Raw genomic sequence first — 57,671 nt, 5'->3', positions numbered from 1 at the left:
ATGCCTCCCATGCCCATACCGCCCATGCCCATGCCGCCAGTGCCGTTGCTGGAGCCACCTCCCATGTCCATGCCTCCGGAGCTGCCGTTGGAGCCGTCCCCCATGTTCATCATCCCCATCCCTCCCATCATGCCCATTTTCTTACCCATTCCCCCCATGCCTTCCATTCCTGCGGCCGGTGTCTGCGAAGGCATCTCCATGCCGGTGCTGCCACCGCCTTCGGAAAGCTGGCTCTCTAGGGTGGCGACCTTTTCCCGCAAGGCGGAGAGCTGGTGAGCGAGGCCCGCATCGCCGGAAGGAGCTTCGGGTGACTCGCCGTGGGCGGCAGGATCCGCCGCCACATGGGCCGCATGATCCGCAGGATCAACATCAGGGGCGGCTATCGAAACAATGGTCCCAGCGAGAATGATCGCTGCGGAAATGGTACGGGTCGGTTTCATGGTTCGGGTATCGTGGAGTCAGTTGGTTTCTTTGATCGGATGACTGATCGGACAGGAAAATCCCTTTTCGCTGCAGATCGAGCAGCGGTGCTCGAGCTTTCCATCCTTGAATAGGGTGACCAGCGCCCCCTGGCATCCGGGGCAATGGTGGTTCGTGCGGTAGATGGGCTGGTTCGTCCCATCGTTGATATCGATGCCCTCGATCAGAACCGTTTCACAGTCGGGACAGACGGCTGCTTGATTCGAGGTGGAATTTAGGGCACAGCTGGCAAGGAGAAATGCAGCGGCAGAGATAGTAGCGTAGAGAATTTTCATGGTTGTGTTTCGTATGGTTCGAGCGTCAGGCTAGGCAGCGTAATCCATCAATCTGGAGCTGTTGGATTGAAGCCCTGTTCGGCCGCGAATTGGGAAGTCTTCATGAAAACTCATGAAGCGATCAGATATGATTATGGCATTGTAGGCTGGAATTTTTACACTTGGTTTCCACGTTTGCTAGGACGCCGATTTCTTTGAATCTCTTGGAAACTCGGCAAGCATGTTGATCCAGCGCTCGCCGTTGGCGGTGTATTCGTGGAGGAATCGAATCCGGTAACCCGCAGCTTGGAATAAGTATCTGTAATTGTGCGAGAATGAAAACTCACGGCCGTACACACGCGATTCCCTGTCGATAGTGATGTCGTGGTTTGAGGCAATGTTCTCGACAAGGGCGAACGCGACTGGCGCGAGTCGGTCGCGGGCCAATTCGATGATTTGCCGAACCTGGCCAGGGATTAGGCACTCGAAGACGCCGCCATTGGTCAGGAACACCACACCTTGTGCCCTGCAGTCAGAAATCCATGAGGCGGCGTCCATGGCAACGAATTCCATCTTGTCACCATAGTGGTCGCGGTTCTTCGTGATCTGAGAGGTGCTCAGATCAAGCCCCATGTAGTGCTCGAACCCCCCGGATATGCTGCTGGTAGTAGTCGAGCACCAAGCCATTGCCACAACCTATCTCACAGAGGAGCTGATAGCAGGGGGTCGAACGAGCGATCTTTTCAACTTCTCCGGCAAGCCTCGCATCTCGAAGCAGGAAGTGGTTGTCGAAGCGCTCAGCAAACAGCTCGTGAAAGTCACAGTTTGCATCCGCTGACCAGTATTCCGCCAGATAACGGCCGAGGGTGTCGAAATCACGGCTTCTCAGCGCGCGGTAGTAGAGGCCGTTGCGTATGAGCTTGCCTGCCGCGCCCCAGTCCTCTGAATGGGGGGCGGCATCCACTTGGCGAACCTTCTCCGGATGAACCCGCATCAGTAAAGTTCCGATCAGAATACGCAGCTGCCGGGACAGTGGAAAGTCAGTGAGTCTGCGCTTTATGTTGAAGTCCATGGACATTCTTTAGATGGAGCGTTCTCCGTCGGTTTGCTCGTTCTCGGGCAGTTGGGTGATTCCTATCCCCAAATGTCCTCCCATCATCTGGACTTGCTCGCGGAGCAGCAACTCAGGCACCAGGTCTAAGCATCGGGAACGGGAATCCGCCCCAGGCATGCTGCGGTCGGAATGACGAGGAAATGGATGAACCTTGGTCATATGCAATTCATCAAAGTTTCGTGACTTAAGAGAGGGAGGCTCGTCATGGTGCTGGTACAAGATAATCCGGCCCGTAAACCAGACTTCCTCCGTAGTGCGCGGCAGCGACAACGAGAGCGGCACACAGCGTCAACGTAATCGCCATTCCCATCGGGTTCAGTTTCGGTCTCCCGATGAGGGTTGACGCAGCTAGCACTGCGACGGAAGTTCCCAGCCAGCGATGCTTGGATAGAAGTGCTGCGTCATCGCCGAAATAGACGGAGTCGTAGGCATACATCCACCCGAGGGCCGCCGCGAACACGGCTCCAATGGTTCCGGTCCACAAGAGCACACCGACAAGCGGCTGGCCAAGATTCCTCAAAACCACATGCCACTGGGCGGCCGCCGCCGCGAGAAGGAAGGCAATCGGAAAGTGAATGACGAGCACGTGAAACTTGCCGGCGTATTTGATGGTTCGGTAGATTGGTGAGTCTGGAGCAAGCATGGGCGAGGCGTTGTCGGCAGGCTCGCTGACGCTAGGCTCACCAAGAATGGCCATGTTGTCCGAGATCATGGAAGTAGCCCCGGGGGAGGCCTGCGCGCCGTGGCCCTCGTGGGCCAGGATGGGGAGAGCAAAGATCGACATCAACACGATGATCCATCGCTGGAGCCGGGCAGCCGGGTGGCGCTTCGTTGTCATGGAATGCTCGGGGATTGGATCGCAGCGGGAGCGAGTTGGCGGTCCGGCGTGGCAAGCCCGCCGGACCGCTCGTCCCCCTCGGACAGGAGCTCTCACTCCTTGAATTTCCCGCAATGAGGCATCTTTTTCCCCATGTAGGGGTTGTGGATCTCATCCTTGGACTTTTGGAGCCAGTCGGCCCCGTTGCCGCCCATCGCCATCGGACAGTGGGCGACGTGCATCGTCTTCTCCTTCGTGGCGACGGGGATCGCCACGTCACTTAGTTCCTTAAAATGCTTGCGGGCCTCCGCGAGGTCCTTGCTCTTCGAGATCGCTTTGGCCGGCGCAGCCATCGCGCTGTCCTTGTCGTGCTTGACCATGCCGGCAGCGGCCTTCTTGGCGGCCGCCAAGTCATCCTTGTAGAGCGCCTCGGCGACGACCGCATAGCCCTCGAGCATGTGGTCGGCATGGGCTTCGTGGCCCGCCGCGTGATGGTCATGGCCTTCCTCGGCTAGTGAGGGAGCCGCCGAAAAGACGAGGGCAGCGATGCTGAGTGAAATGATGGGATACATCTTCATGGTATTGATACAGTGGTGAAATGGGACGACCGAAACGGACGTCGCCGAATAGGAAAAACCCCGAACCCGATCCAAACCCTCAAAAAAAGATCGATCCGGCTAATCCACGATGGAGGCAGGCGCTTTGGAGCCCGTTTGGCGGCATCGAGACGGGGCGTCTTGATCGCAAAGTCCGGCCCACAAGTCTCCTCCCTCTCCTCGTATTGTGAACTTCCCCACATAGCTTGAAAGTTTCTCAAGGGTTTTCCAAGCCGGCGGTGTGGAACTCAACGTAGCCGGCCATCGACGCCCTGAAGGCATAAACTACATGGGGACGAAAGCCGGAAAACACAAACCAACATGAACCCATGAAAACGAACAGAACCACCGCCGTAATCGCCGCCACCTTGTCGCTTCTCCTCTCCGGTCCGATCTGGGCCGCTCCCCGGGGCAAACACATCATCGAGAAGTATCCCCACAAGCACGGAGTGGAGGGGGGCAAGACCTACGATGGAAGCCACACGGTCCTCAAGCGGACGGGGCCTCCCGGAAAGGGAGTCTTCCAGGGCCGTTGAGCAGCTACCGAGTCCGACACCGCCCGGTGGACTTTGCCACCGGGCATGAGTCGCCCAAAGACCCCCGAAGCCTTTCCTCATCCACCTGCCCCCGCACCGCGGGTTCGCCCCATTGCTCCCGATGTACCGCCTGATCCCTTGTATCGCTTCCTTGGTGCTGCTCGGCTGTGCCAGCCCGCCCGACCGCACGCTAGCGGAGCCGGTCCGGCTCAGCACTTCAGCCACCCTCTCCATAACCGCCACCATCCCCGGAAACGCAGGTCCCGAAGACCTCGTCCGCCTCGCCTTGGCCCGCAATCCGTCGCTCCGGGCACTCCAAGCCCGCGCCGACCGTCTCGCTCAGAAGCCGCCCCAGGATGCGACCCTTCCCGACCCGATGGTGGAAGTTGCCGCGCTGGGGTCGATGGCCGAAACCGCCGCCGGTCGCATGGAGGCCATGGGGGGCATCAAGCAGAAGGTTCCATTTCCCGGCAAGCGGCGCGAGGCCGCCGCGGCTTCAACCCGCGAGGCCGAGGCCGCTCTGCGCGATCTGGAGGCAATGAGGCTGAAGGTTGTTGAACAGGTCCGTTCCGCGTGGTGGGACTACTACCTCTCCTCCGAATCCGATCGCATCACCCGGGAGAGTCGGGAACTCCTTGATGCGATGATCCAATCAGCCGATGCACGGGTGGCCGCCGGTACGGGGAATCAGTCCGACCAGCTGCGTCTGGCAAACGAAGCGACGCAACTTGATCGGGACCTGGCCGATGCCCGCCGCATGACCGGCACGGCTCGGGCGAGACTGAACTCCCTGCTGGACCGGGACGCCGGCGCATCCCTGCCCGCCGCGCGAACCGCGGCATTGCCAGGAACCGGCACCTTGGATTCCCTCCTTGCCCGCGCCACCGAACGGCATCCTGAGATCCAGGCGGCGAGCCTCCGCAACCAAGCCTACCAGCACCGCCTGGCCCGCGCCGAGCTGGAGAAGTTCCCGGACCTGACGCTCGGCATCGCCGGCGCGTCGATCAGTTCCTCCGGCCTGTCCCGGATGTCGAACGGCCGTGACCAGATCTACGGCACCTTGGGCTTCAATATTCCGCTGTGGCAGGAGCCCCGGAAGGCCATGATCCGGGAAGCCGAGGCCGGTCTCCGCGAAACCGAGGCCCTAGTTGGCGCCACCCGGGCTGACCTGAGGTACCGCATCGAGGACGCATGGAATCGTGCCACCGCGGCCCGCGAAATCATCGGCTTGTTCGAGTCGAGGCTGGTCCCCGATGCGGATCAGGCCCATCAGGTCGCGCTTGCCACCTACACCGCCGACCAGGCTCCGTTCAACGACCTCATCGACACCTGGCGGAGCCTCCTTACCTACAAACTCCAGCTTGCCGCGGCCCGTTCGCAGCTCGGGAAGGCCGACGCCGCCCTGAGGGCCGCCGCAGCGCTGGACAGCTTCAACCAACCAAAGTGAGACCATGAAACCATCCGATATTCCCAAAGCGATCCCGTGGCGGAAGTTGCTCCTTTTCGGGACCATTGCAGTCGTGGCCATCCTGATCGGGGCCGGCCTCGCCAAACCGGTGCGGGCCACTGTGGCGACCGTCGGTCACTGGATCGGATTCGGCCACCGTCACGACGAGAATGCGACGGCGGTCAGCGACGACTCCGGAACCGTCCAGTACTACACCTGCGGCATGCACCCGTGGGTGATTCTCCCGGCGCCCGGCGACTGCCCGATCTGCCACATGGAGCTGACGCCGATCGATCCCTCGAAGTTCTCCGGCGAGGTGACGATCGATCCCGTGGTGGTCCAGAACATGGGCGTCCGCGTCGAACCGGTGGTCAGCGGCCCGCTGACGAAGACCATCCGCACGGTCGGCACGGTCGACTACAACGAGCGGACCGTCCGGGACGTCAACGTGAAGGTCTCGGGTTGGATCGAGAAGCTGGATGTCGACTTCCTCGGCGCCCAGGTGAACCAAGGCGATCCCCTGTTCGAGCTTTACTCGCCCCAGCTCTACTCGGCGCAGAACGAATACCTCCTGGCATGGAGAAAAAAGGACCGCAACGAGTCGTCGGCGAAGATGTTCGATTCCGCTCGCACCCGGCTGGAATACTACGACATCACCGACCGGCAGCTCGCCACGCTGCAGGATGCCGGTGAGCCGGCCAAGACCATGACCATCCGTAGCCCCCACTCGGGGGTGGTGATCGCCAAGCACGCCAACGAGGGGATGAAGGTCGATCCCGGGATGCAGGTCTTCCGCATCGCCGACCTGTCGAAGGTCTGGGTGCTGGTCACCCTCTACGAATACCAACTCCCCTACGTTGAGAAGGGGATGAAGGCCACCATGAGCCTGCCTTACATCCCCGGGCAAACCTTCGAGGGCGAAGTCATCTACGTGTATCCCTACCTCGAAAAGAAGACCCGCGAGGTGCAGGTGCGGCTCGAGTTCGAAAACTCCGACAATCTGCTCAAGCCGGGGATGTTCGCCAACGTCCAACTGACCAATACCCTCGCGGCCGAGAAGACGCTCGTTTCACGCACGGCGGTGATCGACACCGGTGAGCGCCAGGTCGCCTTCGTCAGCCACGGTGAGGGCAAGTTCGAGCCCCGCCAGCTGCGGCTCGGCGTGGCCACCGGTGACGGCATGGTCGAAGTGATCTCCGGTCTCAAGCCGGGTGAAATGGTCGTCACCTCCGGGCAGTTCCTGATCGATTCGGAAGCCAAGATCCGCGAGGCGCTGGCAAAGATGATCCGTGGCGACATGGCGGCCGACCAGCAGGTCAGCGCCGAAGAGGCCGGTGCGAGCGAGCTCGACGAGCTGCCGGAGCCGGTTGCCGACACCCTCGACGCCGCGCTCGATGAGTATCTCACGATCACCGACACGCTCGCCTCGGACGGGATCGATGGAGTTGCCGACGCCGCCGGCCGGTTGGCGCAGCAACTCGACCAGCTCTCGAAGCTTGAGATCCCAAGCGAACCGCATTTCTGGCACAAGCACCAGGAATCCCTCGCCGGTGCGCGATCCGGATCCTTCAAGCTGGCGCAGGCCGCGGACCTTGCCGCCGCGCGGCTCGATTTCGCGGAGGTCAGCACCCACTTCGAATCGCTGCTGATGGCCACCGGCGTGCCGCCTTCGTTCGATCGCGAAGTCCAGGTGCTCCACTGCCCGATGTACCGCAACGACCAGGGCGGAACGATCTGGCTGCAGCCCGCGGGCGACGTGCGCAATCCGTATTTCGGATCGACTATGCTCGAGTGCTTCGACGAACGGAACGCGCTTCCGGTGACCGGAGTCGCGGCGGACGCGCCCGCAAGCGACGCCATGGCCGAGCCCGCAACCCCGGCACCCGCCCAACTGGCACCCGCGGAGCAGGACGCGCTCGACGAGATCGTCGGCCGCTACCTGGCCATCCAGCAGGCTCTCACGGAAGACCGGTGGAAGGAATCGGCCGACGATCTCGCAGGCATCCGCGAGCAGGCCCGGATCCTCGAAGCCTCCGGGGACAGTGCCTTGTCTGGAAAAGGTTCCTCGTTGCAACGAAGCGCCACGATCGAAGGCGACGACATCGCGGGTTTCCGCGAGGGATTCGCCACCCTGTCCGATGCGTTGCTAGAGCTGGTTCGCGAGCATCCGCCCGGCGCCGACAAGGTTCCGTCCCTCTATCAGGCCTACTGCCCGATGGTGAAAAAGAACTGGCTGCAGGCCTCGGAGGGAATCCGCAACCCGTACGATCCCTCGATGCTCGAATGCGGAAGCATCAAGGCCGATCTCGGATCGGAATCCGGCGACCAAGGAGAAACCGACCAGTAACGACCCATGATCTCCAAGCTCATCAAATGGTGCGTTCACAACCGCCCCATGGTGCTGTTGCTGACGGCGTTCTTGATCGCCGGCGGCATCTGGTCGGCGAAAAACATCACCATCGATGCGATCCCCGACCTGTCAGACGTGCAGGTGGTCATCCGCACCGAATACCCGGGGCAGGCGCCCCAGATCGTCGAGGACCAGGTCACCTACCCCCTGACGACGGCCATGTTGGCCGTGCCCTATGCCAAGGTCGTGCGCGGCTACAGCATGTTCGGAAGCTCGTTCGTTTACATCATTTTCGAGGACGGCACCGATCTCTACTGGGCGCGTTCCCGGGTTCTTGAACAACTCAACACCGTCTCGTCGCGACTGCCGCAAGGCGCGAGTCCGCAGCTAGGACCGGACGCGACCGGTGTCGGCTGGATCTTCCAGTACGTGCTGACGACCGGGCCCTACTGCGAAGACCATCCCGATGGCCTCTGGCACGATCCCAAGACCAACCAATGGTATGCCAGTCCGGACGATGCGCCTGATGATCCGAAAATCCGCGAGCGCCTCGAGCACCAGCGGATCTTCCCCGAGCCCGAGGTCGTCTATGTGGACCGCCAGGAAAACCGGCGCTACGACGCCCTGGAGATGGTGCCGGCCGACGCCCGCGACCGGGTGACGCCGCTGGAAATCACGCCCGGCTTCGAGGCCTGCCCGCTGGACGGCAAACCCCTCACCCACCCGCAGCAGGACCTGTCCGACCTGCGCGGCTTGCAGGATTGGTACCTGCGCTATGAGATGACCGCGGTCGATGGCGTGAGCGAGGTCGCCCCTGTCGGCGGCTTCGTGAAGCAGTACCAGGTGGTGGTCGATCCAGTGAAGCTTCAGGCCTACGACATCCCCCTGCAGAAGGTCAAAATGGCCATCCAACGGTCGAACGTGGACGTCGGCGGTCGGTTGATCGAGCAGAGCGAGACCGAATACATGGTCCGCGGGCTCGGCTATCTGGGTGGACTCGATGACCGGGAAATCGCGGAGGCCCGGGAGGCCGGCCACTCGATCGAGAACGTCCGCTCCGAACGGGCTCTCGAGGAGTTGCGCAAGATCGCGCTCGGTATCAACGAAGAGGGCGCGCCGATCTACCTTGCCGACATCGCGGAGGTGCGGATCGGCCCCGAGATCCGTCGCGGCATCGCCGAGTGGAACGGCGACGGAGAGGTGGTCGGCGGCACCGTGGTCATGCGCTTCGGGGACAACGCGCAGGCGACGATCGAGCGCGCCCGGGAGAAGCTCGCCGAACTTGAGAAGGGACTCCCTCCCGGTGTGGCGGTGCGCGTCGCCTACGACCGTAGCGACCTCATCGAGCGGGCTGTCGAAACCGTCTATCACACGCTGACCGAGGAAATCCTGGTCGTCTCGCTGGTCATCATTCTGTTCCTACTCCACGCCCGCAGCGCCCTGGTGGCGGCCTTCGTGCTGCCAACCGGGGTCCTTGCCACTCTCACGGTGATGCACGCCTTCGGCGTCAATGCCAACATCATGTCCCTCGGCGGCATCGCGATCTCGATCGGCGTGATGGTCGATTCCTCGATCGTGATGGTCGAGAACGCACACAAGCACCTGGAGCGTTTCAAGGAGAAGCACGGCCGGAGCCCTGATACCGTCGAACGGGTCGGCGTGATCGGCCACGCCGCCGCCGAAGTGGGTCCGACCTTGTTCTTCAGCCTTCTGATCATCACGGTCAGCTTCCTGCCGATCTTCGTGCTCGGCGAGCAGTCCGGCCGGCTCTTCAAGCCTCTGGCCATCACCAAGACCCTGGCGATGTCCGCCGGCGCGGTGCTGGCAATCACCATCATTCCGGTGCTGATGGTCTATTTCATCCGCGAACGGATGCTTCCCGCCACCTGGTCACGCGGCAAGCGTATCGCCATCTATCTCGGCCTGGTCGGGCTGCCGGCCCTGGTGCTCGCCGTCGCGCCCATGGCGCAGCTCGAGGACTACCGCGGGTGGATGGTCGCCGGCTGGATCGTCGCGATGGGCCTGGTCGTCCTGCCGCAGAAGATCCACCCCGAGGAGCGCAATCCGGTCAGTGTGCTGCTGCAGAAAATCTACCAACCGTTCTTCGTCTTCTGCATGCAATACCGCTGGCTGGTGGTGCTGCTCGCCGCCGGGGCGATCGCGAGCACGCTCTATCCGTTCAGCAAGCTCGGCAACGAGTTCATGCCGCCCCTGGAGGAGGGTGACCTGCTTTACATGCCGACCACCGATCCCGGAATCAGCATGACCAAGGCCCGCGAGCTGCTGCAGCAGACCGACAAACTCATCGGCCAGTTTCCGGAGGTCGATACGGTCTTCGGCAAGGCGGGACGGTCGGAAACCGCCACCGACCCGGCCCCGCCGAGCATGTTGGAGACCACCATCGTGCTGCACCGCGACAAGGAGCGTTGGCGAACCCGTCCCATCGAGCGCTTCTATTCGGACTGGCCCGGCTGGGCCGCATGGCTGCCGAGCAAGGTTTTCTCAGGCACGCGGACCATCACCCTCGACGAGCTGGTTTACGGCTACGAGGTGCCGAATCCGAAGGGAGGCGAGGACATCCACGTGCCGGGCCTCAATGACGCGGTGCAGATTCCCGGGCTGACCAATGCCTGGACGATGCCGATCAAGACCCGCATCGACATGCTTTCCACCGGCATCAAGACCCCCATCGGCATCAAGGTCATGGGACCCGACCTGAAGACGCTCGCTGGGCTCTCGAACGAGATCGCCAACGTGGTCAAGACCGCCGAGGGCACCGGTGCCTACACAGTCAGCGCGTTCCCGGAGAAATCGGTCGGCGGCAACTACTTCGACATCAGGATCAACCGCGACGAGATCGCCCGCTACAACCTGCTCGTGGGCGACGTGCAGGACGTGATTATGTCCGCGCTCGGCGGGATGAACATCAGCTCCACCGTCGAGGGTCTTGAACGGTATCCGGTCAACGTCCGCTACCCCCACGAACTACGCGACAACATCGACGCCCTGCGGCAAACGCTGGTGGCGACGCCGGCCGGAGCCCAGGTGCCGCTCGGACAGCTCGCCGACATCGCGATCCACAAGGGGCCGCCGATGGTGAAGAGCGAGAACGCGCGACTGACCAGCTGGGTCTTCGTCGACATCGCCGGCATCGACGTCGGCACCTACGTCAAGAACGCCCAGAAGGCCGTCGCCCGCTCGGTCGAACTGCCGCCCGGCTACTCGCTCGTCTGGTCAGGCCAGTACGAATACATGCAGGCCGCCCGAGCCCGGCTCATGATCGCCGTGCCGCTGGCCGCGGTCGCGATCATCCTGCTGCTCTACATGGCCACCCGGAGCTGGCTGCGGGTGGGCATCGTCCTGCTGGCGGTGCCGTTCAGCCTCGTCGGTGCCGCATGGCTGCTGTATTTCCTCGACTACAACCTGTCGCTGGCGGTGTGGGTCGGCGTCATCGCCCTGGCTGGCCTGGACGCGGAGACCGGCCTAGTGATGTTGCTCTATCTCGACAACAGCTTCGCCGACTTCGAGGCGCGGGGGAAAATGAAGAACCGGAGCGACCTGTGGCACGCCATCCACGACGGCGCCGTGCAGCGGATCCGGCCGAAGACGATGACCGTGATGACCACCTTCATCGGCCTGTTCCCGCTGCTGTGGGCCAGCGGTGCGGGCGCCGACACCATGCGGCGGCTGGCCGCGCCGATGATCGGCGGGCTGGCTTCCAGCTTCGTCGCCGAGCTGTTGCTCTACCCGGTGCTGTTTTATGTGGCCAAGTCCCTTGCGCTCCGTCGCCATTTCCTCCACGCTCACTGAGTCCATTTCCACTTTGGTTCTCCATACCCCCGCGTGCCTGTTACCGTCTTCCCCGACAGATTTGTGAAAGCCTATCGAAGCACGTCTGACCTGCCATTATCCCGGTTGTTCCGCGGTTTCGCCGGGAAAGTCTTGATGAACGTGCGCCCGGACCTCGCAAGGCGGGTCAGGCATCAGCCGTTTAGTTTGGATTGGGGAACGCTGGGACGTTTGGTTCGAAATGGCTATTTTCTCCGTGCTGTTGCCGAGCGGGATCACGGCCTGCTTCATGACTTCCTCCGCGATTACTGGTCGTCTCCAAGATCCCGTGAATTCTTCGATCATTTTGGCCACCGATTTGAGACCGTCTTCCTGGAGCACCATCGGGCAATCGTTGATGAAATCGGGCAGGCCGTTGCGTCTTTTGAGGGTGGCCCGGCAAGGTTGATCGAGGTAGGCGTCGGGGATGCCCGTGTTATCAACTACCTGATGAAGCACCTGGAAGGCATCCAAACGTTTCACGGGATCGACCTGAACGCGACGCAGATCGAGGAAAACCGTCATCGCTTTCGTAATCGGGCCGAACTGCATTTCCACTGCGGTGAAGCCCACCATTGGCTCATCCGGCATCCGGCCCCAGGCACAGTAATCTTCACCAACGGCGGGGTGCTTGAGTATTTCCGGCGCCGCGACCTATTCGGGTTGTTCCGCGAGCTGGCCGCAACATCTTCTCCATGCGTCGTCGCCCTGACCGAAACCATCGCGGTGGATCACGACCTTGACGGCGACCCGGACTCGCACGCTTACGGGCACGAGTTTTCGTTCAGCCACAACTATCCGGATGTTCTTCGGAATGCCGGATTCAAGATCACGTTTCTTCGCGATCGATTCACGCTCGAAGGTGAAGAACATCATCCTGCACGATGGCTTCAGGTCGTGGCAAAAGCACCCTCATGCTCGTGATTGCCGAGGCCCTAGCAGCCCTGAAAGCGCGTGTGATCCCGAACGCACTACAAGCCCTTGCCCCTCGCTAGTCACCCGCCTGAACCCGTTCCGGAACCACCATGCTCACGACCCTTGAGAAGGCCAGGATCCTCGAGATGCTGCAACGCATTCCGGTGTTTGGCGGTGTCTCCGAGAGTTCCTTGATGCAGATCCTGGAAAGCGCTCGGCCCGTCGAGGTTCGACAGGGTGATTACTTCTTTCGCGAGAACGACCGGGCGATGTCGATGTTTGTGCTGGTCGATGGAAGCGTGGAGGTTCGCAAGTCAATCGACGGGATCGAATACGAGCTGGCTCGACTGGAGCCGGGAGACTGCTTCGGCGAGCTCGAGTTGATCGACTTCTGTTCACGTGCAGCGTCGGTGCAGGCCGTCGGGGATTGTCGTGCCATCGAACTGACCGTCGCGTCCCTACATGCCGTCTACAAGGTCGACCCAACGAGCTTCACCATGCTTCAAATGAACATGGGACGCGAGGTCAGCCGGCGCCTGCGCCGACTTGAGACAGAGCTGCCCCGCTTGCGATTCGGGCCAGAGCACGGACCACCCGATGGGACGATCGCGAGCCCGGCTGCCTGCGATGCGTCAACGTCGTCGTCCTGCCGGTGCGTGGTGTGTGCCAAGCATGTGGGGCAACACGAAGAGCATCTGGAACTCTGGCATGCGGACGTGAAACACCTCGCATGCTGCCCAGTCTGTGCGGCGCTGTTCCGTGAGCACCCGGAGCGTTATGGGGCGGGGTGAAGGCGTGCGATGTGGGCGCGTTCACTTCCAACCCGGCAACTACCCCGTGGAGGCTGGAACGTGGAACCACGGCTCCGCAATCCTTACGACTTCGGCCGACGGGGATGGAGCGCTTCGTCCGCAAACCTCATGGCCGCATAGTAGCCAGGCTTCTTTTGAAACGTCTCCAGGCACAACGGACAGCAAAGCGCAAAGCTCCTGTCCTCATGCTTGAGATGGCAATACCCACGACCGCAGGCGACTGATTTGCCGCAAACCGCGCAGGTCTCATCGTTGGAATCGGTTGGAGATTGGATCATATTCAGGTCATTTGTTTCGGATTGCGTGCGTGGTCACGAATCGGTGACAGGATGAATGGCCGGACAGGAGGTGCCCTGGCTCTGGCAGTTCGAGCAGTAGTGCTCGAGCCGGCCTTCCTTGAAGAGCGTGGTCAGGGCTCCCTGGCAACCGGGACAGGTGTGGCGCTTGTAGTATCGGCTGGGATAGGTTCCCTGCGGATTGGAGTAGGACGGGTCGGGTGCACCCGCCACCTCCTCAAGCACGGTCTTGCAGCCGGGGCAAGCGGAGGCCTGCTGTTGCTCTCCCGGTGCGAGCGCACACGACGATAGTGAGCCCACAATCGTCCCAACGATCGCGGTGGAGAGAATCAGTGTCGGCTTCATGGTGGCAATGTGGTTTGAGTTTCGAGCAAACCGGGCGGACCCAGACATGGACACCGCCCGGTTCACCCAAGTAGAACCCCAATGCCGGTCACCACCCTTGTTCTCCGCGCGTTTTTTCGCCCGGTTTGCTTTGAGCCCAAGCACGTTGGAGTCGTTCGATGATCTCCCCCCACTGGTAGCATTGCCCAGTGCACCGACTCACCCTCTGACTCCAGCATGCCTCCGGGTCTGTCCGATGAAGGGCGGCATCTTGCCGTCGAAGGGAGTGCGCGCCGCCGCGATCCACACCGCTTTTCGGCATGGAGCTGGATTTGCGGTTGTGTTTCTGCGCGTCCATTCTAGCGGGGAAGAGACCACTCCCTCCCGATCCGCCGCATGAAGATGCTTGCCATTCTTCGTGGCGGCCTCGGAACTCGGCATTGAATAGACCCATGAACCTGACACGACTCGCACTCCTCCCCATCGCCTGTATCCTGATCCTGGGTGTCATCCAATCATCCCTTGCCGCCGAGCGCCGTTACGAACTGACGATCGCGCAGCAGGAAATGAACCCGGGCGGGAAGCCGGTCGAATCGATCACCGTCAACGGCGGCATTCCGGCGCCGACCTTGCGGTTCCGAGAGGGCGACGACGCGGTGCTTGTCGTTCACAACAAGCTGTCCGCACCCTCCTCGATCCACTGGCATGGGTTGCTGGTTCCGCCGGAAATGGACGGCGTTCCCGGCATCTCGTTTCCGCCGATCCCTCCCGGCGGCACCTACACCTACCGCTTCCCGATCCGCCAGACGGGCACCTACTGGTATCACTCGCACAGCGCCTTGCAGGAGCAGCGCGGCCTGTACGGCTCCATCGTGGTCACCCCGAAGGCCGTCGATCACGGCGAGGACCGGGATCATGTCGTCGTGCTTTCCGATTGGACCGAACGCTCGCCGGATTCGGTGATGCGACTGCTCCGCCGGGGCTCGGAGTTCATGGGGGTCCAGAAGCGCACCTCACAGAGCCTGCTCGGCGCGGTGAAGACGAACAAGTTCGCCGAGTTCTGGAAGCGGGAGGCGATGCGGATGCCGCCGATGGACCTGGCCGACGTCGCCTACGACGCCTTCCTCACCAACGGCAGGCAGGAGGAAACCCTGGCGGCGAAACCGGGCGAGACGATCCGCCTGCGGATCATCGACGGCTCGGCGACGACCTTCTTCCACATGCGCTGGGCGGGCGGTCCCGTGACGATCGTCGCCGCCGACGGGCAACCGGTCGAACCGGTGAAGTACGACAAGCCCCTGCTCATCGGGGTCGCGGAGACCTACGACGTGCTGGTCCGGGTGCCGGGCCCGGGGCTGTGGGAGTTCCGGTCGACCGCTCACGACGGCTCCGGCCACACCTCGCTGTGGATCGGATCGGGGGAGCGCAGGCCGGCGCCCGACATGGCGATGCCTTTCCTCTACGACACCATGGACATGTTCGGCTTCCCCGAGATCTTCGCACTCACCCCGGGCGGCAGCATGGGCATGCCGGACCGCGACGTGGAAGCCGGGAAGTTCGACCAACCGGGCATGAACATGGACATGGGAGCCATGAAGAGGGACCGGATGGACGATGGTGGCAGCACCGCAGGCCGGGTCTGGCACGGCGAGCGAATGGAAGGCATGGCCATGGACCATGCGATGCCGATGGATCACGGCTCCCACGGCAGCATGTCCGGAGGGGGCGCCACCGACAACCCGCCCGCCTGGTATGACTTCCTGCTGCGCGAAGATCTCGCCCAGTATCCGCGTCTCGCCGACGACGGGATGATGTCTATGGAGCGCCCGTGGAATCCCTACCCGATGCTGCGCGCGGTGAAGGACACCCGTCTCGCGGCGAATGCCCCACGGCGGATCTTCCGATTGACGCTCGACGGCGACATGGGCGAGTACGTCTGGTCGATCAACAACCAGCCGCTTTCGCCGAACGACAACCTGCACATCCGCAAGGGCGAGGTGGTGCGCTTCGTCATGATCAACCGCACGATGATGCACCACCCGATGCACCTTCACGGGCACTTCTTCCGCGTGCTCAACGGCCAGGGAGCACGCTCGCCGCTCAAGCACACCGTCAACGTCCCGCCGATGACGACCACCGTGATCGAGTTCGAGGCGAACGAGTTCGGCGACTGGTTCTTCCACTGCCACCTCCTCTACCACCTCGATAGCGGCATGGCCCGGGTGGTGAAGTACGATGGCTACGAGCCCGACGCCGCCACGGTCGCCGCCAAGGACGAGGTTCTCTATCACAAGCCGCTCAAGCTCTATGGGATGGTCGATCTGCTGAGCAACGAGACCCAGGGCACGATCTACCTGCGCGACCTGCTCAACAGCTACGCCTTCAGCTGGGAGGCCGGATGGGACGGCGTCGAGCACGTCGAATGGGAAGCCGACCTCGTCTACCGCCGCTACATCAACCGCTTCACTTCCGTCTTCGCCGGCGTTTATGGCGAAGGTGCCTATCAGGGAAACCGCGAGTGGCAGGTGGAATCGGAGCGCCTGATCGCGGGCGTGAACTACCTGCTTCCCGGGAACTTCTGGTCGACCGCGTGGGTCGATTCGGATGGTGAGGCCCGCGTTTCCCTCGAACGGGAACTGATGCTCACGCCGCGGCTGGGAATCTTCGGCGAGGTCGAATACGACACCCGCGAGAACTGGTCCTATCAGGCCGGCACATCCTACCTCCTCACCCCGAACCTTTCCCTGACCGGACTGTGGGATTCCAAGTATGGAGTCGGTGCCGGCGTCACCCTGAGCTTCTGATGAACTATGGGATGGCGGCGGCGGGTTCGTTAATGCTGGCCGTCGCCAGCCGCGATATTCTCAAGGCGACCCTGACATTTTCGGGTGGAGGTCGATGACGGCTGGCCATGGTAAGAAAACCTCGACCTCTTTAGTTTTAAGATCAATGGCCATGACCCGGTGTCCTCTGTGTTTTTCGGTTTGCCCGTCATGGAAAACAAGTGGCCGAAGAACGCCGCAAAAGGACGATCGGCCCGGCGGAACCTTTTTTCTTCGCGCTCCTCACCGCGGACCCGCGGTGGCTGTTTCACGGCCTCCGCGCGAATCAGACTCAGACAAAACATCCGGTGGGCACTCCTACCACCAGCATTGACGGCGTTCGTGGTTACTCCGGGTCGGAGTTGAATTCTGGCACCGGCCGATCGGCAACATCCTCCGTGCTTAGTGCAACACCATTCTTCCGAATGTCCTCGATCAACCACTCCATCTCCTTGATCTCCCGGCGCTGGGCAGCGATGATTTCGTCCGCCAGCTTTCGCACCCTCAGGTCCTCGATTTGCGCCCGCTCGCTGGTCAGGACGGCGATCGAGTGATGCGGGATCATTCCCTGCATGTAATCCACGCCGGTGACCGTCCACTGGCTGCGCACCAGCCACAACGCCGCTCCGAACAATGCCACGCCGCCGAGCAGAATCGCCACGTTCGCCTTCCTGTTCAGATACATCCCCCACATGAACCCGAGCATCACCCAGATCATCCCCGCGCCCATGATCAGTGTCATAAACAGCCGCGTCTCACTGAACCACGCATGATCGAGGAGCTGGTAGGAGTGCAGATACATGAGGAAAAACATCACCACCATGGACGTGCCGATCATGGCGAAGAACTTCAAATACGATCCGTGGTCCCCTTTGTTTTCCATGTCACAGCTTCTTATCGATCCATGAGCCGTCAAATCTTCAATCCGATGATGAACCCGAATGTCTACCAGTCGCGATCTTGACAATCTCCAATCCGAGCCACACTAGGATCGGCTGCAAAGGTGTCCGGGAAGAATCATAATGCAGGCCAGTTGGAAAAGCCAATGTAGAGATCGATCCGCCGTTCTTGGCGGACCAACAGCCGACGCCACGCGCCGAACCAGGCAAAGAGTCGCTCGACTTTCCACCGGGGCTGCCGTCGCCGCACCTGCTTGCCAGGTGCGGCGACGGCGGGATATTCAACCCGACCGCCGGAGGTCCGCCGTGGTGTCCATTGCTCCCGCGGTCATTCATGGGCGACACGCCCGGCCACGCAGCCGATGGAATCCCGGCAAACCGGCACCGGCGAGCACGAGAGACCGGGATCCGGGTTGCCGTCCTGGTCGGTGATCCAGCAATCGCCGATCACGGTTTCCGGCTGGAAGTCGTCCGCTGGCACCGCGAAGCAGTAGCGGCGGGAGTTCCGGGTATAGGGCGAGGAGCAACCGCGTTTCAGTCGATAGACCAGCCCGGCGAGAATCGCTTGTTTCGCTTTCATATCGCGAGGGAAGCGAGGGGGCGGATGCCCGCCCCCTCTTCCGTCTCAAGCGGCCTTCCGGGTGGTGGGTTCGAGGGTGAGCGGATCGAATCCCGCGCCCCATGACTTCGGCACCGGCACCTCCTTGGTACAGATGTCCAGCCATCGGCCCGCATAGTCGAAGCCGATCAGGTTGGCGATGCGTTCCATGTCGACGCGTCGGGACTCGTCCAGCAAATCGCCGTTCCGGTGGAATTGAAGGCGCACCCCGATCACGGCTTTGACACCGTTCCAAATCACTTCCTCCGGGGTCTGCGGTTCTTCGCTCCAAAGATCGAGCGGGGGAACGGTTCCGGTGGAGTCGAGGGATTCCCATGTCGCTTGAATCGTCCTTGCTCCCGGGTCGCTGCGCGTGCCGCTCATCCCGAACGCGGCCACGATCTTGAGGATCGGGGCCGTTGCCGGCATCGGCGCGACCTTCACCGCCTCCGCGATCGACTTGTTCATGAGCGCGAGGCGTTTCCCGGTCACGCGGTCCTCCCGCGATTCCTTCTTGGCGGTCGAATCCCCGGTAGTGGGAATCGTTCCGCCTCCGGCCTTTTCCTCCTTGGGCAGAACCCAGCGAATGACGGGTTGCATGGGGTCGGTAAGATCGAGGGCGGGCGTCGCGTTCTTTCGCTCCTTCTTGAACGTGCGGAAGCGGTCCTTCTGCTGCCAGTGGGGAACGGCGGTGTAATCCTCGCCCTTGTAGGCGATTTGTCGCTGATGGCTCCCGGAAAGGATCACGAAGTCCGAAATCGGGCGTTCGCCGATGACAGCGGCAATCCTGCTGTCGAGGAAAAGCCCCTGCCGCTTGCGGAAGCATTCGGCATTCAGGCACGCCCCGCACGGATGTTTCTCATCCGGGAAAAGCGATTCCGCCGTGCTGGTGCTGCATCCCGGCCCGCACCCGTCCACAAAGGTGCAGGGGTCGTCCAGCCATTCCGCATGCTCAAGCGAACGGGCTTGGCGGCGGTGGCTGTCCACCAAATCCTTCAACGTGCGGAAGTCGTTCATCCCCCATGGATCGTCCGCGCAAGCGTCCTGCTCGTCGGCCGGAAGCGTGCCGATGAATTCCATCATGTCCGTGGTGAAATGCTCGAAAGCCCCTTCCGGCCGCCACGCCTCGCGGGCGGCGGGGGTGAGGGAAACCAGCTTCATCCGGCGGCGCAGCCAGATTTCATCCTTCCCGTAGAAGGCCACGATGGCGGGCAGGCTCGCGCCTGCCGCAACCCTGCGTTCGATCAAGATCGCCTCCTGCATCGGGTCCGGGTTCTCCCGCTGCAAGTTCTCCGTCAGGATGAAATCCTCGAAATCCTCATCGGGGATTTCCCGGATGATGGCATCGAGCGTGATTCCCAGCGCCCCGCATGCGACCTTGCGGCGGGCACCGGCTGCCAGTTCGAAATGCCCCGGCTTGGTCGGATGAGGCCGCACGATCGCGGGCGTGATCTGCCCGGCGGCGCGGATGGATGCCATCAACTCGGCCACATCGGCCTTTTTCGGCTGGCGGGTGTTGAGCTTGGAAATGTGAACCAGCTTCGGGTCCAGCTTCACCACCTTTTCAGTTTTCGTGCTCATGGTGGTTCAGGCTGGGAGTTCAACGGGTTGGAACGCTGTCAGCCAATGCTGGCCGATGACGTAGCCGACTTGCACGGTGCCGCGTTCCGTATCGTGGTACATCTTGGAAACGCGGCCCGGAACCTGTTCGCGGAGTTCCCGGAGAGTGCGGGAGTAAAAGCGGTTTCCATACTGGTCGAGGAAGAGCGTGAGCTGTCCTTTCATGGCTTCGGTCTTTCTACTGTGGTATTAGTAGGAATGAGGAATGGGAGGGGGGAGCGGTTGCCCGCTTCCCCCCTCCCGGGAAACCTCAGCCTTGTTTCAGCTCCGCCATCCTTCCGGCCAGGTGCCAGAGGGCCTTGTTGAGCGCCACATTGCCATCGATGCCGGTCACGGCCCGGCTCTTGGGCATCCCCTTTCCATCCGCCTTGCGCTTCGCGTAATCCTTCTGGCCGCCACGCACGCAGTTTTCCTGCACCGTGTTGAAGGTGCGCCACGCATCCTTGCCGCTGTCCTCGTAGCGCTTCGGCTCAAGCAGCTTGAACGGACGCACGGGAGCGGACTCGAGGCTGCCATACCGGAGGATGGCGGCGGACTCGGCGAAGGCCTCGCGCTCCCCATCGGTGAGGGTGAGGGCCTTCATTTCCTGCAACCCGTCCATGATCGCCGGAATGCCGTCGGCGATTTCCACGGATGCCTCGATCACCTTCGAGGGATCGAAATTCAGGTGAGTGATGCTGATGCGCTTGAAAGTCTCATCGCACACGACAAGCCCGTTCAGGCACATGAAGCGGAAGATGCCCGCGTGAAGCTGGTAGGCGCTGGAACGGTCGTGGCTGTTCACGATCACGATTTCGGGGCGCTCGGCACCGGGACTCTGGAGGTCGTCGCGGTGGGCGAAACGGAGCATGTGCTTCTGGAATCCGGCGCGGGACTCGTCGCGCACAAGCTGCTCCTGCGCGGCCACTGGCACCCATCCCTGATCCGCCATGCCGGTAAGAATGGAGGAAGTCGGGAGGAATGAATACCGGGAGGAAGTCCGGTCGTGTGGATTCTCGGCGAAGATCGAGGGTGCGAAGCCCCGGAGTTCGTCGATTTCGAGCGGGCGGTGAAGGCTATCGCCATAGCCACCGAGGGTCTTGTACTGGTGTCTCATTTGCTAAGTGGGAGTTTGGTTTCAGTCTGTGAATCGGCGGGGTTTGGCGCCCCCGACCGATGGAGAGAAGATACGTTTAACCTGCACCAACGGCAAGAGAGAAAACACGCAATACATTGATTACGAACGAACTACAAAACGCAAAAAGCGTTTTTCGTTCGAGCGAAATCAATCGCGTGAAGAACGGGCCGCCGCCCATCGGAGCGGATGGCAAGGACGGAGGCCGGAGCTGCCCGGACCTGCACAAGCGAGGGAGAATAGGGGGCGTTTCGTCCAGGTGGAGGCGACATCGGGAGCACAACCTTGACGAACTCCGCCAGGAGAGCCGCCTACAGGACCGAGCGCGGAAGGGAGGACAGCGAGGACCGGAGCGACCGACCAACGGGAGGGAACTTGTCCTTGCCTGCCGCGGGGCGGTGGCAATCCCCACGCGCCAGCGTGCAAGCTGATGGCAGGGGAGGGGAGGAGGGCGGCGGATCGGGACGGGGAACGGAATAAAGTCCCCCGGCGGCTCGGCCGCCCTGGGGACGCCGCGGCCCGTTCGCGGGACCGGCGGTTTATGCCGGATTCCCGATCCGATGGGGAGGCCGGTGGATGCGGGGTGCCGGGTGCGGAGCCTGACTTTCCGAAGACGAAATCCGCCCGGCCGACGGCCGCTCACTCGGGGTTTTAGGGGCAAGCAGCCCCTAGGAGAGAGGGGAGCGCCGCACGAAGTAGGCGCGGGGCGGAGAGACCTCTCCCCCGCCAAAAATCATGCCCTTGTATCTCGAATAAGCGATTCGATTTCTAAATTCAACGCCCGACACCAACGCATCAAAATCACCAAGCCAGGCTGGGACAAACCTCTTTCCGATCGCGACACATGGGTGAAATCCACCCCCATCTCCGCACTCAATTTTCTCAGAGTCAGCCCATTTCTGAGCCGTTCCTTCTTGAGAGCAGACACTATCCTCCTCAGGTGCTCCTCATCCGGATCACCCGAAGAAAAATCCTTGGGCAGTGATTTTCCGGAACGCAGGGACATTCCGGCATTCTGAAATTCGCTACCGTCACAAAAGAGATTTTTTTGGCTTGTTGGCTATAATCCTCACCCTAACTTAGCAGCGAATCAGCCAGATGCCGTGATCTTACCCCACATTATTCCCTATCGCTGCATTGCCGGCCAACCGCGACTCAGCGAGGGGTGTTCACGATCGAAGTCGGCTTCCGCTAAGCATGTCCCCCGAAGAGGGCGCGCCCTCATCCCCCGGTTCTTCGGGGGCGCGTCCTCGATTTTTTCTAATGCCTATTCGCCGAAATACCGACGGGCATCCTTGCGGAAACGAGGGATCGGGTCGATTCGCTTTTCTGCTCGCTTGAGGATTTCGCCTGGTGAAAGACCAAGAGCGAAGGCCAATCGCCCGAAGCTCTCGATGGAAGGCGTTGCTCGACCTTGTTCCAGGTACGTGATGAAAGACCGTGCGAGTCCGGTTCGTGCCGAAAGCTCATTTTTGGACAGGCCACGGGCCTCCCTCAGCTTGGTCAATTCGACCGGCAGCGCTTTTTTCAATTCTTCGGCCCATTCTTCCGCATCCATGGCCCGCCATCGTGGCGGGCTCGCAGGACATAGTGCGGGTTCGATATTTAGGTCGTTCGATCAAACGCAAAAATTGCAGGATTCCTTGACCGACTGCTCATTTATCCACAAAAAGCATGCGCTTCTCACTGGTTCTCCGTGCCATTTCTAACATAGAACCCCCATGAAATTTCCTTCGACTCTATCCGCGCTCTACTTCATCCCGCCAGTATTGATCGCGACTTTGTCGGCTCAGGATGCCGACATCATAACAAAATGGGACGTCCAGCTCCCTCCTCCAATCGTACAGGAGGAAGAGAACCGTGAAGTCCCGGCTGTAGATCCGGTGCCGATCCAGTTCGATGTGCTGACCTCACGCACAAAGGAGGTGTATGTCCAGGAAACGCCCGAAATGCCGGACCTGCCACCCGTGGAAGGAAAGATCAAGGTGACCATCCAGAAGGTGGCGGATCCGGGCCTCCCGGATCCGCCTCCGCCTCTTCCGGCGTTGCCGCCGGACGATCCCGCGGTGATCGCCCGCATGGAGGAATTGCGGGAAACCTACCGTGGAACCGAGCTAATTTTCGTTTCCTCGTCCGTGTACATGGAGACGAAGGATTCCCCGGAATGCCGCACGTTGTTGAGAATCTATCCAAACGGGCAAACGGGGAATGAAGTCGTTGCGTGGACCAACCTGAACCTTCTCCACCTCTGCGGCCAGGGCGGCTACCGACTCAATCTCGACGACGGAACCTATCAGGATTTCGGCCTGCTCATGGGTATCAGCCCGATCTACATCGAGAACATGCGACGCCTGGCCGCAACCCACGCGGGCCGCGAATATCAGGAACCGGAGATTCCAGAGCTTCCCGATCTGGCAACGGCCGGTCCATCTTTCGTACTGGTCGAGGGCGACGCCGCCAGCCCGGCCTACGCCACGCTGGAGCAAATCCACGACCTGTTCCGCCTGTCAGGCGACACGATCAAGGCTCAGCACCTCGCCCGCGAGCAAGCACGGGTGGAGCGCAAGGCCTTCCTCCTCGCCAATCCTCCCAAGCCCAAGGACGTGACGATCCGCGTCTGGCGCCGCACCCCCACCCAAATCTCACAGGAGCAAGCCCGATGAAATCCCCAACGCCACTCCTACTCCTCGTCGCCCTGTTTGCCGTATCGCTTCTCGGCACCGCACTGGCCGATCCGCCCGAACAACCGCAGGTTTCCTTCACCGAAGGAACCGCCGGAACCTGGAATGCCGATTGGGCGGGTGTTGCGGGCCGATCCTACTTCCCGCAGGGCAGCACCGACCTCGTGGGCTGGGAATGGTTCCCACTGATCGAGTTCTCGGACGGCCCGAAGGGCGTCGGTGTCGATGTCGAGGGATCAGCAAAGTATTTCTTCCGCCTTCAATACACCGACGAACCAACCACCGATCCCGAACTTGAGGATTTCGCCCATGATGGCATCGGCAGCCTGATCAAGGTGCTCATGGGTCTCGATCCATTCGAGCCGCTGGCCTGGGAAGACACCGACTCCGACGGCATCCATGACGCCATCGAGCGGTTCTGGTTCAGCAATAGCCTGGCCGGGACCGAGGGCGGCGACGATGACGCCAACGGAAACGGTATCCGGGACGTGTTCGAAATTCAGGCCGGCAACGATCCCACTTGGGACCTAACCGGCGATTCGGACAGTCGCTCGAACTATACTTATGACGTGATGGGCCGCCTTACCGGAGCCGATGGCGTCGCCTACGTCTTCGATATCGAGGGCAACCTTGAATCCTCCAACTGATAGATCCCATGCTTCTCCGACTTTTCTCCTCTCTGATCATGGCGGCGCTTTGCCTGGGCTCCGTCAGTGCCGATGAACCTGAAAATCCCTTGTGGAGCCTGGTGGAAATGGAGGACTCCGCGCCTCCTGCAATCGGCCCGGAGGATGAGGTGCCGCTAGAGAATCCTGAAGATCCTCCGATGCAGGCAATGTCCTTGAGCGTACCGGCGGCAGTGGAAGCTGAGATCGTCGAACTTGCCGAAACGCTCGGCAACGATCCTGTCAGGATCTTCAACTACGTCCGGAACGAGATCGATTATGACCATTATTTCGGTCTGCGGAAAGGCTCCGTTCTGACCCTCCTCGAAGGAAGCGGCAATGACTTCGATCAATGCGAACTGCTTGCGGATTTGCTCAGGGCAGCGGGATATACCGATATCCGATATTTGATCCGCGGGCAAAGGATCAGCTTCTCCGATTTTAAGGATTGGATTGGATTTGCGGCAGAGCCGTTCCCAGGAAAAACCTATTTTCAAGCGTACGGTAGAAATATCACCGACGACTATCATTCAGGACAGGACAATGGAGTGGGGGATCTCGTCGCAAAACAAGCGACCTTCTGCGGATCAGCAATCGCAAGTGGGGGATCTAGATCCTCCGTGGGAGGGGCTGCTGTCTGGTATCCGGATTTTCCAACCAAGGCCACGGTGGTTTGGGACCGGATGAGCTTGAGCGTGAACGTCGGAGGAACCCGTTACGAACTCGATCCTTCATACAAGACCTATGAGAAGATTCCGAGCCTCGATCTGCTCGCTGCGGCCGGGTACGTTCGCGACGATATCATCGCGGCCGCCGGAGGCGGAACCAATGTCGACTATGCCCAAGGTCTCGATGATGCCGCGATCCGCAGTTTCATGGCGAACCTCACCCATGACCTGTTGGATGAGATCGCGGAGAATTACCCGGGTCTGAGCGTACGGGAGCTAGTGGGAGGGCGCCGGATCATCAAACACGACATCACCAGCCTGAACGATGCGTTTCCCCTTCCCCGCGTCTGGTTCGGAACGAACATCGACGAGACTTTCATCCCGGACAACTACAAGAGCAAGATCCGCTTCCAGGCGGGCTCGATGGATCACACCGAGAACATGGCCGACCTGAAAGGTCGGAAAGTCTCCCTGACCTTCAGCGGGAACACTGTCGAACTCCGTCTCGACGACGCGGATCCTGTAGCCACCGCTTCAATTTCCGCTGCGCAATTCAACATGACTCTCACCGCCAGTCATCCCGGCGGACAGGGAAACATGTCGGAATCCAAGGTGTATCAGAAGAACAATAACTTCGCTTACGCAATCCTCTATGGATTTTCCCCGTCAGGAAAGCTCCTCCAAAAGCGCTACGAACAGCTCGCGTCCTACAAGGCAGACGGCAAGGCGGACGACTCACGCGAAGTCAGGACCGAGCTCCTGAACATCATGGGGGCCACCTGGCTGTATCAAACCCATCTTGCCGAAAGTATTCTTGCGGCCAAAAACGACATGGTGGGGTGCTCTATCCACCGCTTCGGCAGGATGGGCCAGGAGCAGGGATTCTATGTTGATGTGGGTCTGCAACGAACCTACATGAGACCTGACGACGGTGATCTCAGCACCGGTAGAATGGACAATGTTTTCCATTTGGGCTCGTTGTACGCGAGCGCAATGGAGCATGGGATCATCGAGCAGATGCAGCCCGGCACTTCGGCCGTTTCGACGGTGAACATCATTCGTACGGCAAATGCTATAACAAATAACACGAACAAACGCATCTATCTTGCCCATGCCGGGAATTGGACCGCGGTTCGTGCCCAGCTCAATTCGGGAGGATATCCAGCCGCCAAGCTGGACGATTTCGCGAACTACTTCAATCCATCCCATGCGAACTACGCTCCCGAGACGAAATTGCTCCTTCCCCGGAGCTATTCGGTAAGACCGAAACTCCCAAACGGCAATAACGGCAACTGGATTGGTTCCGGTTGGGTGATCCGCAAGGACGACGAAGCCGGGATGATCATCAGCGGCGGCTACAGTGGCGGTTATTCCTATTGGGGTGGTGGTGGAAACAACTACGTCAGTTCCCCGCCGATCTACACGGGTAGCTATTACAACCCCACCTATTCCTACACTCCGTCCTACAGCTATTCGTCGTCCTACGTTCCTCCGAGTTTCAGTACGCCGAGCTTCTTCGGATCCGATCCGGTGAACATGGCTACGGGCTCGTTCGAGTATTCGCACACGGACATGGAAACGGGTATCGAGGCTGCACCCCGTGGCCTCGGATTCACCCGGAACTACTCCAGCGCCAGGGCGACGGAGGAACGCCAGAACATTGGCTACGGCTGGAGCCACTCGCTCCACATCCGTGCGGCCAAGCGCACGGCATCGGAAGAATCCCTTGGTTTGGGCACGGTCCAGCAAGCAGCCTCCTTCCTGACCTCGATGATGGTTGCGTCGGATCTGTACCGCTCTGACGCATCGGTCCAGGAGTGGGGAACCACGGCATTGATCGTCGGTTGGTATCTCGACCAGTTGAACAACAATGCCGTTTCGGTGACGATCGGGGGTAACACCGTCCAATTCATCAAACAACCGGACGGGACCTATCAGCCTCCCGCCGGCTCCACGATGTCCTTGGAGATCGTCTCCAACAACATCCGGGTTTCACAGCGCCACGGGAACACGATGTTTTTCCAGGACACCCAATCCTCGGACGACGAATCGCAGCGCATCCAGAAGATCGCCGATCCGGACGGTAAGGAAATGACCTTCGTTTACCACAACGATGACCGGATCAATTACGTCCAGGACTGCTACGGTCGCCGATACACCTTCGGTTACACCGGCACCCGGATCACGAGCATCACGGATTCGACGAACACCGGAGCGACCCGCTCGGTGGGCTTCCGGTTCGACGGGGAAGGAAACCTCGATCGGGTGACCGATCCGGAAGGAAAGTTCTACTATTTCGACTATGAGGTCCCGGGTGATCCCGGCGGCACCGTCGCCGCCGACCACCGGATTGTCCGGATGCGGAATCATGATGGGAATGCCATCACCCAAAACGTCTATGATCCATTGGGTCGCGTCACCGAACAGTTCCTGCATGGTGACACCAACAAGACCTGGAAGCTCCGCTACACCGGCACGGAAAACACCGAGGAAAACCCCGAAGGAGGCGTCACGACGTATTTCTACGATGAGCGGGGGCGCTCGATCGGCAAACGTGATCCCAGCGGCGTCACCGAGTCCTGGGCGTACGATGGGCAGGATCAGATCGTGGAAAAGACCACCGGCTCCGGTGAGACCACGATCTATCACTACGACGCCCGCCACAACCTCACCCAAATTGACCACCCGCGGGGCGGTGGTTCGACCCAGATGTTTTATGACTCCCTCGATCGCCTCGATCTGGTGATCGATCCCGACCTGAAAGAAACCGATTACGTCTACAATTCGGGCAACACGAAAGCCCGTCCCGATCAGATCATCGACCCCGAAGGGACCACCAGCTACCAATACAAAACCTCCGGTGCGGCCATCGGACGGGTCTGGAAAGTCACCGACAACGACAACCTTCTCACCGAGTACGAATACGATTCTTACGGTCATCCGGACTGGATCAAGGCTCCCGGGGGATTCCAGACCCAGTACACGTACACTGCCCGGGGCGATCTCCTGGACACCACCGACCCCAATCTCGTCGTCACTTCTTACGAGTACAATGCGCGTCGCCAGGTTACGAAGATCACCTCCGACGACGGCGGCGCGAACGAATCGGTCGAGGATTTCGCCTACAACAACCAGGGGCTTCTCGAACGCAAGACCGAGGCGGCCGACAACGGAGGTCAGCGGTTCGCGACACGGTACGAATACTCGCCCACGGAGAAACAGCGTTTCGTCCGCACCAGCGACAACGACGGCGAAGGCCCGAACGATCCGTACACGGAAATCGCCTATGACGGTCGCGACTGGCAGAGCCAGAGCCTCGACCCGGCGTCCCGTCTGACGATCTTCACCCCACAGGCCAACGGCCAGCCGTGGAAGACCACGATTCCCCTCAGCCGTGAGAAGATCCAGTTGCAGGATGGCGACGGCCGCCCGACCGGCGGCGTGGTTCCCGGTTCCAGCGGAACGCGCAGCAGCTCGATCGTCTATGACGTGGCGCCCTCCGGCTATCCCCGGACCGTGACCACGACGGCGGACAATCTTTCCGTGAATGAAGTCCAGGACCGCAGGGGCAACCCGCGTTTCTACACCAACCGCAAGACCAACGTGTGGGAGTTCCGCTATGACGGCCTCGGCCGGAGGACCCATGTCATCACCCCCTTGGACGCTGCTGCCAGCCGCGCCCAGGTCACGGAATACAGTCACCGGGGTACGGTGAAGAAATTCACCGAACCTTCGGGGCAAGTTTCAAATTTCACGTATGATCCCACCTCGGGCCGTCTCACCGGCGTGACCGATGGCGTTGGCACCATCAGCCACACCGCGTACGACAACAACGGGAACCTCCTCACCACCACGGAAACCCGCACCGGCACGCCGGGAACGAAGACCACCACCCGGACCTATGACCGGCAGGATCGTCTCAAGTCCCGCACCGACGAGAACAGCCAAACCATTGGCTACCGCTATTACCCGAGCGGCAAGCTCTGGAAGATCATCTACCCCGGCGGGAGCGAAAGCGGCACGGGTCATGTGGAATACACCTGGTGGCAGAGCGGCCAGCTCAAGGATGTGATCGACAAGCTCGATTCCACCTCCAGCCCGCGCACCACTTCCTACTTCTGGAACAAGGACGGTCGCCTCGCGAAAGTCCAGCGCGACAACGGCACCATCCGAGAAGTGAAATACGATGCCGCCGGACGACCCGATGTGATCGAGGAGTACGGCCCGGACATGAAGCTGATCTTCGTCCACAAGTACGGCTTCTATCCCAGCGACGAAATGGCCTGGCGCTATACGCTGCCAGCCAAGCGCACCAGCGGTAACGACCCGCCCGCGATGTTGGCGATGACCTACAATGCCGACAACCAGCTCGCGACCTGGGGCGGCCAGACCATCATCCACGATGCGGACGGGAACATGACCACCGGGCCTGCCCCGGATGGTTCCTCCCTCGCCAGCTATTCGTACGACACCCGCAACCGGCTCGTCTCAGCTCTCGGCACCACCTACACGTATGATGCCGACGGCCAGCGCGTCGGCATGGTCAACGGAGCCGACACAACCACCTTCGTCACCGATGTCAGCTCAAGGCTTTCCAAGCTGCTCGTCCGGACAAAGAACGGGGTGAGCACCCGCTACGTGTGGGGCCTCGGTCTCCTCTACGAAGTCAACGGCAGCGGTGGCAGTGCCACCACCGTCAGCTACCACCACGACGCGACGGGCAGCACCATCGCCCTCTCCGACGACACCGGAAAGGTGATCGAGCGGATCGGCTACACGCCGTGGGGTCAAATCAACCACCGGGCCAATCTCGGCGGCACCCCGCACGACACGCCATTCCTCTTCACCGGATTCTTCGGCAACCAGACCGACGGCAACGGCCTGCTCTACATGCGGGCGCGGTATTACCATCCGCAACTCGGCCGGTTCCTGAATGCCGATCCGGCCCAGGAGGGCATGAACTGGTACGGCTACGCCGGAGGCAACCCGATCGGCATGGTCGATCCGATGGGCCTTGGCATCGAGAGCGTGCTGGATTCCGTGCAAACGGTCCTGAGCTTCCTCGGCATGACGCCGGTCTTCGGAGCGGTCTTCGATGTCGTGAACGCGGGCATCAGCATCGGCCGGGGCAACTACGTGGATGCGGCGATGAACCTCGCCAGTGCCATCCCCGGCATCGGGGACTTCGCGATGGGAGCGAAACTCATCGGCGGAGGTGCGGCCAGCTACGCGAGTTTAAGTCTCATCGGCGCCCGATGGGTTGATAACGCAGCTACCCTCGGCAAATATGAAGTGGGTGCGTACAACGTCCTAAGGAAAGGAGCTGCGACTGGACTCGACGCCCATCACGTCGGTCAAAAAGCGGTGATGTCAAAACTCATACCAGGATACAATGCTTACACAGCTCCATCGATCCTTGTTCCGTCATTAGGTCACACAGTTGGATCTGGAGTGGTCTCAAGAACCACGACTGGATTCACCAGTGCGAGACAAGTAGTTGCCCGCGATATAAGAGAGCTTCGCAGAGTTTATCCCGACATCCCAAATACGCAGTTAAAAACTCTTATCGATTTGAATAAGTCCATGTACCCTTCCGCCTTCCAGAAGATTGCAACACCTTGACAACAATGTTTACCCTAATCGACGGAAGATACCAAGCTGTCGCCTCTAAGATCGAAGAAGAATGGCTTTCTGACCCAAATTCGAGCAAATGGTATAAATACATTTCGGATCTTGGAGAACCCGATAAGGCGACTTACGTGATCATGGTTTTTCATAACCAAGTTGAGAACGGAGGACTCCACCAATATTTCTCAAATTCATACGGGCAATTCGCAAAGGAAACCATTCATCTACTCAAACAAATTAAGGCATTTGACGCCGCCACGATATTAGAGCGAGCCTTGGGCTTGGTAAAGCCGCTGGACATGCCATTCGAAGAATTCAGGAAGGCGCTTAGAAAGCGCACGCTAAGAAGTATTTTTCAGAATGACGATATAGTTATTCCATTGGATGATCTCGATAAAGAATACTACAGTCTCGGAGACGAGCCTTTACTAAAGCTTGAAGAATTTCTAAGAACAATAAGTGATTCTAATTAATCTTCCCTAAGATGATCAGAGCTATTCGAAATTTCGCGCACTACATGAGTAGTGCGCTTAGCGGGAAGCAACCTCTGACGACTGATAATACGAAGCAATTGGTCGACACTCTCAGATATGGATTTATTTTCACTTCTTCGACTTTACACCAACGCTCCCAATTCTAGCTCTTAGAGAACCACCACATAAAATATGGGGACTTGGGGTCATGATGCATTCTCGAATGACGATTCTCTTGATTGGCTAGCAGAGCTGGAGGAAACAAAAGGTGTCGGAAAGGTTAATCGTGCCCTCTCTCGCGCAATTTTTCTTCGCAACGCCTCTTGGCTGCTCTTTCCAGTCCGCAAAACTCGTATTTTCAAGGGGCTGATCTTATTCTTTGCCCAAGGCTCCATAGTCCACGTCGCCGGAGAAGTTGTTGCGGCGCTTGGGGGACATCCTAGCCTTGATTTACCAAAATCCACCTCCTTATGGGTGAATGCAAACAGAGGCGATTATCGTAAAAAGCATGCAGTTCGCGCTCACCGAGCGCTCACTTTCATTCGGAATAAATCGGAGACCCGGATTCTCTTTGACGAATCCCACGAAAGCAGACAATGGCTTTCTGGCATTGATGATCTCCTGAAACGACTTTTGAAACTGAAAAAAAAGCGCTTGATCCAGATTAGCACCTAGGGTGCTAGCTCATGAGCGTGGCACTCCGGGGGCAAATTCTCAACAGGGAGTCCGCCACCGGAGAAGATGCTTGGATAATTCCCTCCGGGCTCTCATGATCGTCCCACGCATGCGATTTCTCCTCCCCGTTCTCAAGCCCTTCAGCCCCGCCTTGGCTTTCGCGGTGACGATGGCATCCATCGGCAGTTCACACGCTGCCACCGTTTACGGAAGCAGCGGCACGGAAAGCGCCCCAGGCCTTCTGCCTTACATTGTCGGGAATGGTGGAGTTGCCTTGGAATCTCTCACGCTGTACGAAAATGTCGGTAACGGTATCAGCTCTTCGATTGCCAACACCGATCCGTTGGACGCTGCTACCTGGCTGTCCAGCCTGCCTTCGGATGAGTCTCGGATTGTGTCGATCTCGCTCGGCGTCATTCAACAGTCGGTGGAGCGAATCAACCCGGAGTTCTTCCGTTGGATAGTTGAACAGTCCGCGATCACCCCTGATCGACTAGCAATCATTGAGGGCGATCGTTTCCAAGGTGGAGAAGGAAGAAGGGGAGGAGGATATTCCTCATGGGAGACCGTGGATTACGACCCAAGTTTTGGTTCTAGCTGGTTCTTGGTTGAGACCCCCGGCATCGTGGCAATTCCAGAACCCTCTTTTTGTTTTTTGGGAGGGCTGGGAATGCTCAGCCTTTTTCGGCGTCGTCGTTAAAGTTTGATCCGCTCGATCTCCTCCAAGGCGATCTTGTCCGCGCGCCGATCGTAGAGCTTCGTCGTTCGGGGCGACTCGTGCGCCGCGATCTGCGCGGCCGTTTCGATCGCTCCGCCGTTCTCCAGGAACACCGTGATCCCCGTAGCCCGGAAGGTGTGATTGCACACCGCCGCATCGATCCCGGCCTTCGCTGCACGGCGACGGATCATGCAGTAGGCGTCCACCCGGCTCATGCCCTTGGCAGTGAGCTGCTGGCTGCGGCCGCGGGTGGTGCGCCACAGCGGGCTGTTGGGCGACTTCTGAAACCCCGCTGCCTCAAGGTAGGCATCCAGATACTCCTCGGCGATGTGATGGACGGGAACCTCATGATTCTTCCCGCCTTTCTCGGCCAGGCGGATCCACGTCCGCTTGCCCTGCATGAAGACATCGGTTACCCGCATTCCAACCACGGCCGACACGCGAGAAAACGAATATAACATCAGCCCGATCAGGGCGCGATCGCGGAGGCCGATCACATTGGAAACGTCGATGCTGTTAATCAGCTCCTTGGCCTCCTCCGCAGTTAGCACCGGCGTCTTTCCTCGCTTGGTCGAGTAGCGAGGGCCGCGCACGGCCGCCGCCGGGTTGAAGGGCACGATCTGGCCGGTGACCAGGTAGTCGAACAGCATCTTGATCCCGGCGAGATGCTGCTTGATCGTTGGCGGGGAAAATTTGCTTCCATCCTCCTGTTCCTCATTGCCGAACATCTCGACGTAGGCGGCCACGTGGACCGGCCGGATCTCCTCGAGCTCGAGGTGCCGCTCGTCCGCCCATTTGAAAAACCGGCAAACGGCGCGGAAGTAGGCTGCGCGCGTGTTCGGGTTCCGGATCGTCGCCGCGAAGAACTCCAAAAAACGCTCCTGGGCCGATGCCCCGGCCCGGATCATGAGAGCCGGCCACGCTTCCGGTGCCAGGGACAAGGTCCCTGCAGGAGGAAGCGCGTGGACCTTGCGGTGGGCAAGGGGATCACTCATCGCCAAACTGTTCCCCCTCCTCGACGTGCTTGAACACGAAGGTGTCGAAAGTGGTGGTGACGGCAGGATCCCGCCGGTTCTGGATCACCCCCCGGTGCTTGATCCGCGGCTGGAACCTGCCTCCCGGTGGGGACCACAGCACCGTGAACTCGGCGTAGTAGGTCACACGCTCCTTGTGCCAGCTGAATGCCTCGTCGGTCAGACTGATGATCGCAAGCTGGTCCAGTTCAAAAAATTCTTCCAGGAAGCGGTAGGCATCGCGGCGAAGCGCGGCGTCGCCGGCGCAGTCATCGAGCGGAAAATTCTCGTCCTCCCACTGATGGCGCAGTGGAGTCCATTCAAGGTCGCCGGGCGAGGCCTCGGACCGGGTCCAGGGGTCGGAGCACAGACCGTCGGTGGCGAGGAGCCAGTTCCAGCGCGACCTCGCCCAATCTGGCTGTTCCATGGCTTGGAAGATCATGCCCTTGGCGCTGTCCTCGTGGCCGGCTCCGCACTCGAAACGCAGCTCCTCGCACCAGACATGCTGGTGGGCCTCGCGCATCAGGGCTCGGCCGAGGTTGGCGAGTTCATCGGAAACCCCGGCGGCGAGCGCGTCGCGCTGCCAGTCGTCCCATGGATATTCGCCAGGCTTGCAGGTGAGAAGCCGGTCCTCGCGCGCGCGCAGCTCGCGGACTTCGTCCGGACTGATCCAATCGCCGTCGTAACCTTGTTCGGCGGCGTGAGCCTCGATCTGCTCGTCGCCGCGCTCGAACAGCGTTTCGGCCTGGGCGTTGTCGAGGACGGCGTAGCCGACCCCCACGAACAGATTGCCGTGGCGGGCGAGGAGCGCGTCGGCGCCGCGGATCTTGAAGTGGGCGGGGTTCCTGAGCGTGGGAGTGGTCATTGGTCGAAGGACTCTGAGGCTTGGTAGAGGCTCCGAAACCGATCCTTTTTTGTCAAACATAAAGGACGTTATGTTGCGCAAAAAATTAGATCGAGAAGGGTGGGGCATTCGGATCGGGGCGTGATACGAAGTTGCCGTGAACAGTGAATATCATCATGTCCGGGTAGTTCTGCACGACGCGGAAGGCGACGATGGCCGCGCCGAGGAGTTTTCGGACGCCATGCGGTCGGTCGGTGCCATTGACGTCATCGAAAGCGACGACGGGGTCTATTCGACCTTGCTGCCTGGTGAATGGCGGTTTCCCGCTCAAGAGAGCGTCGAGGCGACCCATGATCAGGTCAGGGAAATCGCAAGACCCTTCTGCATGTATTCCTCGATCATCGTCCTCGAGTTCGGAAATTCCCATTACTCCCTGGATCCCATCGACCTTCCGGGCAGCCGGCATTGAAGTCGGCCTCTTTGTCCCAGATTTAGCAACTTACCACCACTGATTTCACGATGCTCGTCACCTGTAACCTGCACGCTCAATGGGTCGCCTCGATCCGCGCCGGTTTCGCCGCCAACGGCTTCGACTCGACCTCCCTCGATGACCGGGAATGCATCGTCAGATGGATCAGTTGGCAAAGGCGTCTCGTCGAGATGCGAACGCGGCAGGTTCATCGAGCGGCGGTGCTCTCGTGTCCTTCCCCGTTGCAACCTGGTCTTGCGCAGCTTGAGGACGCGGTAAGAACCGGCAAGCCGCTGTGGCCTTGGCAATCGAAGCGGATCGACCGCCAGATTTACGAGGATGCCATGCTGAACGATTTCGGAATCCTCCATTTCCATCTGGGAGCGAATTTCGAAGGATCAGGCTATATTGAAAGGACGAGGGAACTCCTCTTCGCTGTGGTAACGAGGGACGATTTCTATGAGCTGGGTGTGTTTGATCACTCGTCTTGGTTCGAACTGGATCTACTGGAAATCATGGATGCCGCGTGGCCGGCATTGCTGGATCCGTTCACCATTGATGCCCTTTCGATCTCCAACACACCCAAAAGCTCGCAGGATGTCCGCCTATATCGCGAAAACCAGATCAATTCAGCCGTCACCCTTAAGAGTGGAAGGATCATCCTTTCCCCAGGAGGCGGCCAAGCGTCGGACGGAACTTCGGCCGAAGCGGTCTCAAGTGCCATCCACTGGTCGAAGCGTTTCCACGGGTGGGAACGCATGATCCGAGAGGACATCCAGAAGCAGGTTGCGGAAAAGCAGCTCGAAGAACGCGACTACTCAATCTCCTTGGAGCTGGGGGCCGACATCATCTCGGCGTCCATACCGGAAACCCTCCGTTGGATCTTGTGGCGAAGGAACCAAAACACGCCGTAGCGGCGCATCCGATTCATGAAAATGCCCGATTGCGCTCCACCTCGCGTTTCCCGATAGTTCCGGCCATGTCACACAATCTTGCCCGCGAGAAACGCGAGGACTACCTCGCTCAATTTGGAGAATCCTATGATCCGGCCCGGTACTCTTCACCGGAAACAACCCCTGTCGGTCGCAGGCAATTGGTCGCGTCGATCAAAGTCTGTGATGCCCACGCCCGCCAGACGGATATTCACTATGAACTCCAGAAGCTGCCAAAGGCTGGCGACGCCGTGATCTTGGATTCCAAGCATGAGCACCTTCCGAAAGAGCACGAAGAACAAGCTGAAATCATCAAGCTCTGGAGTCCGCATACCAAGGCCGCGTCCTGACTCGCCCTCTAACTACGTCGTTCCTAGTAACTAGACACCGGAGCGAGATGCGGGATCTGCCCGTCGATACCGTGGCAGTCGCCGCAAATCAGTGACAGGTCCGGCTTGCCCCACACCTTCACCCGGCATTCCTCGCACTGATAGGCGACTTTGCTCGGTGTCCTGGGCGGCTTCGATTCCGCGTCGCCGGCGGCGGGTAGGTTCGCGGCCAATGCCGCCACGAGTCCGGGTGCCGCCTGGTCGTCGGGGTCCGGACGTGATCGTGAGCTTTTCGAGGTAACGGATGCCTTGCCAGACGCCTCCTCGGTTATTCAACTGCATGCTGGGGTCCAAATGATCTTGAGCGTTGACGACGCGAGCCTGCGAGGCTACTTGAATTCCAAGTCACTGTGAAGGCCGCGATCCACATCCTGCTCGTCCTCCTGCTGTTTTGCAGCCAGGGACGCAGCGTATGTTTCGACCAATCGGGCGGCAGCTACTTCTGCGAACCGGCGATCTTCGCCCACGGGGACGACCACGGCACCCCCTGCCACTGCCCGTGCAATGACGACGATTGCGAGGAGCACGAGCTCAGACTCGATCCAGTTCTCGCCGATTCGGTAAAGGTTCCGTCGCAACCTTGCATCATCCTTCCTTTTGAATTCGCAACCCTTTTTGACGCGGAAGACTCCATCCTGTCCGAAAGCCAAGCGACCAAGCGGCTGCCCACCCTCGACGATCCCGACCCGGCTTTCCGACTGAGGAAAGACCTGATGACGGGCGTCGTTCTGCGCCTTTGAAGCACTGGTCCCTTTCCGGACCTGCCGTATTGCCATCCGCCCGCCCTTGAGCGTTGCGCGATGCTTGTGAACCGCGATTTCCCGGCGGTCCATGTTCCATGGCCTTCCTGCCGTGACTGCGTCTCGCCACTTCCACTGTTTTCATTTCATGCACCCTCGTCATTCAATTTTTCTCCTCTTTCCGATCTTTCTAGCCTCGTGCGCCACGGACGACCCATCCGGGATGCTCGGTGGTTCGCCGGATTTCGGGCAATCGAAGTTCCCGAGCAATTTCGCATCCGCACCGGTTTTGCAAGGGTCAGTGGGCCGTGAACAAGCCATCCGCCACGCACTGACCTACAGTCCGTCACTCCAGTCCCAACGGGCCGAACTCCGCGCCCTTGAAGCTGAAATCGTTCAAGCCGGTTTGCCGCCAAATCCCGAACTGGGGTTCGATGTGGAGAACTTCGCAGGAAACGGCGGGAGCCGCGGTTTCAATGGAGCGGAAATCACGGCCGCACTTTCCCAAAAACTCGAACTCGGAGGTAAAAGATCCAAGCGTTCCCTCGTCGCCGCGCTCGAAGCCGAAGCACTGAGAGCCGAGATCGCCAGTGATGAACGTGAAATCAGAATTGCCACCGACCGGGCATTCACGACCCTCCTCGAAGCCCGGCAGGTCCGGGAGTTCAGTGAACAGAACCTAGCTCGGGCCGAGGAAAATCGCGGCACTCTCGACGCACTACTTGAGGCAGGGAAGAGCACCCGTATCGATGTCGGCAAGGCGACGTTGGCGGTCTCCGAAGCGAAGGAACTCCTCGCCGAATCCCGGTCGGCGGAAAGCAATGCCGCCGCCGAACTGAGCCAAACCTGGGGAGGTGGAGCGGCCGACGTTACCGCCGCCGGATCGCTGAGCGCGCCCGGAGGCAGCGTCCCATCGAACCCCGAGGCGGCAATCAAACGCCATCCTGCGATGCGTGCCGCAGCACTGCGTTTTGCCCGCGCCCAAGCGACCTATGATCTCGAGAAGGCAAAGCGATATTCTGATGTCGAGGTCGGCGGCGGGGTCCGCCAGCTTCGGGATGCAGATGAAACCGCGGCGGTTGTCGGCGTCCGGGTCCCCCTCCCGATCTTCGATCGGAATCAGGGAAACATCCAAGCTGCGAAGGAGCGTCTCGACCGCGCCAATGCCGAAGGCCGGTCCACCGAAAGCGAACTTCGCACCCGGCTTGCAAGGCTATCCGCTGATCTCCGTGCAGCCCGGAGCCGCGCCAGCGAGTTCGATTCGCGAACCATCAACGCAGCCCGGCAAGGTCTGGATGATACCCGCGAAGCATACTCAGCCGGCAAAGCTTCCCTTCTCGAAGTGCTGGATGCCCGTGAAACCCTCTTCGAGGTCGAGCGTGGCCAAGCCCGCGCCCTGGCCGATCTACTTCGAGCCCACAATTCCCTGAAAACCCTCACCACCAACTGAAACCAACAAGCCATGAAATCGATACCGAAACTGAGCCAGGTCATCGGCCTCGGCATTCTCACCGCTTTTCTCGCCGCGTGCAGTGCCGAGAAGAAAGAATCCGCCATCAAGTCGGAGGCCTCCGAAGCGAGTGAGGAATCCCCCGGTGGGGAGATCGAAGTCCACGCTGTGGCCGATTGCCCGACCGGAGAGGGCTGCTTCATTTGCGACTCGTCGAAACGAGACCCCGGTCGTCTCTGGTGCAAGGAACACGACCGCTACGAGGACCGCTGCTTCCTCTGCCATCCCGAACTCAAGGACCCCAAGCGGCTCTTCTGCACCGAGCACGGTGTTTACGAGGACGAATGCTATCTATGCCACCCCGAACTCAAGGGGAAGGACGCCGGTGCCGCAGCCCCCTCGGCACCCGCCGACGTCCTCATGTGCAAGGAGCATGGCGTCGCCGAAAGAGAATGTGCCATCTGCCATCCCGATCTAGCGGCTGGCCTCAAGCCAGGCGAAAGTCTCAAAATCCGGGTCGCATCCGCCGAGTCGATGGAAAAGGTCGGGGTCGAAGTTTCCAATCCGGAAACGACCACCGCCCGACCCGCTGTCGAGGCATACGCGACGGTCGATTACAACCAGAACCAGGTCGCGAAGATCACTCCTCTGGTCGAGGGCATCGTCCGCGACATCGCGGTCGTCCCCGGTCAGACGGTTGCCGCCGGAGACACTCTCGGCACGGTCCATTCGCCGGAGTTCGCGGAAATGAAGAGCCGGTTCCTCGCAGCTGCTGCGGCGAAGAACCTGGCCGGGCTCCAGGTCAGCCGCGAGCGCCAGCTCGCGGACAAGCGCATCTCCGCTGCCGCCGATCTCGAATCCGCCGAAGCCGCTGCGGAAGTCGCCGATGTCGATCTTTCCGCCGCCCGCCAGCGCTTGCTCAACCTTGGCCTGAGTGAGAACGAAATCGACTTGCTCGCCTCCGATGGCCGCCCGACCTCGCTGCTCACCCTGAAGGCACCATTCGCCGGAACCATCGTGGATCGCGATGTCGCCGTCGGCGAACGGATCGAACCCGGTGATGCAATCTTCGTTCTCGCCGACCTCTCGACCATGTGGCTCGAGCTTTCGATCCCCGCTCGCGACGCGGCCGGCCTCGCTCCCGGCATGGAAGTCAGCGCGATTTTTGCCGACCTTCCGGACACGGTCATCACTGGCGAACTCGTCTGGGTGGCCAGCGCGATTGACGAAAAAACCCGCCGCATCCAGGCCCGCGCCGTGGTCAATGCTCCTCCGACGGCCCTGAGAAAAGGGCTGTATGGTGAAGCCCGCATCCAGCTCGGTGAGGCCAGTTCTTCGCTCGCGGTTCCCACCGGCGCGATTCAGACTATTGATGGCGTGCCTTTCGTTTTCGTTCGAGTGGAGCCCGCTCTCTACGCCGCAACCAGAGTCGAGCCGACTCAGGGCGCTGCTTCGGACCAACTGACCGCGATCCGTAGCGGACTCGCTCCGGGCGATCAGATCGTCAGCCAAGGCAGCTACATCCTGCGCTCCGAGTTCCTCAAATCCCTGCTTGGCGCCGGCTGCGTCGATGACTGATCGCCGCCATCCCGTTCGCTTCGTCTTGTTTCCGCCTTCCCACCCGGTTCCGCATCCATGTTCACGCATCTCATCCGCTTCTGTCTCGCCAACCGCCTGCTGGTCTTCCTTTTCACCGCCCTGATCGCGGTCGCCGGGATATGGGCCGGATCGCGTGTCCCCGTTGATGCCTTTCCGGATACCACCCCGATCCAGGTTCAGATCAATACGGTCGCCCCATCCCTCAATGGCGAGGAGATCGAACAACAAATCACCTTACCCGTGGAGCTGGAAATTTCCGGTCTTCCCGGCCTCGCCAGCGTCCGCTCGGTTTCCAAATTTGGACTCTCCCAGGTTGTCGCCACTTTCGATGACGACACGGAAATCACCACCGCCCGCCAGTATATTTCCGAAAGGCTCCTTACGGTCGAACTGCCGGATGGCGTCGGGACACCGCAAATGGGACCGATCTCGACCGGATTGGGGGAGATTTTCCACTACGTCATCCGCAGCAGCGATGGCAGCCGCAATCTCGAACAACTCCGCACCATCCACGACTGGATCATCAAGCCGGAGCTTCGGAAGGTTCCCGGCGTCGCCGAGGTGAACTCATGGGGAGGCCTCGAAAAGCAATACCACGTTGTCGTCGATCCGGAGCTGCTGGTGAAATTCAACCTTTCGCTTGGCGATGTCGTCGAAGCTCTGGAAAAGAACAACCGCAACGTGGGCGGAGGTCGGCTCACCGTGAACGGCCAGGATCTGCTGGTCCACGGAATCGGACGGGTCACTTCCATTCCGGAGATCGAAAGAATCGAAGTCGCCTCCAGCGCGGGCACCCCGGTCCGTGTTTCGGACATTGCCGAAGTCCGCATCGGCAGCGAGCTACGCCGTGGCGCAGTCACCGCCGATGGCCAAGGCGAAGTCGTTCTAGGTCTCGCCTTCATGCTGATGGGTGAAAACGCCCAGGAAGTTACCCAGGCACTCAAGGTTCGCCTGGAGGAAATCCGCCCGTCGCTCCCGGACGGAGTGGAAGTCCAGGTGGTTTACGACCGCACCGAGTTGACCGATTCGGTGCTCGATACCGTGACCCACAATCTCGTCGGCGGCGCGGTTCTCGTCACCCTCACTCTTCTCGTTCTCCTGGGAAACGTCCGTGCCGGCCTGCTGGTCGCCGTCTGTATCCCGCTTGCCATGCTCTTCGCAGTGCTGGGCATGAACTATTTCGCCATCACCGCCAGCCTTCTCAGTCTCGGTGCCATCGACTTCGGCCTCATCGTCGATGGGTCGGTGGTCATGACGGAAGCCAACTTGCGCGGGCTCGCTGATCGAACGCGCCAAGCCGGACGGAAACTCACCATCGCCGAGCGCTTCGATTGCATTCTCGAATCCAGCCGCTCCGTTGCCCGCCCGATTCTTTTCGGCATGGGCATCATTGCCGTGGTCTTCCTGCCGATCCTCACCCTCGAAGGGACCGAAGGGAAAATGTTCCGGCCCATGGCCATGACCTTCATCCTCGCCCTGCTCGGCGCGCTGATCATCGCGATCATCATCTCGCCGGTCCTCGGCCATCTCTTCCTTCCCCGAAAATTCAAGGACCGGGAGGGTTGGCTATCGCGCAATCTCACCGGCGGCTACTCGGCCATTCTCGGAATGGTCCTGAAGGTGCGGTGGGCAGTACTCGCCGTGGTCCTCGCACTACTCGTCATTACCGGCATCGTCGCCACACGACTTGGCGGCGAGTTTATCCCACGGCTCAGCGAGGGTGCGATCACCGCCAACACTATCCGACTTGCCGGAACCTCGCTCGATACCTCCACCGACTACAACTCTCGTATCGAGCAGCTGCTCAAGGAGAAGTTCCCCGACGAGATCCGTCACGTCTGGAGCCGCATCGGCACCGCCGAAATCGCAACCGATCCGATGGGTACGGAACTCACCGATATTTTCCTTTCACTCACTCCACGAGACCAGTGGACCCGTGCCGGAACCCAGGACGAACTTGTCGCCGAGATGCAGGAGACCGTTTCCACCCTTCCCGGCGTGAACATCCTCTTCACCCAACCCATCGAGATGCGGCTGAATGAAATGGAATCCGGAGTACGTTCCGATGTCGGGATCCTGATCTATGGCGACAGCTTCGAGACGCTCACGCACCTCAGTGATGAAATCCAGAAAGTGCTCGTCGACATCGACGGCCAAGCTGACGTTTCCACCGACCAGATCAGCGGCCAGCCCGGTCTTAGGATTGAGCTGCGCCCTGAGAAAATGGCCCGCCTCGGAGTTTCGGCCTCTGAAATCTTGCCATACATCGAGGCCATCGGAGTGCTCCGCGTCGGCGAGATCTACGAAGGACAACGCCAGTTCCCGCTCGCGATCGTCCTGCCGGAGGAATACCGCACCAGCATTGAAGCGGTTCGAAATCTGGTCATTCCCACGGCCGCCGGCATCCGCGTCCCGCTCTCCGAAGTCGCCGATATTGTCGAGGCTCCCGGTGCCGCCACGATCAACCGCGAATGGGGTCGCCGCCTGATCCGCGTCCAGAGTAATGTCGATGGCCGCGATGTGGTTTCCTTCGTCGAGGAAGCCAAGCGCAAGATCGCCGAAAAGGTCGATCTCCCGGAGGGCTATGTCATCGAGTGGGGCGGCCAGTTCGAGAATCTCGAACGCGCCCGCATCCGCCTTTCGCTCGTGGTCCCGCTGACCATGATCCTCGTCTTCGTCCTGCTCTATCTCAGCCTGCGGAACTTCAAGGATGTGGCCCTGATTTATCTGGGGATTCCATTCGCATTGGTCGGCGGTGTCCTTTCACTGTGGTTCCGGGATATTCCATTCAGCGTCAGCGCGGCCATCGGATTCATCGCCCTCTTCGGCATCGCCGTTCTCAACGGCCAGATTCTCATCGAAGCGATTCGCTCAAATCTTCAGGACGCCACCGACGCGGTGACCGCGGTCAAACACGCCGCCACCGAACGTCTCCGCCCGGTGCTGGCCACCGCCATCACCGATGCGATCGGCTTCCTGCCAATGGCCATCTCCACCGGCGTCGGTTCGGAAGTTCAAAAGCCGCTCGCCACGGTCGTCATCGGCGGTGTCATCACCTCGACCGCCCTGACTCTCGTCGTTCTTCCAATCCTCTACCTGATGGTGGATCGCAGGAAAATAGCACAATGAAACTCGGGCCCTTGGAATAACCCGGCGGATTCAAGCGGCCAGCGCAATCGGCAGGGTTGGCAGGAGGCCAGGGGCTGTAAGAGGCTTCTGGTTCAACGACCAAGCCGAACCGAAATGCCGACTTACAGCCGCCTGACCCGTGAGCAACGCTACACGATCGAAGCCATGAACCGCAACGGTTCCGAACAGAAAGAGATCGCCGAGGTGATCGGTAAGCATCCCTCCACGGTGAGTCGGGAGCTGCGGCGTCTCGGGGAGGCCACAAGGTATTGCTGCGTTGCCGCGGATCGCCATGCCTGCAGCCTGATGGGTGGCGGTAAGCCCGTGGACACCGCCTTGCTTGCGATTGCCGAGACCAAGCTGCGGGAGGAGCAATGGAGCCCCGAACAGATCAGCGCCTGGATGGAGTTGGAGGGCTACGGCTCGCTTAGCCATGAGACGATCTATCAGCACATCTACCGCGACAAGGAGCAAGGCGGAGACCTTCACGCCCACCTCCGCCACCGCTGCAAATCCTACCGCAAGCGGGGTTCGGAGCGGGAAAGCAGGGGTCGGCTCAAGAATCAGGTGATGATCGACGAGCGTCCGAAGATCGTCGATGAGCGCACCCGGATCGGTGACTGGGAGATGGACACGGTGATCGGAAAGCCCGGTGGACCGGTGCTTGTCACCATGGTCGAGCGGGTCAGCCGCTACACCCTGATGCGGCTTGCCACCTCGAAGGAAGCCGTCGCCGTGGGCGCCGCGATCCTTTCCGCGATGAGGGATATCCGCGAGAAAGTGCTCACCCAGACCTACGACAACGGCAAGGAGTTCGCCCTGCACGAGCTCCTCGCCGAACTTCTCGAAGCCGACGCCTATTTCGCCCATCCCTACCACTCGTGGGAACGCGGCCTGAACGAGAACACCAATGGTCTCATCCGCCAGTATTTCCCGAAGGGAACCGACTTCTCCATGATCACCGAGGAGCAAATCGCCGCAGTCGAGACGAAGCTCAACCGACGGCCCCGCAAATGCCTCGACTTCAAAACCCCTCATGACATCTTCAACTCGCCACCCCCGATTGCGCTGGCCGCTTGAATCCGCCCCCTGAATCGGACTTTCTCCTACTATCAAAACCTGAACGAAACTCTTCAATCCAACCACGGAGGATTCTCCGTCACAGGCGGATTGACAACCACAGCAAACCAACAACCAACAACCCATGAAACCATACCTCGCAACAATCGCCACCACAGTCGGCATCCTAACCTTCGGTTTTGCCACCACCTCGTGTTCCACCGAACCATCGAGGAGCGGCACCCATCGAGTGGGCCATCCAAGCAAAGGATTTCCAAGTAGGACGCTGTCCACCTCGGACAGAGTGAAGTCTTACTCCAGGCAGTCCTCTAGAAACAACAATCAACGGATGGGGCATCCCGCCGGCAAGTAGTCCAGCTTCAAAACGAATCGTGCTCAATCGAGCGAATTAGTCCGGAATTCTGTGCGACCACCTCTCGGAACGAGGTGGTCGCACCAGGCTGGGGGAGCCGTTTCAACATGAATCCTCGCCGGTCTTGCGAGATGAAACTCGAATTCTCGCCGATGGGAGAAAAACCGCTGACGATAGCGAATGACTTCCCCAGGTCCGTCACACCACTACCACCCCGAGACACGCATTCCTCTCATTTCAGCTCCACGTCGAGGGTCACGTGGGTGAACTCGCCCTCATCCAGTATCTTTCGCAACTCGGTCTTTGATCGAGACGAGAATCTGTTCGCGCGTGGCCCCGCCGGGGCCCCATCACATGGGCACTCAGAGATGGCTCTCCCCATCCAGCAACCAGACGTGGATGTAATGGGTCACGCTGGCTGCCGGTAACGCCTTTACCATCGCCCTGAGGCGGACCCGGAATCGCCGACATCAAATGCCTCGGGGGCAGTCTGCAGGAAAGCCGTCATCACCTTCTTCAGATTCCGTCCCACATTCCATAGAACGAACAGCGAGTTGCTGGTCGACAGGATCGGGGTGGATGACGAAAGCAAGCCGATGGACATTGGATCCAATCTTCGATCAATGTTCGATCAATGTTCGGAAGAATCTCGTCCGAGTCGCGTTTCGACGCTCCTCCGATGGGCGGCAACTTTCTCGGGTGTTGGAGTCTCCTCCCATGAAAACATGCCGTCACGTGAATGAAACTTTAGTTCGATCTGAAGAAGTTCGTTTGCTTGTGATTCGGTGAGATCATGCTTCTTCTTCCATCCTTCCACCCTCCTTTCGATAGCTTCCCGATGTCTCATGGCTGAGCCTCGCTCACGAAGCCCCAGAAGAAGAAGAAGAGGACAAATAATGGTCCCAAAGATCAGAACTTTCTCCCAGAACGAAAGAAGCGTCGGCGGAGGCGGAGTTCCGCCAGGTCGCTTCTTGACGTTCTCTCGAAACGATTCAAGCCGTTGCTGCCTCTTGCTCATTTTTCTCTGGTCCTCCCGAGCAGTCGCAACGAATTCACAATCACCAGAAGCGTCGCTCCGGTGTCGGCGAGAATCGCCATCCACAACGTGGCATGGCCGGCAAAGGTCAACACCAGGAAGACCGCCTTCACGAGCAAGGCAAAGCCGATGTTGAAACGGATCATTCCCAGCGTCCGCCTGCCGAGGTTGATCGCCTCCGCCAGCTTGCCGAGATCATCCTTCATCAACGCCACGTCGGCAGTTTCGATGGCCGTATCGCTGCCTATGGCTCCCATTGCGATCCCCACGCTCGCAATCGCCAGGGCCGGGGCATCGTTCACCCCGTCACCGATCATTCCGACCTGCCCGTGCCGGGCGATCATTTCGCGGAGCTTTGTCACCTTGTCTTCGGGCATCATGTCGCCGAAGGCCTCGTCGAGACCGGCTTCCTTGGCGATCGCATCAACGGTTCTCTGGTTGTCGCCACTGAGCATCACGATTCTCTTCAGTCCTGCCTCGTGGAGTGCGGCCAATGCGCGCTGTGCATCCGGTCGGAGCGCGTCTCCAATCGAAATCAAACCGAGAACTTCGCCCGGGTTGTCCCCGTGCGGTTGTCTCGCAAGAACCGCAAGCGAGAGCCCCTTCGACTCCACCTCACGAAGCTTCGCCTCCAGCTCCTCTCCACACAATCCGCTGGCGTGAACGAGCCGATGATTTCCGACGAAATAAAAGATCCCATCGATCTCCGCCTCCGCCCCTTGGCCGGGGATCGACTGATAGTTGAACGACTTCGGAATGGAGACCTTTCGCGCCTCGGCATGCTCGACCACCGCACGAGCGATCGGATGCTCGGAATGACTGTCGATCGAAGCGGCGAGCGCCAGTACTCGTGCCTCCGTTTCATCCGAAAGGGATCTCAACCCCACCACCCGTGGCTTGCCCGCGGTGATCGTCCCGGTCTTGTCCACGGCCAAGGCCTTGAGCTTGCCGAGCGCCTCCAGGTGCGTGCCGCCTTTCACCAGCACGCCGCGCCGGGCCAGAGCGGTCAGGCCGGAAACAATCGAAACCGGCGTCGCGATCACCAGGGCGCACGGACAGGCAATCACCAGCAGCGCCAAGGCCTTGTAAATCCATGGCTGCCACTCTCCACCAAAAAACAGGGGCGAGATCAACGCGGTGAGAATCGCGGCAACGAATACCAGCGGCGTGTAGATCGACGCGAACTTGTCCACAAAACGTTGGGTCGGTGCTCTGCTGGATTCCGCTTCTTCCACCAGGCGGGTGATTCTGGAAAGGGTCGAGTCAGCGGCCAACGTGGTGACCCTGACCTCCAGAGAACCTTCGCCATTCACGGTGCCGGCATAAACGTCATCACCGGTCTCCTTCTCCACTGGAACGGACTCCCCCGTGATCGGTGCCTGGTTCACCGCCGAACGTCCGCTGGCCACTTCCCCATCGAGCGGAATCCGTTGGCCGCTGCGAACCAGAATCAAGTCGCCCTTCCCCACCGCAGAAGCCTGGATCTCCTCGATCTCCCCATCCGCCAACTTTCGCAGCGCCGTATCGGGGGTAAGCGACATCAGCGAACGGACCGCGTTTCTGGCCCTTTCGGCACTTAGTCCTTCCAGCCATTCGGAAAGGGCGAAAAGAAAGACGACCGCCGCCGCCTCGGCGTGCTCCCCGATGATCCACGCGCCGATGACCGCCACGGTCATCAGCACGTTCATATCGAGCTTGACCTTCAGTAGCGCCTTCCACGCGGCGGGGAAGACCAAGCAGCCTCCCGACAGGGTTGCGATGGCGAAGCTGGTCATCTGCCACGATTCGGGCAGACCGCTCCACTTCAACGCCAGACCCAGACCGGTTAGGATGCCGGATGCCGCGATCAAGGTCTTCTGGGGAAGGAGCCCGGATCCGTGATCGTGCTCGCAGCCGCAGTCGGATTTCTTCACCTCTTGGGTTTGTTGATGCATCGCTTGTTGGGATTGGTTGTTGGAAAAACTCAAGGCTCGAGATTGGACGATGGCCCGGCCCCGGTTTCCTGAAGTACTTCGAGCAACTCGCCCTCCAGACGGGTCAACATCCTCATCGCAGGGACAGTATCGTCGCCCAACTTGTCGGAATTCTGCTTCAGAATCTCACGGAGTTCCCGCACGCGGTCCATGGCTCGCGATGCCGAGTCCGGCTCAGTGACCCGCTTGAGGGTGCCAACGAGCGCATTGATGCTCGCCACGACATCTCCGACCTCGCGGCTCCGAACTTCGCAATCGAGATACTCAAGCCTACCCGAAGCGACCCGGCGCAAATGAACGAAAATCCGGGAAGCGGGTTCGACCACCGCCCGGCGGATCACGAACACCAGCGCCAGCCAAACGACAACCCCGATCACCAGTACGTGCAGAAGGTGGTGCGTCAGGAATGTTAGCCCATCCTCCGGACGCTCGATAAAGTACTCCGCCAGGGAATAAACGACCATCCCCGCAAAGACGGCCCCGAAGGTCCATCGAAGCATCGATTGATCGAGAGTGGACCGCAGCGGATAACCGCTCATTTCTACTGTCGGTGAATTCATATCGTTAGTGCTTTTTTGTTTCCTTTCCGGGGTGGAGTTCCTTCTCAAGGCTTGGCTGGCTGTACTCCGACGCGACGAGCTGGCCGCTCACATACACCTCAACCGCATATCCAAAATACTCCACACCCGAGGCCGGAACCTTCTGGGATGTCGTCCTTGTTTTCCCCCGGCTTCTCTTTCGCACAGATACGGTGTGCTCCCGTGTACCAGTGACCTTCACTTCCGCGCTGGAAAGTTCGACCTTGTCCCGGCCCGGCACAACGACGGTGCTTTCGCCACTTTTGAGTTCGACGAGCTTGTGATCCTTCATCCTATGTCCGAAAACCGTCCATTTCACCTTCGTCGCGGGAACGTCTTCCTTGCCCAAGTTTGATATTTCGATCTTCAGGGTCCGGTTTTGGGTCTTTGTCCGGGTGGACGAGCCTTTCACGTCCTTGTAGCTCGCCTTCCCCTCGACCTTGGCGCTCACGTCAAGAAAGGAACCCGGATCGGCGGCGAAGATCGGCGACCCCATCAGGAGCGCCGCCAGCAATCTTGACAAAATGATATTCATACCTCTCAGCATTCGGTCTCTCAACTGGCCAGGTGATCCCTCCCCGCGATGTGCCGCGAGGAGGAATCAGCATTGACCGACAAATTCTTCAACTTCTCACAAAGCCGTCTATCCACCCGAAAGCCCCCTGCCGCAATGCACTGCGACAGGAGGCGCTTCGGGGACCGATGTCGTTTCACCAGTCCATGGGAGCCCCGCTATTTCAAGGCAGCGTGGCCTTCGGTTCCGGTTCTTACACGGACTGCACGTTCCACGTCGGAAACGAAAACGATTCCATCCCCGTTTCTCCCGGTATGTGCTCTTTCGACGATCACACGGACGATCTCATCTGCCTGGTCTGCCGGGACGACGATTTCCAGTCGGCCGCGCCGGATAAAGCGCTCAGAGGATTCGGAGCGTTCCGTGTGACCCATGCCGCGAACATCACTTACAGTGATGGCCGGCGGATCCTGGAGTTGCTCCAGGGCATCCACGACTTCATCGATAAGATAGTCGCGTATGATTGCTTTGATCTCCTTCATGGTCGTGCTGGGTTGATTTTAGCAGCGGTCCTCCGATGAATCCGGCGGATTCCCCTCGCTTTCGAGGGCTTGGAGAATCCACTGGGAGCATTCAGTGGTCGTGGCCTTCATGGCCTTCTTCCTCACCACCATGATCGCAAGTGCAGGCGTATTCCTGATGCTTGCAAGTCGGGCAGTCATTGAGGTTCAGGTTGAACTTCTCGATCACCGTCTTGGCATCGGGAGTCACCTTGATCTGAACCACCACCGGGAAGTCGTTGCCCTCCGGAAACGCGATGTCAGAGACGAGCACGTCACCTTTTTTGGCAAGCGTCATGCGGGTCGGTTTGGAACGGTCTCCACCCATGACCTTGACAGACTGCGCACCGATCGGTGTCGCCTTGCCATCCTTGTCCAGGGCGGTGATTTGAACCTTCCGATCCTTGGTCACGAAGAACTCCAGATGGGGTTCGACTTCATGGATGACCTTGCCGCCATTCGGTCCGGCCTTGGCCTCGTCATGATCGTCGTGGCTCTTGTCTCCGTGTTCGGCGTGATCGTGTCCCTCATGACCTTTTTCTTCGGCCATCAGGTTTCCGCTTCCAGCGATGGCGATTGCCACCGCCGAGGCCGCGAGCGTTTTGATGCTATTTTTCATTGTCAGTTTCATTGTGTATTGTGGTTTCAGTTTGTGGGGAATGTTGGGGTTGCTTTGCTTTTCTCAAATCGAGGCTGACGCGTCGGTTTCCAAGGATCTGAGCGCCGCTTTACGGCAGAACCGGTAGAAGAGCGCGGGGGTCACAGCCAGACCCAGAAAGGTCGAGCTGATGAGTCCTCCGACAATCACGATTGCCACCGGATTGAGAATTTCCTTTCCGGGTTCATCGGACGCGATCACCAGTGGGATCAGTGCGATACCAGCCGCCATCGCGGTCATCAGGATGGGCACGAGACGTTCTTCCGTTCCCCGGATGACCATGGCGGCGGTGAAGCCTTCGCCTTCATGTTTCATCAGATGCAGGTAATGGGAAATGAGCATGATGTTGTTCCGCGCGGCGATCCCGCCAACGGCGATGAAGCCCACCAGGGTGGCAATGCTCACGTTGTTCAATGTCTGTTGGGTGTAGAGGACCGCTCCGACCAGGGAGACCGGAATGATCGTCAAAACCAGCGCGACGAAGCTGAAGCTCTTGAAGTAGGAATAAAGCAGGAACACCACCACCAGCATGATGGCCGCCGACATGATCGCGATTGTTCGAGCCGCTTCCTTCTGGGCCTTGTATTCTCCCTCGTAGGAGATCGAATAGCCCTCCGGCAACTTGATATTCTCCTCAATAGAAGCCTTGAGGTCATCCACCGCCGAGACGAGATCCGGAACCGTCGGATTGATCGCAACCACGAAGCGTCGCCGCGAATTTTCGCGTAGGATGTTGTTCGGGCCAGTCGCATTGCGGATGTTGGCCACCGAGCCCAGCGGAATCAGCTGATCGCTCATGGTATCCACGTACAGGTTCTCCAGACGATCCGGATTCTCCCGCCATTCGGAGGGAAGGCGCACCACCAGTTCGTAAACCTTCACACCTTCGTAGATTTCAGCTACAGTGTCTCCTCCCATCAACCCTGACATTTCCTCGTTCAGCGCACCGGGCGTGACAGCATAAGCTGCTGCCCGTTCACGGTCCGGTTCGATCCGAAGTTGCGGCACTGGTGCCTGTTGTTCGGGCCGTGCCTCTTCCAGGCCGGGAATCTTTCGAGCCAACTCAGTGACTTCGTCGCCGATACGTCGGAGTTCGTCGAGGTCCGGTCCGTATACTTTCACGGCGACTTTGGCGGAAACACCGCTAAGCATGTGGCCCACCCGGTCCGCCAAGGGACCACTGAGAGCACTAAACGTTCCCGGGATTCCCTTCATCGTTTCACGAATATCCTCGAGGATGTCCTTTCGCTCTCGGCCCGCCGATTCGTCGAATTCAACATCGAACTCCACAGTTGAAACGGGAACCACATGATCACCCCGTTCGGCGCGCCCGGCGCGGTAACCAACGGTCTTGATTCCCGGAACTTTGAGCAATTGCTCCTGAGCCACGTCTGCTAATTCAGTCGTGGTCTTCAATGAAGTTCCCGGCGCGGAGGTGGTCGCGATCAATGCGGTCGGCTCACGAAAAGCAGGCAGGAAATTCCGCCCCATGTCCGAGTATGCAGCCCAACTGATCCACATCAGGATCAAGGTTATCGCAATTACCAGCAGAGGTTGCGCAAGAGCGAAGCGCATCCATGTGAGACGAAATCCCTTCTTCAACCAGCGCACAAAGAATACGTCTCCATGTTCCTTGCCAGGCTTGGGATTGAGCAGGAGCGAACTCAGGACCGGAATCACCGTCAGCGAGACGAGAAAGGACGCCGCCATGCTGACAATCGTGGCAATCGCAATAGGAGTGAATAACTTGCCCTCGACACCACTCAGTGCCATGAGGGGAAGGAAGACAAGGATGATCAGAATCGTCGCATAGAGAATTGAGGAACGGACTTCGCTGGAAGCTCGCGCGATGACTTCCAACTTTGGAAGTGGCTTCTCCAATGACGCGTTTTCTCTCAGCCTTCGGAAAACGTTTTCCACATCGACGATCGCGTCGTCCACGACCATGCCGACAGCCACTGCCAGCCCGCCAAGCGTCATCGAGTTGACGCTCAGATTCATTAGATCGAAAACCAGGATGGTGAGGCCAAGGGACAGCGGAATCGCAGTCAAAGTGATTAGGGTAATCCGGACATTGAGCAGGAAGAGAAACAGAATGATCGCCACCATGATCGCCCCGTCACGGAGCGCCTCCTTGAGGTTGTCAATGGAGAGCTCGATGAAATCTCCCTGCCGGTAGAGCGGGATCAACTCGGCACCTTCAGGCAATGAACGGTTCATCTCCTCCAGCGCTTCCTCAACCTCCTCGGTCAGCGTCATGCTGTCAAAGCCGGGCGACTTCCGGACGCTGAAGATCACTCCTCGGTTAGAAAGATTTCCGTCCTTGTCAGGTTCGCGACCAGAGATCCCCATCGCGGCATCGCCGCGCATCGGCTCGATGTCCCACACCACTTCCGCCACGTCGCGAATGTGGATGGCGCGGTCGTCCCGGTAGGCTACTACAGTTTCGGCAATGGCTTCCAAGTCCGTGGTCATGGCCAGATTCCGCACCATGATCTCTTCCGCCCTCTCGGTCAGGAAGCCACCTGTGGTGTTTTTCACCGACTCGGCTGCGGCTTTCTTCAATTCCTCAAAAGTGACCTGGTGGAGGAGCATCCTTTCGGGATCCGGCTGCACTTGCACTTGCTTAACGCCGCCACCCATGGACAGCACTTCGGCGATGCCGGGAATCGATTGGAGCCGCCTCGCTATCGTCCAGTCGGCCAATACGCGCAGATCCCGAGCCGAAGTCTTCCCGGTAGGATCTCGCAAGCCGACAAGCATGATGTCACCCATCAGCGAAGCTACAGGAGTCATGTAGGGTGTCACTCCTGCGGGAAGCGTTTCCGCCGCGCCGCTGAGACGTTCTTGAACGAATTGCCGGGCCTTGTAGATATCCACATCCCAATCAAACTCCACGAAGATCAGGGATAGCCCGATGTCATTGGTCGTGCGGACACGGTTGACGCCGGTCACTCCCATCAGGGCGTTCTCCAGCGGGATGGTGATCAGTGTTTCCACTTCTTCCGGCGCGTAGCCCGGAGCTTCAGTGAGCAGTGTGACCGTCGGTTTGGTGAGATCCGGCAGGACCTCAACCGGCAGCTCCAAGGTCTTCTTGACTCCGAACACCATCAGCACCACCGCGACCATCAGGATGAGGCCGCGCTGTTCTAGGGAGAATCGAATAAGTTTATTCAGCATACCTCAAGTCGTTGGAGTTGCTTTTGATGAGCGCTTCGAGTTCCACAGCATCTGGGCTAGTAGTAAAACGAGGATTGAGATTCCGACCGAATAGTAGACCAACCACTTTGGTGCCCCGCCTTCCTCGTGGTCATGCTCATTCTCATGACCGGCATTCGCATCCTTCGCTCCTTCCGTCAGTTCGGAACCATCTTCCGCGTGAGCGTGGCCGTGGGCTGCATCCAACGCCTCCTTCAATGACGGACCCGCGCCGCCGCCGACAAAACCAAGCGAGTAGGATCCCCGTGTAACTACCTCGTCGCCCGGAAAAAGTCCCTCCTTGATCTCGACCCAGCCGCCACCCTTTTTTCCAACCACCACCGGAGCACGGACGAAGGCATTGGGCAGGTCATAGTCTTTCACATAAACTACCCGAGCCGCCGGATCGCCTTGGAGCGATTCTTCGGGAATGGAGAGCACGTTTGGACGACTCGACACGATAATCGAAAACTCAGCCCGCATTCCAGGCTGTAGCTTTCCATCCGTGTTGGAGACCTGGAATACCCCTTCCACCGCGCCGGCTTCCCGGTTTGCGTTCACACCGAAGCGCAGGAGCTCTGCCATAATCGGCTCTCCGCCCAAGGCAGGAAATGTAATCCGGGCCTTTGTCCCGGGACCAATCCCTGCCGCCAGTTGTTCGGGAATCTGAGCGACCACCCACATTTCAGTCCGATCCGAAATATCGAAGAGTTCCGTATCCGGCTCGACTGGCTGACCCTGAAGGACGTGCGATTCGATTACCAAACCGTCATGCACCGCCTTCAACTCGATGGTTGGAGGAGGATTACCTGGCTGCCGACTCTCTACCTTAACGAGTGTCTGACCCTTTTTCACCCTCTCACCGATAAAGGCGTTCACCTCCACTGCTCTTCCGGGGATCCGGGATGAGACTGAGTGCTGGTTTCCCGGAACCTCCTCAACTCGACCCACGGCGAAGACCGTGGAGTCGAAATTGCGCTCCTCGACCATCACGGTCTCAAGGCGAAGGTTCTTCACGCCGACCTCATCGAGGAGCACCGTGTTTTTGAGTCGATCCTGAGCGGACAACGCACCTATTGTTAGGCCTGCAATGGCCACGATTTTGACAAATGTTTTCATGTGAGAGATTGTTTAAGGGTTACCCAAAGCGGTTTGATAGCGCACCCGCGCCAGTTGGAACTCCTGCAGGGCTTCAAGCCTGGTCGCCGCCAAATCGAGCCGTTGCTCTCGGGAGCGCAACACCGACAACAAGTCGCCCTGTCCGTTACGCCATGCCTGTTCGGCAAGGTCCGTTTGCTCCGCCGCCTGAGGCAGAAGTGTCTGTTCAATCTCCTTGGCAAGCTTCGCCCATTCGAGCATTTCAGCCCGTGCCGCTTCGGCCTCCAAACGAATTCCTTGGTTGAGAGCGGTGACCTCTTGGCGCCTACGTTTTGCCTTCGCTTCCGCCGCATCAATGTTGCCTTCGTTCTTGTCCCAGAAGGGCAACGGGATCTTGAAGCGAATCCCTACAATCCCCTCCTTGTCCGCAGCCTCCGGAGCATCCGTCACTCGTTCGGCACCGACGAACATTCCTGCCTCGACGTCACCGTAGCGTTTCGTTCGTTCGATCGCAGTCTCCTGCTCGGCCGCGATAACAGCCAACCGCGCCATCTCCAACGCCGGTCTTTCCACATCATCAGCACCCTCTGGCAAGCTCAACGCAGGAAGTGAGCCAGAGACATGCAGGGTCTCACCCGGCGACATCCCCAGAAGCGGCTTCAGCTCGCCCACTACCTGCTGCTCGGTCGCAGCGAGTTGCCTGCTCTGCGCGACGAAACGCGACGCCTCCAAACGAGCCTGTCCTGCTTCCAGGGTCGATGCTTCTCCTTTCTTTGCCACCTCGGCGATGAACTCCGCCAGTTGATTGGCAAGGTCCGCCTGTTCGTCCAGAAGCTCCTTGCGCTTGCGCACGGCAAGTACTCGGACCAACGCCGCACGTGCTTGACCTTCCAGCTGGTTGGTGATCTCACGAACTTCGGCTTGCGCTTCCTGAACACCTGTCGAACCGAGGTTCTTCTCCAGCTTGAGCCGGTTCGTGATGGGAAATCTTTGAGTGATTCCGATTTCAAAACGTCGATCGGAAAAGCTGCTATTGTGCTCCACCCCGGTTTCCAGCAGCGGGTTTTCAAGTCGGCCTGCCTGCCGCAATCGGCCCACTGCCTCCTCGATCGTGAACCGCGCTGCCTTCAGATCCGGATTCTGGGCTCGGACCCGGTCGCCGACGCTTGAAAGCGTGACCACTGTCCCCGGTTCCGCCATCAAACGAGCCGGAACACAGGCTACAATTCCTGCTACAAATACACTAAAATACCATTTCATTGAGATTCTTGGACACGAACCCACATGGGTTCTCATTGATCATTCTTCCGGGCACGAAGGGGCCCGTGTTGCTAAAAATAACGACGCCCTAAAAGCAGACGTCGGAGCGACGGGAAGCCGTCGCTCAGATCAATGGCGGCTTGTCCAATGACAATACCGGCCCATCGGGAAGCGCAGTCCGCCCCGAGGAAATCTCAACCCGGCTTTCCACTGGCAGGGTCAATTTCAAGCCATCTGTGTCGCGAACAGTCATCCAGCTTCCACCGCAACACGACCCGTGATGATGATGGTGCTGGTGAGGTTCGCTGGGACATTGCGAATTGTGCTCGTCTCCCTCAGAGTGGGACGAATCCCCGCTATCATGCCCATGATCCCCGGCGGAATCAGGGCACTTCTGGGATACCACGCAGACCGTGCTGGATTCCCGATGATTGGGATTCCCGAAGGCACGTACCCCCTGCCCGACGAAGACGCCGAGGAGCAAGAGACACATTAGAAACTTCCGCACGAGCGGAACTGAGAGCATAGACTTCGTTGAATCAAGGAAAAACTACCGCCGCTCACGACGCACCTTCGGAACCTTGCTCCACCCAAAGACGCTCCAAAGAACGCGAAGTGGAGCCTATCACTACTCCAGATCAGTAGGAAACCGAAACGTGCAGGAAAAGAATCTCACCGTTAATCGAATGGCAATCGCCACAAATCAACGAAAGGTCAGGCTTGCCCCACACTTTGACGCCGCATTCCTGGCATTGGTATGCGACCTTGCTCGGTGTCCTGGGCGGCTTCGATTCCTCGCCGGCGGCAGGTAGATTCGCGGCCAATGCCGCCACGAGTCCGGGTGCCGCCTGGTCGTCGGGGTCCGGAGAGGCCGCATACTCCTGTGCCCTTTTGATCGCCGCGCCTTCCTTGTACCAGGTGATCAGCGAGCTTTTCGCGAGGATGCCCCGGGCGACCTGCAAGAACAACCCGCCCTCGGTCGGGTAGTCGGCCATGTGTTGCCCTGTCATCTTCCCTCCGGGTCGTCCGGTGCTGCTCGGCGTCAGACCGATCGACAGCATCTTGTCGGCCCACTCGCGGTTGTGGTAGGTCCGCAGCGATGGCTTTCCGAACTGCTCTTGCCACTGATGGACCTGTTCGTGAGCGAGTGTTTGAAGCAATTCAAGGTCGCCGGTGTTGGCCAGGAAGTGCCGCGGATTGAGGCAGATTTCGTCCCGCCTCTCTCCCCCGTCGCGACCGATGAAGCCGTTTGATCGGTAGTATCCGAAATGCTGGCCTCGATCCTCGAAGGTCAGCACGCAACCACGTAGCCCTCCACCGAAAAGCGCGTCGTTGAGCAAGTCGTAGCAGTCCGAAAGCGTGATGTAGTCCTGGACGTGCTCGCTCGGCATGCCTCGTTTTATATCGTTCGATATAATCTTGCAAGAAGTCCTCGAAATTGCTGTGATTCCTGCCATGAAACTGACGATCCATCCTCCCTTCCATCTGCTGCGTTCCTGGGAAGTTTGCTGGAAATGTGGGGCCGGAGCGGAAGCCATCGCTTTCGCCGTTGCGGCCGTCACGTGTGATGACGAGGACGATGACGATTTGCCCGTTCATTCTCCCGTCGTCCTGCGCGATGTCGAACAAGCACCTCTCCTCTTTCTCGCTGCGGCGACACGATCGGACGCGGACTTCAAAAAGCGGTATTCGCGTGCGGCAGATCGCGAATACTTCATGAACCACTGCACCTGCGGGGCTCCTTTCGGGGATCACTTCCTCCACAACGAACCCGGCCACGCTTTTTATCCCCTGGACCCAACCGACGCCGCTTCGATCAAGGTTCATGAGATCGACTGCACCGAGTCTCAGGAAATCGACTGCTGGTTCGCAGGCTGGTCTTCGGTCTGCCCGGTTGAGAACGGCACTCCAGCCGAAAGGATCGCCGTCCCTCTCGGATGATCGCTGGATCCCGCGCTCATGCCCGTGGCCTGGCTACGGGGCTTTTCTTCTTAGCCTTCGGCTTTGGCGGGTTCGCGATGCGGAACATCTCAATCAACGCGTCTCTTTCCTCCTGGGTTTCCATGCTCTTCACGGCGTCGGCCAAAGCCCGTGGCTGCCGGAGAGTCTGGATCAGGTAAAGAACTCCCATGAGAACGGCGCAACCCGCGCCCCACGGCGAGGCGACCTTGGCCAGTTGAATCAGATCGGTGGAGGTTTGATTGAAGTCCATACTACTGTCGCGGTGTCAAAACTGAGGAATCGGGATCGAGACGCCATCCGAACGAGTGGCCCCCTCCCCGGCGGTTGCTCACACCCTTCCTGACGCGGCGCTTTTTCGTAACGGGCGCAGCTATTTCATTCGTAAGCCCCCGAGCGACCGCCGTTGGATTGGGGTGGACGCTGAGGGTCGGATGGATCAGGCGACGCGCTTGAGGTCGCGGGCGGCGGGATGCTTGGCGCGGTTTTCGGCAGCCCAGACTTCCGGCA

Annotated in this window: 48 protein-coding genes (1 of these 48 running past the window's edge); 22 read left to right on the top strand and 26 right to left on the bottom strand. The window is 59.7% G+C overall.

The features are described from left to right. The 6 genes from ABXH26_RS15835 to ABXH26_RS15810 all read right to left on the bottom strand — a co-directional run. Nucleotides 1-260 carry the start of a Spy/CpxP family protein refolding chaperone gene (locus ABXH26_RS15835; RefSeq protein ID WP_353568067.1) on the bottom strand. It extends 487 nt beyond the left edge of the window, so only the first 260 of its 747 coding nucleotides appear in the window; its start codon is at nt 258-260; the stop codon falls past the left edge of the window. 198 nt (nt 261-458) lie between these two features. Further along, the gene (locus tag ABXH26_RS15830) at nt 459-755 is read right to left on the bottom strand and encodes a hypothetical protein (protein ID WP_353568066.1); all 297 of its coding nucleotides are present in this window, start codon (nt 753-755) and stop codon (nt 459-461) included. Between the two features lie 177 nt (nt 756-932). After that, nucleotides 933-1,367 (bottom strand): hypothetical protein, encoded by a 435-nt coding sequence (locus ABXH26_RS15825; RefSeq protein ID WP_353568065.1) that lies wholly within the window; start codon nt 1,365-1,367, stop codon nt 933-935. Beyond that, complete coding sequence (locus ABXH26_RS15820; RefSeq protein WP_353568064.1) at nt 1,357-1,812, bottom strand: hypothetical protein; 456 nt, start codon at nt 1,810-1,812, stop codon at nt 1,357-1,359. Before ABXH26_RS15820 ends, ABXH26_RS15825 begins: the two co-directional genes overlap by 11 nt. A 238-nt stretch (nt 1,813-2,050) precedes the next feature. Then, nucleotides 2,051-2,686: a DUF2231 domain-containing protein gene (locus ABXH26_RS15815; RefSeq protein WP_353568063.1), complete on the bottom strand. Its 636-nt coding sequence runs from the start codon at nt 2,684-2,686 to the stop codon at nt 2,051-2,053. Nucleotides 2,687-2,778: 92 nt separating this feature from the next. Then, nucleotides 2,779-3,243, bottom strand: a complete 465-nt coding sequence (locus ABXH26_RS15810) for a hypothetical protein (protein ID WP_353568062.1) — start codon at nt 3,241-3,243, stop codon at nt 2,779-2,781. Nucleotides 3,244-3,590: 347 nt separating this feature from the next. Between ABXH26_RS15810 and ABXH26_RS15805 the strand changes: the two genes are divergently transcribed. The 6 genes from ABXH26_RS15805 to ABXH26_RS15780 all read left to right on the top strand — a co-directional run bounded on the left by ABXH26_RS15805 (nt 3,591) and on the right by ABXH26_RS15780 (nt 13,128). After that, nucleotides 3,591-3,797 carry a hypothetical protein gene (locus ABXH26_RS15805; protein WP_353568061.1) on the top strand — a complete coding sequence of 69 codons (207 nt, stop codon included), beginning with the start codon at nt 3,591-3,593 and terminating at the stop codon, nt 3,795-3,797. A 121-nt stretch (nt 3,798-3,918) separates the two neighbouring features. Further along, entirely contained in the window at nt 3,919-5,244 is a 1,326-nt protein-coding gene (locus ABXH26_RS15800; RefSeq protein WP_353568060.1) for a TolC family protein, read from the top strand. A gap of 4 nt (nt 5,245-5,248) precedes the next feature. Then, a complete protein-coding gene (locus tag ABXH26_RS15795; protein WP_353568059.1) occupies nt 5,249-7,591 on the top strand; it encodes an efflux RND transporter periplasmic adaptor subunit in 2,343 nt (780 codons plus the stop codon). 6 nt (nt 7,592-7,597) lie between these two features. Next, on the top strand, nt 7,598-11,404 hold the full coding sequence (locus ABXH26_RS15790; RefSeq protein WP_353568058.1) for an efflux RND transporter permease subunit: 3,807 nt from the start codon (nt 7,598-7,600) through the stop codon (nt 11,402-11,404). Between the two features lie 63 nt (nt 11,405-11,467). Then, a complete protein-coding gene (locus tag ABXH26_RS15785) occupies nt 11,468-12,346 on the top strand; it encodes a class I SAM-dependent methyltransferase (protein ID WP_353568057.1) in 879 nt (292 codons plus the stop codon). 101 nt (nt 12,347-12,447) lie between these two features. Next, on the top strand, nt 12,448-13,128 hold the full coding sequence (locus ABXH26_RS15780) for a cyclic nucleotide-binding domain-containing protein (protein ID WP_353568056.1): 681 nt from the start codon (nt 12,448-12,450) through the stop codon (nt 13,126-13,128). 332 nt (nt 13,129-13,460) lie between these two features. Here the strand turns inward: ABXH26_RS15780 and ABXH26_RS15775 are convergent, their stop codons facing one another. Continuing rightward, nucleotides 13,461-13,790, bottom strand: coding sequence for a hypothetical protein (locus ABXH26_RS15775; protein ID WP_353568055.1), 330 nt, complete (start codon nt 13,788-13,790; stop codon nt 13,461-13,463). 431 nt (nt 13,791-14,221) lie between these two features. On the opposite strand from ABXH26_RS15775, the gene ABXH26_RS15770 reads away from it, so the two are divergent. After that, the gene (locus ABXH26_RS15770; RefSeq protein WP_353568054.1) at nt 14,222-16,573 is read left to right on the top strand and encodes a multicopper oxidase domain-containing protein; all 2,352 of its coding nucleotides are present in this window, start codon (nt 14,222-14,224) and stop codon (nt 16,571-16,573) included. A 364-nt stretch (nt 16,574-16,937) separates the two neighbouring features. Here the strand turns inward: ABXH26_RS15770 and ABXH26_RS15765 are convergent, their stop codons facing one another. From ABXH26_RS15765 to ABXH26_RS15735, 7 genes are all read right to left on the bottom strand, one after another. Next, the gene (locus ABXH26_RS15765) at nt 16,938-17,429 is read right to left on the bottom strand and encodes a DUF305 domain-containing protein (RefSeq protein WP_434783434.1); all 492 of its coding nucleotides are present in this window, start codon (nt 17,427-17,429) and stop codon (nt 16,938-16,940) included. 389 nt (nt 17,430-17,818) lie between these two features. Further along, on the bottom strand, nt 17,819-18,070 hold the full coding sequence (locus ABXH26_RS15760; RefSeq protein ID WP_353568052.1) for a hypothetical protein: 252 nt from the start codon (nt 18,068-18,070) through the stop codon (nt 17,819-17,821). A 45-nt stretch (nt 18,071-18,115) separates the two neighbouring features. After that, nucleotides 18,116-19,669 (bottom strand): ParB/RepB/Spo0J family partition protein, encoded by a 1,554-nt coding sequence (locus ABXH26_RS15755; RefSeq protein ID WP_353568051.1) that lies wholly within the window; start codon nt 19,667-19,669, stop codon nt 18,116-18,118. Nucleotides 19,670-19,675: 6 nt separating this feature from the next. Further along, nucleotides 19,676-19,873, bottom strand: a complete 198-nt coding sequence (locus tag ABXH26_RS15750) for a hypothetical protein (protein ID WP_353568050.1) — start codon at nt 19,871-19,873, stop codon at nt 19,676-19,678. A gap of 85 nt (nt 19,874-19,958) precedes the next feature. Further along, on the bottom strand, nt 19,959-20,804 hold the full coding sequence (locus tag ABXH26_RS15745; protein ID WP_353568049.1) for a DUF932 domain-containing protein: 846 nt from the start codon (nt 20,802-20,804) through the stop codon (nt 19,959-19,961). 751 nt (nt 20,805-21,555) lie between these two features. Continuing rightward, entirely contained in the window at nt 21,556-21,828 is a 273-nt protein-coding gene (locus ABXH26_RS15740; protein WP_353568048.1) for a helix-turn-helix domain-containing protein, read from the bottom strand. A 261-nt stretch (nt 21,829-22,089) separates the two neighbouring features. Continuing rightward, the gene (locus ABXH26_RS15735) at nt 22,090-22,380 is read right to left on the bottom strand and encodes a helix-turn-helix domain-containing protein (protein ID WP_353568047.1); all 291 of its coding nucleotides are present in this window, start codon (nt 22,378-22,380) and stop codon (nt 22,090-22,092) included. Nucleotides 22,381-22,543: 163 nt separating this feature from the next. Here ABXH26_RS15735 and ABXH26_RS15730 point away from each other — a divergent pair, with 163 nt between their 5' ends. The 6 genes from ABXH26_RS15730 (at nt 22,544) to ABXH26_RS15705 (ending at nt 32,312) form a co-directional block, all read left to right on the top strand. Next, the gene (locus ABXH26_RS15730) at nt 22,544-23,485 is read left to right on the top strand and encodes a hypothetical protein (RefSeq protein ID WP_353568046.1); all 942 of its coding nucleotides are present in this window, start codon (nt 22,544-22,546) and stop codon (nt 23,483-23,485) included. Continuing rightward, a complete protein-coding gene (locus tag ABXH26_RS15725; protein WP_353568045.1) occupies nt 23,482-24,150 on the top strand; it encodes a hypothetical protein in 669 nt (222 codons plus the stop codon). Before ABXH26_RS15730 ends, ABXH26_RS15725 begins: the two co-directional genes overlap by 4 nt. Nucleotides 24,151-24,158: 8 nt before the next feature. Then, complete coding sequence (locus ABXH26_RS15720) at nt 24,159-30,458, top strand: RHS repeat-associated core domain-containing protein (RefSeq protein WP_353568044.1); 6,300 nt, start codon at nt 24,159-24,161, stop codon at nt 30,456-30,458. A gap of 5 nt (nt 30,459-30,463) precedes the next feature. After that, the gene (locus tag ABXH26_RS15715; protein ID WP_353568043.1) at nt 30,464-30,937 is read left to right on the top strand and encodes a DMP19 family protein; all 474 of its coding nucleotides are present in this window, start codon (nt 30,464-30,466) and stop codon (nt 30,935-30,937) included. 192 nt (nt 30,938-31,129) lie between these two features. Beyond that, nucleotides 31,130-31,612 (top strand): DUF4259 domain-containing protein, encoded by a 483-nt coding sequence (locus ABXH26_RS15710; RefSeq protein WP_353568042.1) that lies wholly within the window; start codon nt 31,130-31,132, stop codon nt 31,610-31,612. Nucleotides 31,613-31,721: 109 nt separating this feature from the next. Next, the gene (locus tag ABXH26_RS15705; protein WP_353568041.1) at nt 31,722-32,312 is read left to right on the top strand and encodes a hypothetical protein; all 591 of its coding nucleotides are present in this window, start codon (nt 31,722-31,724) and stop codon (nt 32,310-32,312) included. Here the strand turns inward: ABXH26_RS15705 and ABXH26_RS15700 are convergent. Next, nucleotides 32,309-33,325: a tyrosine-type recombinase/integrase gene (locus tag ABXH26_RS15700; RefSeq protein WP_434783433.1), complete on the bottom strand. Its 1,017-nt coding sequence runs from the start codon at nt 33,323-33,325 to the stop codon at nt 32,309-32,311. The genes ABXH26_RS15705 and ABXH26_RS15700 overlap by 4 nt on opposite strands. Beyond that, nucleotides 33,318-34,208, bottom strand: a complete 891-nt coding sequence (locus ABXH26_RS15695; protein ID WP_353568040.1) for a hypothetical protein — start codon at nt 34,206-34,208, stop codon at nt 33,318-33,320. Before ABXH26_RS15695 ends, ABXH26_RS15700 begins: the two co-directional genes overlap by 8 nt. A gap of 136 nt (nt 34,209-34,344) precedes the next feature. Here ABXH26_RS15695 and ABXH26_RS15690 point away from each other — a divergent pair, with 136 nt between their 5' ends. The 8 genes from ABXH26_RS15690 to ABXH26_RS15655 all read left to right on the top strand — a co-directional run bounded on the left by ABXH26_RS15690 (nt 34,345) and on the right by ABXH26_RS15655 (nt 43,975). After that, complete coding sequence (locus ABXH26_RS15690) at nt 34,345-34,656, top strand: hypothetical protein (RefSeq protein ID WP_353568039.1); 312 nt, start codon at nt 34,345-34,347, stop codon at nt 34,654-34,656. A 50-nt stretch (nt 34,657-34,706) separates the two neighbouring features. Then, nucleotides 34,707-35,570, top strand: coding sequence for a hypothetical protein (locus ABXH26_RS15685; RefSeq protein WP_353568038.1), 864 nt, complete (start codon nt 34,707-34,709; stop codon nt 35,568-35,570). A gap of 65 nt (nt 35,571-35,635) precedes the next feature. Further along, nucleotides 35,636-35,938 carry a hypothetical protein gene (locus tag ABXH26_RS15680; protein WP_353568037.1) on the top strand — a complete coding sequence of 101 codons (303 nt, stop codon included), beginning with the start codon at nt 35,636-35,638 and terminating at the stop codon, nt 35,936-35,938. Nucleotides 35,939-36,327: 389 nt separating this feature from the next. Then, nucleotides 36,328-36,717: a hypothetical protein gene (locus ABXH26_RS15675; RefSeq protein ID WP_353568036.1), complete on the top strand. Its 390-nt coding sequence runs from the start codon at nt 36,328-36,330 to the stop codon at nt 36,715-36,717. A 91-nt stretch (nt 36,718-36,808) separates the two neighbouring features. Next, nucleotides 36,809-38,167 carry a TolC family protein gene (locus ABXH26_RS15670; protein ID WP_353568035.1) on the top strand — a complete coding sequence of 453 codons (1,359 nt, stop codon included), beginning with the start codon at nt 36,809-36,811 and terminating at the stop codon, nt 38,165-38,167. Between the two features lie 12 nt (nt 38,168-38,179). Beyond that, entirely contained in the window at nt 38,180-39,745 is a 1,566-nt protein-coding gene (locus tag ABXH26_RS15665; protein ID WP_353568034.1) for an efflux RND transporter periplasmic adaptor subunit, read from the top strand. Between the two features lie 57 nt (nt 39,746-39,802). After that, the gene (locus ABXH26_RS15660; protein WP_353568033.1) at nt 39,803-42,895 is read left to right on the top strand and encodes an efflux RND transporter permease subunit; all 3,093 of its coding nucleotides are present in this window, start codon (nt 39,803-39,805) and stop codon (nt 42,893-42,895) included. A gap of 114 nt (nt 42,896-43,009) precedes the next feature. Then, nucleotides 43,010-43,975 carry an IS30 family transposase gene (locus ABXH26_RS15655; RefSeq protein ID WP_353568032.1) on the top strand — a complete coding sequence of 322 codons (966 nt, stop codon included), beginning with the start codon at nt 43,010-43,012 and terminating at the stop codon, nt 43,973-43,975. A gap of 1,366 nt (nt 43,976-45,341) precedes the next feature. Here ABXH26_RS15655 and ABXH26_RS15650 read toward each other — a convergent pair. From ABXH26_RS15650 to ABXH26_RS15610, 9 genes are all read right to left on the bottom strand, one after another. Next, nucleotides 45,342-47,330 carry a heavy metal translocating P-type ATPase gene (locus ABXH26_RS15650; protein WP_353568031.1) on the bottom strand — a complete coding sequence of 663 codons (1,989 nt, stop codon included), beginning with the start codon at nt 47,328-47,330 and terminating at the stop codon, nt 45,342-45,344. Then, the gene (locus ABXH26_RS15645) at nt 47,327-47,896 is read right to left on the bottom strand and encodes a methyl-accepting chemotaxis protein (protein WP_353568030.1); all 570 of its coding nucleotides are present in this window, start codon (nt 47,894-47,896) and stop codon (nt 47,327-47,329) included. The genes ABXH26_RS15650 and ABXH26_RS15645 overlap by 4 nt, the downstream gene beginning before the upstream one ends. Before the next feature lie 4 nt (nt 47,897-47,900). Beyond that, nucleotides 47,901-48,449, bottom strand: coding sequence for a hypothetical protein (locus tag ABXH26_RS15640; RefSeq protein WP_353568029.1), 549 nt, complete (start codon nt 48,447-48,449; stop codon nt 47,901-47,903). A 197-nt stretch (nt 48,450-48,646) separates the two neighbouring features. After that, nucleotides 48,647-48,970, bottom strand: a complete 324-nt coding sequence (locus ABXH26_RS15635) for a P-II family nitrogen regulator (protein WP_353568028.1) — start codon at nt 48,968-48,970, stop codon at nt 48,647-48,649. A gap of 91 nt (nt 48,971-49,061) precedes the next feature. Beyond that, nucleotides 49,062-49,619 carry a hypothetical protein gene (locus tag ABXH26_RS15630; protein ID WP_353568027.1) on the bottom strand — a complete coding sequence of 186 codons (558 nt, stop codon included), beginning with the start codon at nt 49,617-49,619 and terminating at the stop codon, nt 49,062-49,064. 51 nt (nt 49,620-49,670) lie between these two features. After that, nucleotides 49,671-52,826, bottom strand: coding sequence for an efflux RND transporter permease subunit (locus ABXH26_RS15625; RefSeq protein WP_353568026.1), 3,156 nt, complete (start codon nt 52,824-52,826; stop codon nt 49,671-49,673). A gap of 3 nt (nt 52,827-52,829) precedes the next feature. Next, on the bottom strand, nt 52,830-53,963 hold the full coding sequence (locus ABXH26_RS15620) for an efflux RND transporter periplasmic adaptor subunit (RefSeq protein WP_353568025.1): 1,134 nt from the start codon (nt 53,961-53,963) through the stop codon (nt 52,830-52,832). A gap of 12 nt (nt 53,964-53,975) precedes the next feature. After that, nucleotides 53,976-55,202, bottom strand: coding sequence for a TolC family protein (locus ABXH26_RS15615; protein ID WP_353568024.1), 1,227 nt, complete (start codon nt 55,200-55,202; stop codon nt 53,976-53,978). A 638-nt stretch (nt 55,203-55,840) separates the two neighbouring features. Further along, nucleotides 55,841-56,593 carry a SprT-like domain-containing protein gene (locus tag ABXH26_RS15610; protein WP_353568023.1) on the bottom strand — a complete coding sequence of 251 codons (753 nt, stop codon included), beginning with the start codon at nt 56,591-56,593 and terminating at the stop codon, nt 55,841-55,843. Between the two features lie 64 nt (nt 56,594-56,657). On the opposite strand from ABXH26_RS15610, the gene ABXH26_RS15605 reads away from it, so the two are divergent. Then, nucleotides 56,658-57,143, top strand: a complete 486-nt coding sequence (locus ABXH26_RS15605; protein ID WP_353568022.1) for a hypothetical protein — start codon at nt 56,658-56,660, stop codon at nt 57,141-57,143. 16 nt (nt 57,144-57,159) lie between these two features. On the opposite strand, the gene ABXH26_RS15600 is transcribed toward ABXH26_RS15605, so the two are convergent. After that, nucleotides 57,160-57,414 carry a hypothetical protein gene (locus ABXH26_RS15600; protein ID WP_353568021.1) on the bottom strand — a complete coding sequence of 85 codons (255 nt, stop codon included), beginning with the start codon at nt 57,412-57,414 and terminating at the stop codon, nt 57,160-57,162. Nucleotides 57,415-57,671 lie beyond the last annotated feature (257 nt).

Origin of the sequence: Haloferula sargassicola, from assembly GCF_040362925.1 — a bacterium.
Taxonomy (GTDB): domain Bacteria; phylum Verrucomicrobiota; class Verrucomicrobiia; order Verrucomicrobiales; family Akkermansiaceae; genus Haloferula; species Haloferula sargassicola.
This window is presented reverse-complemented; position numbering and strand designations above follow the sequence as displayed.

Coding starts and splice junctions, on each gene's coding strand:
- ABXH26_RS15830 (WP_353568066.1), bottom strand. CDS start 755: ATGAAAATTCTCTACGCTACTATCTCTGCCGCTGCATTTCTCCTTGCC.
- ABXH26_RS15825 (WP_353568065.1), bottom strand. CDS start 1,367: ATGGGGCTTGATCTGAGCACCTCTCAGATCACGAAGAACCGCGACCAC.
- ABXH26_RS15820 (WP_353568064.1), bottom strand. CDS start 1,812: ATGTCCATGGACTTCAACATAAAGCGCAGACTCACTGACTTTCCACTG.
- ABXH26_RS15815 (WP_353568063.1), bottom strand. CDS start 2,686: ATGACAACGAAGCGCCACCCGGCTGCCCGGCTCCAGCGATGGATCATC.
- ABXH26_RS15810 (WP_353568062.1), bottom strand. CDS start 3,243: ATGAAGATGTATCCCATCATTTCACTCAGCATCGCTGCCCTCGTCTTT.
- ABXH26_RS15805 (WP_353568061.1), top strand. CDS start 3,591: ATGAAAACGAACAGAACCACCGCCGTAATCGCCGCCACCTTGTCGCTT.
- ABXH26_RS15800 (WP_353568060.1), top strand. CDS start 3,919: ATGTACCGCCTGATCCCTTGTATCGCTTCCTTGGTGCTGCTCGGCTGT.
- ABXH26_RS15795 (WP_353568059.1), top strand. CDS start 5,249: ATGAAACCATCCGATATTCCCAAAGCGATCCCGTGGCGGAAGTTGCTC.
- ABXH26_RS15790 (WP_353568058.1), top strand. CDS start 7,598: ATGATCTCCAAGCTCATCAAATGGTGCGTTCACAACCGCCCCATGGTG.
- ABXH26_RS15780 (WP_353568056.1), top strand. CDS start 12,448: ATGCTCACGACCCTTGAGAAGGCCAGGATCCTCGAGATGCTGCAACGC.
- ABXH26_RS15775 (WP_353568055.1), bottom strand. CDS start 13,790: ATGAAGCCGACACTGATTCTCTCCACCGCGATCGTTGGGACGATTGTG.
- ABXH26_RS15770 (WP_353568054.1), top strand. CDS start 14,222: ATGAACCTGACACGACTCGCACTCCTCCCCATCGCCTGTATCCTGATC.
- ABXH26_RS15765 (WP_434783434.1), bottom strand. CDS start 17,429: ATGATCGGCACGTCCATGGTGGTGATGTTTTTCCTCATGTATCTGCAC.
- ABXH26_RS15760 (WP_353568052.1), bottom strand. CDS start 18,070: ATGAAAGCGAAACAAGCGATTCTCGCCGGGCTGGTCTATCGACTGAAA.
- ABXH26_RS15755 (WP_353568051.1), bottom strand. CDS start 19,669: ATGAGCACGAAAACTGAAAAGGTGGTGAAGCTGGACCCGAAGCTGGTT.
- ABXH26_RS15750 (WP_353568050.1), bottom strand. CDS start 19,873: ATGAAAGGACAGCTCACGCTCTTCCTCGACCAGTATGGAAACCGCTTT.
- ABXH26_RS15745 (WP_353568049.1), bottom strand. CDS start 20,804: ATGAGACACCAGTACAAGACCCTCGGTGGCTATGGCGATAGCCTTCAC.
- ABXH26_RS15740 (WP_353568048.1), bottom strand. CDS start 21,828: ATGTCCCTGCGTTCCGGAAAATCACTGCCCAAGGATTTTTCTTCGGGT.
- ABXH26_RS15735 (WP_353568047.1), bottom strand. CDS start 22,380: ATGGATGCGGAAGAATGGGCCGAAGAATTGAAAAAAGCGCTGCCGGTC.
- ABXH26_RS15730 (WP_353568046.1), top strand. CDS start 22,544: ATGAAATTTCCTTCGACTCTATCCGCGCTCTACTTCATCCCGCCAGTA.
- ABXH26_RS15725 (WP_353568045.1), top strand. CDS start 23,482: ATGAAATCCCCAACGCCACTCCTACTCCTCGTCGCCCTGTTTGCCGTA.
- ABXH26_RS15720 (WP_353568044.1), top strand. CDS start 24,159: ATGCTTCTCCGACTTTTCTCCTCTCTGATCATGGCGGCGCTTTGCCTG.
- ABXH26_RS15715 (WP_353568043.1), top strand. CDS start 30,464: ATGTTTACCCTAATCGACGGAAGATACCAAGCTGTCGCCTCTAAGATC.
- ABXH26_RS15710 (WP_353568042.1), top strand. CDS start 31,130: ATGGGGACTTGGGGTCATGATGCATTCTCGAATGACGATTCTCTTGAT.
- ABXH26_RS15705 (WP_353568041.1), top strand. CDS start 31,722: ATGCGATTTCTCCTCCCCGTTCTCAAGCCCTTCAGCCCCGCCTTGGCT.
- ABXH26_RS15700 (WP_434783433.1), bottom strand. CDS start 33,325: ATGAGTGATCCCCTTGCCCACCGCAAGGTCCACGCGCTTCCTCCTGCA.
- ABXH26_RS15695 (WP_353568040.1), bottom strand. CDS start 34,208: ATGACCACTCCCACGCTCAGGAACCCCGCCCACTTCAAGATCCGCGGC.
- ABXH26_RS15685 (WP_353568038.1), top strand. CDS start 34,707: ATGCTCGTCACCTGTAACCTGCACGCTCAATGGGTCGCCTCGATCCGC.
- ABXH26_RS15680 (WP_353568037.1), top strand. CDS start 35,636: ATGTCACACAATCTTGCCCGCGAGAAACGCGAGGACTACCTCGCTCAA.
- ABXH26_RS15670 (WP_353568035.1), top strand. CDS start 36,809: ATGTTCCATGGCCTTCCTGCCGTGACTGCGTCTCGCCACTTCCACTGT.
- ABXH26_RS15665 (WP_353568034.1), top strand. CDS start 38,180: ATGAAATCGATACCGAAACTGAGCCAGGTCATCGGCCTCGGCATTCTC.
- ABXH26_RS15660 (WP_353568033.1), top strand. CDS start 39,803: ATGTTCACGCATCTCATCCGCTTCTGTCTCGCCAACCGCCTGCTGGTC.
- ABXH26_RS15655 (WP_353568032.1), top strand. CDS start 43,010: ATGCCGACTTACAGCCGCCTGACCCGTGAGCAACGCTACACGATCGAA.
- ABXH26_RS15645 (WP_353568030.1), bottom strand. CDS start 47,896: ATGAATTCACCGACAGTAGAAATGAGCGGTTATCCGCTGCGGTCCACT.
- ABXH26_RS15640 (WP_353568029.1), bottom strand. CDS start 48,449: ATGAATATCATTTTGTCAAGATTGCTGGCGGCGCTCCTGATGGGGTCG.
- ABXH26_RS15635 (WP_353568028.1), bottom strand. CDS start 48,970: ATGAAGGAGATCAAAGCAATCATACGCGACTATCTTATCGATGAAGTC.
- ABXH26_RS15630 (WP_353568027.1), bottom strand. CDS start 49,619: ATGAAACTGACAATGAAAAATAGCATCAAAACGCTCGCGGCCTCGGCG.
- ABXH26_RS15625 (WP_353568026.1), bottom strand. CDS start 52,826: ATGCTGAATAAACTTATTCGATTCTCCCTAGAACAGCGCGGCCTCATC.
- ABXH26_RS15620 (WP_353568025.1), bottom strand. CDS start 53,963: ATGAAAACATTTGTCAAAATCGTGGCCATTGCAGGCCTAACAATAGGT.
- ABXH26_RS15615 (WP_353568024.1), bottom strand. CDS start 55,202: ATGAAATGGTATTTTAGTGTATTTGTAGCAGGAATTGTAGCCTGTGTT.
- ABXH26_RS15610 (WP_353568023.1), bottom strand. CDS start 56,593: ATGCCGAGCGAGCACGTCCAGGACTACATCACGCTTTCGGACTGCTAC.
- ABXH26_RS15605 (WP_353568022.1), top strand. CDS start 56,658: ATGAAACTGACGATCCATCCTCCCTTCCATCTGCTGCGTTCCTGGGAA.
- ABXH26_RS15600 (WP_353568021.1), bottom strand. CDS start 57,414: ATGGACTTCAATCAAACCTCCACCGATCTGATTCAACTGGCCAAGGTC.